This window comes from Actinomadura violacea (assembly GCF_017573465.1).
GTDB lineage: Bacteria > Actinomycetota > Actinomycetes > Streptosporangiales > Streptosporangiaceae > Spirillospora > Spirillospora violacea.
The window spans coordinates 173,015-230,685 of sequence record NZ_JAGEPF010000003.1 but is presented as its reverse complement, the minus strand read 5'-3'; the positions used below and the strand labels follow the sequence as shown (position 1 = coordinate 230,685).

The 57,671-nt window shown below is 73.0% G+C and carries 4 protein-coding genes (2 of these 4 running past the window's edge); all 4 read left to right on the top strand.

The features are described 5' to 3' along the window. A protein-coding gene (locus J4709_RS05100; RefSeq protein ID WP_208237444.1) for a type I polyketide synthase crosses the window boundary here: on the top strand, window positions 1–6,965 show its 3' portion. 2,668 nt of this gene lie to the left of the window's left edge; the window shows 6,965 of its 9,633 coding nt (coding positions 2,669–9,633); the start codon falls outside the window, past its left edge; the stop codon is at window positions 6,963–6,965. 63 nt (window positions 6,966–7,028) lie between these two features. Further along, window positions 7,029–30,515: a type I polyketide synthase gene (locus tag J4709_RS05095; RefSeq protein ID WP_208237436.1), complete on the top strand. Its 23,487-nt coding sequence runs from the start codon at window positions 7,029–7,031 to the stop codon at window positions 30,513–30,515. Window positions 30,516–30,560: 45 nt separating this feature from the next. Then, complete coding sequence (locus J4709_RS05090; protein WP_208237425.1) at window positions 30,561–44,768, top strand: type I polyketide synthase; 14,208 nt, start codon at window positions 30,561–30,563, stop codon at window positions 44,766–44,768. Between the two features lie 47 nt (window positions 44,769–44,815). Next, window positions 44,816–57,671 carry the 5' portion of a type I polyketide synthase gene (locus tag J4709_RS52905; RefSeq protein ID WP_307800976.1) on the top strand. 7,697 nt of this gene lie beyond the right edge of the window, so the window shows 12,856 of its 20,553 coding nt (coding positions 1–12,856); the start codon lies at window positions 44,816–44,818; its stop codon lies beyond the right edge, outside the window.

Here is a 57,671-nt window from a genome sequence, read left to right as displayed (position 1 = left end):
ACTGGCCGGCCGTGCTCGGCTCGGGGCAGCGAATCGACCTGCCCACCTACGCCTTCCAACGACAGAAGTACTGGCTGCAACTGGAACAGGCGAGCCCGTCCGCGCAGGCTGCGGCGGCGGTCGTCGATGGCAGTGAAGAGGCGCGGTTCTGGGCGGCGGTCGAGGACGGGGATGTCCAGCGACTTGCCGAGACGTTGGCCGTTGAACATCACCCGCATCATCTGGACGAGATCGTTCCCATCCTGGCCTCGTGGCGGCAGCGCGAGCGGGACCGTTCGGCGATCGGCCACTGGTGGTACCGGACCGTGTGGGCGCCCGTCGCCGAACCCGGCCAACCCGTCCTGACAGGCACCTGGCTGATCGTGGTCCCGGCCGACGCCTCGGACGACCTCGCCGACCAATGCGCGCAGGCCCTCCGAACCCGCGGCGCCGACGTCACCACGACTCACGTCCCCGCCGGGCGGCTCGATCGGGAGTCCCTGGCCGCCCATCTTGCTCAGGCGCAGGTAGATGGAGAGCGGACGCTTCCGTCGGGAGTGGTGTCGCTGTTGGCGTTGGATGAGACGCCATCGGAGGAATTCGCGTCCGTGCCGCAGGGGCTGGCGGAGACGCTGCTGCTGACGCAGGCGCTCGGCGATGCGGGCATCGGTGCGCCGCTGTGGGTGCTGACGCGTGGGGCGGTCTCGACGGGACGGGGCGAGATGCTGGCTCGGCCCGTACAGGCGCAAGCATGGGGCCTGGGCCGGGTGGTCGGGCTGGAGCATCCGGACCGGTGGGGCGGCCTGGTGGATCTGCCGCCCGTCTGGGATGAGCGGGTCGCGGCGCGGCTGTGCGGGGTGCTGGCCGGCTGCGGCGAGGATCAGGTGGCGATCCGTCCGGCCGGTGTACTGGCCCGGCGGCTCGAGCGGGCGCCGCAGCCACGCGACACGGCCGAGCCCTGGACGCCGCGCGGAAGCGTGCTGGTCACCGGCGGCACCGGCGCGCTGGGCGGGCATGTGGCCCGTTGGCTCGCTGGACGGGACGCGCCGAGGGTCGTGCTGGCGAGCCGATCGGGCCCCGGCGCGGAAGGGGTGGCCGGGCTCGCGGCGGGCTTGGCGGCATCCGGTACCGCGGTCGACGTGGTGTCCTGCGACGTTGCGGAACGCGACCAGGCGGCGGGGCTGCTGGCCCGGATCGCCGCCGGCGGCCCGCCGCTGACAGCGGTCATGCACACCGCCTACGTCCTCGACGACGGTCCGCTGGACAAACTGGAAATGAGCCAGCTCGCCGCGTCGCTGGCGGCGAAGGCGACCGGCGCGGCCTGGCTGGACGAGCTGACCGAGGGCCTGGACCTGGACGCGTTCGTGCTGTTCTCCTCGATCACCGCCACCTGGGGCACCGGCCACGAACCCGGCTACTCGACCTCCAACACCTTCCTGGACGCCCTGGCGGAGAACCGGCTGGGCAGAGCACTGCCCGCAACCTCGATCGCATTCGGTCCGTGGACGAGCGGAGGCCCCGGCGAAGCGGTGGCCCGCATGCAGCTGGAGCGGCGCGGTCTCCGCCTCATCGAGCCGGAGGCCGGTATCCGGGCGCTGAGCCGGGTGCTGGACGGCGGGATCGGGCTGGTGACGGTCGCGGACGTGGAGTGGGCCCGGTTCGCGCCGCCGTTCACGCTGCGGAGGCCGAGTCCGCTGATCGAAGCGCTGCCCGAGGTCAGGCAGGTGCTCGCCGACGCCGACGAAGCCGAGAACGGAGGCGAGAACAGGTCCGGCGCCGAGACGGGGACCGCCCTCGCCCGGCGGCTGACCGGGCTGGCCCGCGCCGAGCAGGACCGGATCCTGGTCGGGTTGATCCGGACCGAAGCAGCGGCGGTACTCGGGTACGGGTCGCCCGACGATGTCGAGCCCGGTCGCGCATTCAGCGACCTGGGCTTCGACTCGTTGACCGCCGTCGAGCTGCGGAACCGGCTGAGCGCTGCGACCGGACTGCGGTTGCCGGCGACGCTGCTTTTCGACTATCCCAGCCCGGGAGTGCTGGCCGAGAACCTTCGTGCGGAACTGCTCGGCGCCTCCACTGCGGCCCCGCTTACCACGGTTTCGGTTGCGATCGCGGATGATGAGCCGGTCGCGATTGTGGGGATGGGGTGTCGTTTTCCTGGTGGGGTGGGGAGTCCGGAGCAGTTGTGGGGGGTGTTGGCGGCTGGTGCTGATGTGATTTCGGGGTTTCCGCGGGATCGGGGTTGGGATGTGGAGGGTTTGTTCGATCCGGATCCTGATCATGCGGGTACGTCGTATGTGCGTGAGGGTGGTTTTGTTTATGAGGCGGCGGAGTTCGATCCGGCGTTTTTCGGGATCAGTCCGCGTGAGGCCGTGGCGATGGATCCGCAGCAGCGGTTGCTGTTGGAGGTGTCGTGGGAGGCGTTGGAGCGGGCCGGTATCGATCCCCGTTCGCTGCGCGGCTCACAGACCGGAGTCTTCGCCGGCGGGGCCGGGTCGGGATACGACGCGATCGGCCTGGAACTGGCGCTGAACGGCGCGGCCGAACTGGAAGGCCATCTGGCCACGGGCAACGCGGGCAGTGTCCTGTCGGGACGCGTTTCCTACGTCCTCGGTCTGGAAGGCCCGGCGGTCACTATTGACACCGCCTGCTCGTCGTCGCTGGTCGCCCTGCACATGGCCTGCCAGGCACTGCGTTCCGGCGAATGCTCGCTGGCCCTCGCCGGCGGCGTGACGATGATCGCCAACCCCGCGCTCTTCGTGGGCTTCTCGCGGCAGCGCGGACTCGCCTTCGACGGCCGGTGCAAGGCGTTCTCGGCCGACGCAGACGGCATGGGCATGGGCGAAGGCGCCGGAATGCTCCTGGTGGAGCGGCTGTCGGACGCCCGGCGTCTGGGGCACCCGGTCCTGGCCATCGTGCGGGGGAGCGCCGTCAACCAGGACGGGGCCTCCAACGGACTCACGGCCCCGAACGGCCCGTCGCAGCAGCGCGTGATCCGTTCCGCCCTGGCCGACGCGCGGCTGACGGCCGCCGAGGTGGACGCCGTGGAGGCGCACGGCACCGGAACCACGTTGGGTGATCCGATCGAAGCGCAGGCGTTGCTTGCCACATATGGGCAGGAGCGTTCGGACGGTCGTCCGTTGTGGCTGGGTTCGGTGAAGTCGAACATCGGTCATACGCAGTCGGCCGCTGGTGTGGCCGGCGTGATGAAGATGGTGCTGGCGTTGCAGCACGAGGTGCTGCCACGAACGCTGCACGCCGACGAGCCGTCCCCGCATGTCGACTGGTCTGCGGGCGAGGTGCGGCTGCTGAATGAGGAGATTCCGTGGTCGGGCAAGGGCCGTCCGCGGCGGGCCGGGGTGTCGGCTTTCGGGATGAGCGGCACGAACGTCCACGCGATCCTGGAAGAGGCTCCGCCGATCGAGGACAACGCGCCGACCGATGAGCCCGGTCCTGGCGATGTGCCGCTGCTCAAGACGGAGGCTGTGGCGTGGTTGGTGTCGGGTCGTTCGGCTGACGGTCTTGTGGGTCAGGCGGGCCGTTTGCGGGAGTTCGTGGTCGGCCGCCCTGAACTGGACCCGGTGGACGTGGGCTGGTCGCTGGTCCATTCCCGGTCGGTGTTCGAGCACCGAGCCGTGGTGACCGGCGGAGACCGCGAGGAGTTGATAGCTGGTCTTTCCGCGTTGGCAACGAGTCAGCGGGCGCCGGGCGTCGTGTCGGGCGCAGCAGCTGACACAGGGAAGACCGTGTTCGTCTTCCCTGGTCAGGGTTCGCAGTGGATCGGGATGGGCCGGGAGTTGATGGCCTCGTCTCCGGTGTTCGCTGAGCGGTTGGCCGAGTGTGCAGAAGCCTTAGCGCCCTTCGTTGATTGGTCGCTCGCGGATGTGCTGTCCGGTGCGGAGGGTGCGCCTGGTCTTGAGTCGGCTGATGTGGTGCAGCCGGTGTTGTGGGCGGTGATGGTGTCGCTCACGGCGGTGTGGGAGGCGGCCGGCGTCCATCCGGATGCTGTGGTCGGGCATAGCCAGGGTGAGATCGCCGCCGCCTGTGTCGCCGGGATGTTGAGCCTGTCGGATGCGGCGAAGGTCGTGGTGGCGCGGTCGCGCGCGTTGTCGCGGTTGGACGCTGAGGGCGGGATGTTGTCGGTGGTGATGCCCGCCGCGGCGGTCAGCGAACTGCTGGCCGAGTTCGGTGAGGGCTTGTCGATCGCGGCGGTGAACGGTCCTGCGGCGACGGTGGTGTCGGGAGACCGAACGGCACTGCAGGAGTTGGAGCGGGAGTTGTCGGCGCGGCATGTGCTGCGGTGGCCCATCCCCGAAACCGACTTCGTCGCACACTCCCCGAAAGTCGACCCACTCCAGAACGCCCTCGCAGAAGAACTGGCCGATATCGAGCCTGTCGCGGGCCGTGTGCCGTTGTGGTCCACGGTCACGGGCGAGTGGATGGACGGCCCGGAACTGGATGGCGGGTACTGGTTCGCCAACGTCCGCCAAACCGTCCGATTCGAGCAGGCCGTCCGCGGCCTGGCAGAGGCCGGCTACCGCACCTACATCGAAGTCTCCCCACACCCCATCCTCACCGGCCCCATCACCGAGACGATTGAGGATGCCGATCTGACCGGCACCCCGTTGGTGACCGGGACGCTGGATCGTGAGGATGCGGGGGCGGCGCGCATGCTGTCCGTCCTGGCCCGCGCACACGTAGCCGGAGTCCCCGTGGATTGGCGGACGGTACTTGGCTCGGGCCGGCGAGTCGACCTGCCCACCTACGCCTTCCAACGGCAGAAGTACTGGCTGCAGGCTTCAGCGGACACCACAGGCACCGGCGATGGCGTCGCCGAGATGAATGGCGTCAATGGTGCCGGGGGAGAGACCGAGGCGCGGTTCTGGGAGGCGGTTGAGGACGGCGATGTCGAGCGGCTTGCCGAGACGTTGGCCGTTGAGCACCACCCGCATCTGGACGAGGTCGTCCCGATCCTGGCGTCGTGGCGGCAGCGCGAGCGCGACCGATCGGCCACGAGCCGCTGGTGGTACCGAGTCGCCTGGTCCCCAGTCCCCGACCCCGCCAAAGCGGCCCTGTCAGGCACCTGGCTGATCGCGGCAGCAGCCGACGCCACCAGCGACCTCACCGAGCAGTGCACCCACGCCCTCCAAACCCGCGGCGCTAACGCCGTCGTGGTTCCGGTGGAGACCGCCGATCGCGATGCACTTACGAGCCGACTCACACAAACCGAGAAGACCTTGGTCTCCGGGAACGGCTCGGCGGCGCCTCAGGTGGCGGGCGTGCTGTCACTGCTGGCGCTGGGCGAGACGCCGCAAAGGGGGCTTGCGGACACCCTGACGCTGGTGCAGGCCTTGGGCGACGCGGGGATCGGCGCGCCGCTGTGGGTCCTGACCCGTGGCGCGGTTTCCGCTGGTCCGGGTGAGGTGTTGTCCAGTCCGGTGCAGGCGCAGGTGTGGGGCTTGGGTCGGGTGGTCGGGCTGGAGCATCCGGACCGCTGGGGCGGTTTGATCGACCTTCCGCCCGAGATGGACGAGCGGGCCGCCGTCCGGCTCTGCGGGCTGCTGGCCGGCTGCGGCGAGGACCAGGCCGCGATCCGTCCCGCCGGAATCATGGCAAGACGGCTGACCCGGATCTCTCGTCCCAAGGACGGCAAGGACTGGAGACCGCGCGGCACCGTGCTGATCACCGGCGGCACCGGAGCGATCGGCGGCCATGTCGCCCGCTGGCTCACCGGACGAGGCGCACAGAAGCTCGTCCTGACCAGCCGTTCCGGACCGGCCGCACCCGGTGCGGCGGAACTGGCCGCCCAGCTCGCCGAGACCGGCACCGCCGTCGACGTGGTCGCCGCCGACCTCGCCCGGCGTGCGCCGCTGGAGGGACTGCTCGCCGGAATCTCAGCCGACGGCCCGCCGCTCACCGCTGTCATGCACACCGCCGGAGTCGGCCAGGCAACGGCCGTCCAGGACGCGACGCTCCCAGAACTGGCTTCGGTGACCGGCGCCAAGGCCGGCGCAGCCGCCTGGCTGGACGAGCTGACCGACGACCTGGACCTGGACGCGTTCGTGCTGTTCTCCTCGATCGGCGCGACGTGGGGCGGCGGTCTCCAGCCCGGCTACGCGGCGGCCAACGCCTACCTCGACGCGCTGGCGGAGAACCGGCGGGCGCGCGGACTGGCGGCCACCTCGGTGGCGTGGGGTCCGTGGAGCGGCGGCGGGATGACCGACCGGGAGGGCGCGGCGCAGATGGAGCGGCGCGGCCTGCGGCTGATGGATCCGGCGCTGGCCGTCAAGGCGCTGTCCCAGGCCATCGACGGCGGCGAGGGCGCGGTGACCGTCGCCGATGTGGACTGGGACCGGTTCGCGCCGCCGTTCACGCTCCGCCGGCCGAGCCCGCTGATCGAAGGGCTGCCGGAGGTCGCGCGGGCGCTCGCCGACGCGGACGCCGGGCCCGGGAACGACGACGAGGAGGCCGGCGCGGCGCTCGCCGAGCGGCTGGCCGGGCTGTCGCGCGTCGAGCAGGACCGGGTCCTGACCGACCTGATCCGGGCGCAGGCCGCCGACGTCCTCGACTACCCCTCTCCCGACGCCGTCGAGGCGGGCCGGGCGTTCAGCGAACTGGGCTTCGACTCGCTCACCTCGGTGGAGCTGCGGAACCGGCTGAACACCGCGACCGGCCTCCGGCTGCCCGCGACCCTGCTGTTCGACTACCCGAACCCGGCGGCGCTCGCGGAGTACCTGTGGGCGGAGGTGTCCGAGCATACGGCCCCCGTCCCGCTGATCGAGGAGCTGGACAGGCTCGAATCGCTTCTTTCGGAGATGACGCCGGACGACGCGATGCACGAGCAGGTCACCGCCCGGCTCCAGGGATTCCTCTGGAAATGGAGCAACACCGGCGTGCAGGAGAACGGCGAAGCGGTCGCGCAGAAAATCGAGTCCGCGTCCGACGACGAGATCTTCGAATTCATCCACAAGGAACTCGGCAGGTAAGGCTCGGAATGCTCGGCTCGGCAGGCGGGAACTCCCCGGGATTCGTTGGCAAGTGAGGTTCTCGTGGCAAACGAAGAGACTCTGCGTGACTACCTGAAGTGGGCGACGACCAATCTGCACGATGCCCGGCGGCGCCTGCACGAGGTGGAGGAGCGCGGGCACGAGCCGATCGCGGTCGTGGGGATGGGTTGCCGCTTCCCCGGTGACGTCCACGATCCGGACGGGCTCTGGGAGCTGCTCGCCACCGGGACCGACGCGATCGCGGGCCTTCCGCAGGACCGGGACTGGGACCTCGACGACCTGCCGCACCCGGACTCGGAGCAGCTCGCGGCCCGCAAGGCCGGGTTCATCTACGACGCCGGGGAGTTCGACGCCGGCTTCTTCGGGATCAGCCCGCGCGAGGCCCTCGCGATGGACCCGCAGCAGCGGCTGCTGCTGGAGGTGTGCTGGGAGGCGCTGGAGCGTTCGGGCATCGATCCCCGGTCGCTGCGCGGCTCCTCGACCGGCGTGTTCGCCGGCGCCGCGCTGTCGGGTTACGGCTGGGGGCCCGGCATGGACCCGGAGCTGGACGGCCATCTGCTGACCGGAACCGCGACCAGCATCATCTCCGGCCGGGTCGCCTACTTCCTCGGGCTGGAGGGTCCCGCGGTCACCGTGGACACCGCCTGCTCATCGTCGCTGGTGGCGCTGCACCTCGCCTGCCAGTCGCTGCGGTCGGAGGAGTGCTCGCTCGCGATGGCCGGCGGGGTGACGCTGCTGACCGCGCCGTTCATCTTCACCCAGTTCAGCACCCAGCTCGGCTTAGCCTCGGACGGGCGCTGCAAGGCGTTCTCCGCGTCCGCCGACGGCATGGGCGTCGCCGAGGGCGTCGGCATGATCGTCCTGGAGCGGCTGTCGGAGGCCCGCCGCAACGGCCACCAGGTGCTGGCCGTTGTGCGGGGCAGCGCGATCAATCAGGACGGCGCGTCCAACGGCCTGACCGCGCCGAACGGGCCGTCGCAGCAGCGGGTGATCCGGGCCGCGCTGGCGAACGCGCGGCTGTCGGCGTCCGAGGTGGACGTGGTCGAGGCGCACGGGACCGGCACCGAACTCGGCGACCCGATCGAGGCGCAGGCGCTGCTGGCGACCTACGGGCAGGACCGTTCGGACGACAGGCCGCTGTGGCTCGGGTCGATCAAGTCCAACATCGGGCACGCGCAGGCCGCCGCCGGAGTCGCCGGAATCATCAAAATGGTGCTGGCGCTGCGCCATGAGGAACTGCCGCGGACGCTGCACGCCGACGAACGGTCCCCGCACGTGGACTGGTCGGCCGGAGACGTCCGGCTGCTGAACACGCCGGTGCCGTGGCCATCGGGTGACACGCCCCGGCGGGCCGGCGTCTCCGGGTTCGGGATGAGCGGCACCAACGTGCACGCCATCCTGGAAGAGGCCCCCGCACCGGACGCTGCCCCTGCCGAAGACGAAGAGCCCACCCCGGAGCCCACCGCCGAGCCCGTGGTGCCCGTCCTGGCGGACGATGTGCCCACGTCAGCGTGGGTGGTATCGGGACGCAGCGCCGAGGCGCTGGCCGGCCAGGCGGAGCGGCTGCGTGAGTTCGTGGAGGCGCGGCCTGGTTTGGATCCGGCTGCTGTGGCGTGGTCGCTTGTGACGATGCGGTCTGTGTTCGAGCACCGTGCCGTGCTCGTCGGCAACGGTCGCGACGAGTTGACGGCCGGGCTGTCCGCGCTGGCGGCGGACCGACCTGCAGCGGGCGCAGTGAACGGCACGGCCACAGGCGGCAGTGGCCGGGTGGTGTTTGTTTTCCCTGGTCAGGGGTCGCAGTGGATCGGCATGGGGCGCGAGTTGGCGGCGTCGTCTCCGGTGTTCGCGGCGCGGCTGGCCGAGTGCGCGGACGCGCTCGCGCCGTTCGTTGATTGGTCGCTGCAGGACGTGCTGGCTGGTACTGAGGACGCACCCGGTCTGGAGACCGCTGACGTCGTGCAGCCGGTGTTGTGGGCCGTCATGGTGTCGCTGGCGGCGGTGTGGGAGGCGGCCGGGGTTCGGCCGGATGCGGTGGTCGGGCATTCGCAGGGCGAGATCGCCGCCGCCTGCGTGGCCGGAATCTTGTCGCTGCAGGACGCGGCGAAGGTGGTGGCGCTGCGGAGTAAGGCGCTGACCGTTCTTGCTGGTCGCGGCGGCATGCTGTCGATTGCCGAGGACGCCGGCAAGGCGCGGGGGCGGTTGGCGGAATGGGGTGAGCGGCTGTCGGTCGCGGCGGTGAACGGTCCGGCCGCGACGGTGGTGTCGGGCGAGCCGGACGCCTTGGACGAACTGGCCGCGGCATGTGAGGCCGAGTCGGTGCGGACGCGGTTGCTGCCCGTCGACTACGCCTCGCACAGCGCCCAGGTGGAGGCCATCGAGCAGGACATCTTGGACGTCCTGGAGGGCATCGCACCGTCGCAGGCCCGGACACCCATGGTCTCGGCCATGACCGGCGAGTTCCTCGACGGCCCCGAACTCGATGCGTCGTACTGGTACGCGAGCCTGCGCGCGACCGTCGAGTTCGACCGCGCCGTCCGCGTCCTAGGCGAGGCCGGACACCGGGTGTTTGTGGAGGCCTCCCCGCATCCCGTGCTGACGTCGGCGATCACCGACGCGCTCGACGATGAAGCCACCGCGATCGGGACGCTGCGCCGCGACGACGGCGGCGCCGACCGGCTACTGACCTCGCTCGCCGAAGCACACGTATCCGGGACGGACATCGACTGGACGGCCGTCCTTCCCGCGTCCGACAAGGTTGAACTGCCGACCTACGCGTTCCAGCGGCGGCGGTACTGGACGAAGCCGTCCCCGGCGTTCTCAGGAACCGGCGCGGACGGCGAGGCCCCGCCATCGGCGGGGGAGGCCCGCTTCTGGGCGGCCGTCGAGGACGGCGATGTCGCGGCGCTGGCAGCGGCCCTCGCCGTGGACGATCGGCAGCCGCTACGCGAGGTACTGCCGGCGTTGGCGTCCTGGCGCAAGCGCGAACGGGACGAGTCGGTCCTGGAGGGCTGGCGGTACCGGGTGTCGTGGACGCCGGTGGCCGAGTCCGGCAAGCCCGTCCTGTCGGGGACCTGGCTGGCGGTGGTCCCGGCAGGAGGCGCGGCAGGGGAACTGGCGGACGCGTGCGTGCGGGCGCTGGCCGACCGTGGCGCCGACGTCATCGTCACCGAACTCGCCGCCGAAGACCTGGACCGGCGCACCCTCGCGGACAGGTTGCGCGCACTGCTGACCGGGGAACGCGCGGACGGCGCGGACGCGACCTCCCCGGCCGGGGTCCTGTCACTGCTGGCCTTGGACGAGGAGCCGGTGCCCGCCCATCCGGCGGTCACCGCGGGCGTCGCGGGCACGCTGACCCTGCTGCAGGCGCTCGGCGACGCGGGGATCGGGGCGCCGATGTGGGCGCTCACCCGGGGCGCCGTCGCGGTCGGCCCCGGCGAGCGGCTGGCGAGCACCGTCCAGTCGCAGGTGTGGGGCCTGGGACGGGTCGCCGGGCTGGAGCACCACGACCGGTGGGGCGGCCTGATCGACCTGCCGGCGGTCCTCGATGGGCGGAGCGCGGTCCGGCTGTGCCGGGTGCTGGCGGGCTGCGGCGAGGACCAGGTCGCGCTCAGACCGTCCGGGATCATGGCCAGGCGGCTCGTGCGGGCCGTGCCGCGGCGCGGCGGCGACCGCCGGTGGATGCCGCGCGGCAGCGTGCTGGTGACCGGCGCGACCGGCGCCGTCGGGCCGTATCTGGCCCGCTGGGCGGCCCGGTCGGGAGCCTCCCATGTGGTGCTGCCCAGCCGGCGCGGCCCCGGCTCGGCGCGCGCGGCGAGGCTCGCGGCCGAGCTGGCCGAGTCCGGCTCCGCCGTCAGCATGATCGCCTGCAACGTCGCCGAACGGGACCAGGTGGCGGCACTGCTGGACCGGATCGACGCGACCGGTCCCGCGCTGAGCTCGGTGCTGCACGCCGCGAACCTGGTGCACCTCATGCCGCTGGACGCCACCGACCTGGCCGAGATGGGCGTTGCGCTGGGCGCCAAGGTGGCCGGTGCCCGCTGGCTGGACGAGCTGACCGCCGACCGGGACCTGGACGCGTTCGTGCTGTTCTCCTCGATCGCCGCGACCTGGGGCGGCGGCGAACACGGCGCCTACGCGGCCGCCAACGCGCACCTGGATGCGCTGGCCCTCGACCGCCGCGCCCGAGGCCTGCCCGCCACCTCCGTGGCATGGGGCGTCTGGGACACCCGCGAGCCTGGCGAACTGGACGACGAACTGCCGCAGATCGTGAAGTGGCTGCTGCGGCAGGGCATGGGGTTCCTCAACCCCGTTCCGGCGCTGGCCGCCCTCGACCAGGTGCTCGCCGACGACGAGACGTTCCTGGCCGTCGCCGACGTCGACTGGACCAAGTTCGCCCCCGTGTTCAGCGCCGCCCGTCCCGCGCCGCTGCTGGACGAGATCCCCGAGGTGGCCCGGCTCGCGACCGCCGAGCCCGCGGCCGGGGAGGTGTCCGGTGAGGTCGGGGAACTGGCCGCCGAGCTCGCCGGGGCCACCCCCGCCGAGCGCGAGCGGATCGTCGCCGACCTGGTGCGAGTCCACGCCGCCGCAGTCCTCGGTCACGCCTCGGCCGACGCGGTCGAGGCCGACCGCGCCTTCCGGGACATGGGCTTCGACTCCCTCACCGCCGTTGAGCTGCGCAACCGGCTGAACACCGCGACCGGGCTGCGGCTGCCGTCCACCGTCGTGTTCGACTATCCGTCCGCCGTGCTGCTGGCCCGCGAGATCGTCACCGAGGTGCTCGGCACGCCGCAGGAGACCGCGCCGATCCAGGTCAGCGCCGCCGCGCCCGGCGAGCCGATCGCCATCGTCGGGATGAGCTGCCGCTTCCCCGGCGGCGTGACCGGCCCGGACCGGCTGTGGGAACTGCTGGCGTCCGGTGGCGACGCCATCTCCGGGTTCCCCGCGAACCGAGGCTGGGAGACCGAGGGGCTGTTCGACTCCGACCCCGGCCGCACCCGCACCTCGTACGCGAGCCAGGGCGGTTTCCTGCATGAGGCCGTCGACTTCGACCCCGGCTTCTTCGGGATCAGCCCGCGCGAGGCCCTCGCCATGGACCCGCAGCAGCGGCTGCTGCTGGAGCTGTCATGGGAGGCGTTCGAGCGTGCCGGCATCGCCCCCGAAACCTTGCAGGGAAGCCAGACCGGCGTGTTCGCCGGGGCGTCCCCGTCCGGATACCTCGGGCATGCCGCCGGGATGGAAGGCTTCGAAGGGCACCTGATCACCGGAAACGCCGGCAGCGTCATCTCCGGGCGGGTGTCGTACGCGCTCGGGCTGGAAGGGCCTGCGGTCACCCTGGACACCGCGTGCTCGTCGTCGCTGGTGGCCCTGCATCTGGCCTGCCAGGCGCTGCGGTCCGGCGAGTGCTCGCTCGCCCTGGCCGGTGGCGTGATGGTCATGGCGTCGCCCGCCGGGTTCGTCGGGTTCTCGCGGCAGCGTGTCCTGGCCGCCGACGGCCGATGCAAGGCGTTCTCCGCCGACGCGGACGGCATGGGACTCGGCGAAGGCGCCGGAATGCTGCTGGTCGAACGACTCTCCGACGCCCGCCGCAACGGACACCCCGTCCTTGCCGTAGTGACCGGCAGCGCGATCAACCAGGACGGCGCCTCGAATGGTTTGACGGCTCCGAACGGGCCGTCGCAGCAGCGCGTCATCCGTTCCGCGTTGGCGAGTGCCGGACTGTCGGCTGCCGACGTGGACGCGGTCGAGGCACACGGCACCGGCACCGAGCTGGGCGACCCGATCGAGGCACAGGCGCTCCTTGCCACCTACGGGCAGAACCGGCCTGAGGACCGTCCGCTGTGGCTGGGCTCGATCAAGTCCAACCTCGGGCACTCCCAGCAGGCCGCTGGCGTGGCCGGCGTGATGAAGATGGTGCTGGCTTTGCAGCACGGGGAGTTGCCGCGGACGTTGCATGTGGACGAGCCGTCGCCGCATGTGGATTGGTCGTCGGGTGCGGTGCGTTTGCTGGCGGAGCCGGTGTCGTGGGTCGGTGGTGGTCGTTCGCGGCGGGCCGGGGTGTCGGCGTTCGGGATCAGCGGCACGAACGCGCACATCATCCTTGAGGAGCCGCCCGCCCTGGACTCTGCGGACGTCCCGGAGGAGAGCCCGACACCGGTGCTGACCGAGGCGCCGTGGGCCTGGACGGTGTCCGGGCGGACCGCGAGTGGGCTGGCGGCGCAGGCACGACGTCTCGGTGAGTTCGTGTCGGCTCGTCCGGGCGTGGATCCGGTGGATGTTGGTTGGTCGTTGGCGACGACGCGGACGGCTTTTGAGCATCGCGCGGTGGTGACCGGCTCCGGGCGGGAGGAGTTGCTGACCGGCTTGGGGGCGGTGGCCGCTGGGGAGTCCCGGCCCGAGGTGGTCTCTGGTGTCGTTCCTGCCGGTGGCGCGGGGCGGGTGGGGTTTGTGTTCGCTGGTCAGGGTTCGCAGCGTGCCGGTATGGCCGCTGGCCTGTATGAGGCCAGTCCGGTGTTCGCTGAGACCTTCGACCAGGTGTGCGGCCTGCTGGAAGCGGAGTTGGGGTTCTCGGTAGCGGACGTGGTTCTTGGCCGCGGCGAGGATGCGGAGGCGCGGGCGGATTGGACGGTGTTCGCTCAAGCCGGCTTGTTCGCGGTGCAGGCGGGTCTGCTGACCGTCTTGGAGGCGTGTGGGGTTCGGCCGGACGCGGTGGCTGGGCATTCGGTGGGGGAGGTCGCGGCGGCGTATGCGGCCGGGGTGGTGTCGTTGCCGGACGCGTGCAGGCTGGTCGCCGCACGCGGTCGTTTGATGCAGGCGCTGCCTGAGGGTGGCGCGATGGCCGCGGTCGCCGTCAGCGAAACCGACATGCTCAACGCCCTGCAAGGGGTGGCCGGGGCGGAGATCGCGGCGGTGAACGGCCCGCAGGCCGTGGTGATCTCCGGCGACCAGGACGCCGTCGACCACATCACCGACACCTTCCGCGAGCAGGGTGTGCGGGTCCGGCGGCTGCGAGTCAGTCACGCGTTCCACTCACCGCGCATGGACCCGGTGCTGGACGAGCTGGCCCAGATCGCCGCTCAACTCACCTACAGTCCACCGGCTCTGCCGTGGGCGGGGGCGCTGACCGGGGAACTGGTCACCGAGCCTGGTGCGGAGTACTGGGTGGGGCAGGCGCGGCGGCCGGTGCGCTACGCCGACGCAGTAGCGACCTTGGCTGCCCAGGGTGTTCGGGTGTTCATCGAGATCGGGCCCGACGGCACCCTGTCGGCACTGGGACCGGGTGCACTCGACAACACCCAGAGCCAGGGCTTCTTCATCCCGACTCAACGCCCGGGACACCCCGCGGACCAGACGCTGCTGGGCGCGCTGGCCCGCGCCCACGTCCACGGCGTCCCGATCGACTGGATACGCCTCCTGCCCACCGGCACACCCACCGAACTGCCCACCTATGCCTTCCAACACCAGAAGTACTGGCCGGACGGGCCGCAGGGCCTTGCGGCCTACCTGCCAGGCACGCAGGGCGGCGGGGACGGCGCGAGCAGCGAGGCCGAGGCCCGGTTCTGGTCGGCTGTCGAGGGTGGTGACGCAAGGGCGCTGGCGGAGACGCTGGCAGTGGACGAGCAACGTCCGTTCAGCGAGGTGCTTCCGGCCCTGGCGTCGTGGCGGCAGCGGGAACGCGACCGGTCGGCGACGGCGTCCTGGCGGTATCGGGCGTCCTGGGTGCCGATCACCGAGCCGGATCCTGCTCCGCTGTCGGGTGCTTGGCTGTTCGTCGTCCCGGCGGGGGTGGCCGAGGGCTTGGCGGACGAGTGCGCACGGGCCGTCACCGGCAGGGGCGCCCGGATCGTTCGGGCTGAGATTCCCGCAGGCGAACCGCACCGCGAGTCCATCGCCGCCCACCTTGCCCAGGTGCTCCGCGAGGACGCGACGGATGACGGGACCGGTCTGGCAGGCGTCGTTTCGCTGCTGGCGGTCGACGAGTCGGCGGTGCCCGGGTTCCCGGCCGTGTCGCACGGGCTTGCGGGAACACAGGCGTTGGTGCAGGCGCTCGGGGACCTGGACGTACAGGCTCCGCTCTGGGTGCTGACCCAGGGCGCGGTCGCGGCAGGGCCGGACGAGGTGCTGGGAAGTCCCGCCCAGACGCAGGTGTGGGGCCTCGGCCGTGTCGCGGGCCTGGAGCATCCGGACCGGTGGGGCGGGCTCATCGACCTGCCCGCTGAACTGGACGACCGGGCCGGCGTGCGGCTGCGCACGCTACTGGCGGGCTGCGGCGAGGACCAGGCGGCGATCCGGCCCGCCGGGATCCTGGCGCGGCGGCTCACCCGGGCTCCGCTGCCGCGCTCCGGCGGCGCGTGGCTTCCGCGCGGCAGCGTGCTGGTGACCGGGGGAAGCGGCGCGATCGGCGGGCATGTGGCTCGCTGGCTGGCCGGCCGGGGCGCTCCGCGGCTGGTGCTGGCCAGCAGGTCGGGCGCCGCCGCTCCCGGCGCCGCGGCGCTCGCCGCCGAGCTGGCCGGACGGGGGAGCACGGTCGAGATGGTGTCCTGCGACATCGCGCAGCGCGCCCAGGCCGCCGGGCTTCTGGACCGGATCGCGGCGGACGGACCGCCGCTTGTCGGGGTCATGCACACCGCGGGCCTAGGACAGGGCACCGCGCTCCAGGACACGAACCTCGCGGAACTGGCGGCCGTCGCTGAGGCCAAGACGGCGGGCGCGGCGCACCTGGACGAACTGACCGACGGCCTCGACCTCGACGCGTTCGTGCTGTTCTCTTCCATCTCCGCCACCTGGGGTAGCGGCAGGCAGCCCGGCTACGCGGCGGCCAACGCCTACCTCGACGCCTTGGCCGGGAAGCGCAGGGCGCGCGGGCTCGCCGCGACCTCCGTCGCCTGGGGGCCATGGGGCGGGGGAGGCATGGGCGACGGGGAGACGGGCGTCCAGCTGCAGCGGCTCGGGCTCCGGCCGATGGACCCCGGGCCGGCGATACGGGCGCTGGCCCAGGCCGTGGACGCCGACGAGGCACCGGTCGCGGTCGCCGACGTCGACTGGGACCGCTTCGTCCCCGCCTACACTCTGCGCAGGCCGAGCCCGCTGATCGCCGGGCTGCCCGAGGTGCGGCGGGCGCTCGCCGCCGCCGCGGACCGTCCGGCGGCGCCGGAGGCCGACCTGGAGCTGGGCCGGCGCCTGACCGGCCTGCCGCGCGCCGAGCAGGATCGGCTGCTGACCGAGCTGATCCGCGCTGAGGCCGCCACCGTCCTCGGACACGCCTCGATGGGCGCGGTGGAGGCCGAGCGGGCCTTCCGCGACCTGGGGTTCGACTCGCTCACGGCGGTCGAGCTCCGCAACCGGATGCAGGACGTCACCGGCCTGCGGTTGCCCGCGACGCTGGTGTTCGACTACCCGACCCCGGCCGTCCTGGCCCGGCATCTGCGCGACGAACTGCTGGGCGACCAGGACGGCACGGTGGTCGCGGTCACTGCGGCGGCGGACGAGCCGATCGCCATCGTCGGCATGGGCTGCCGCTATCCCGGCGGGATCGGCGGCCCCGAGGACATGTGGGAGCTGCTGGCCACCGGCGGCGATGCGATTTCCGGGTTTCCGGCCGACCGGGGCTGGGACGGCGACGGGGCCTTCGGCTCCGGGGCGGGCGAGGACTCCTACGTCAAGGCGGGCGGCTTCCTGCACGATGCGGGCGAGTTCGATCCGGGTTTCTTCGGCATCAGCCCCCGCGAGGCGCTCGCGATGGACCCGCAGCAGCGGCTGCTGCTGGAGGTGTGCTGGGAGACGCTGGAGCGGGCGGGCATCGACCCGCGTTCGCTGCGCGGCTCGCGGACCGGGATGTTCGCCGGAGCGTCCTCGTCCGGGTACGACATCGGGCTGCTGCTCGCCGGTAACGGCACCGGCGGCCTGGAAGGGCACCTCGCCACCGGCAACGCGGGAAGCGTGATCTCCGGGCGGGTGTCGTATGCGTTCGGGCTGGAGGGGCCTGCCGTCACGGTCGACACGGCGTGTTCGTCGTCGCTGGTGGCGTTGCATCTGGCCTGCCAGGCGCTGCGGTCGGGGGAATGCTCCCTCGCGCTGGCCGGCGGCGTCACGGTCATGGCCACGCCCGGCACGTTCATGGAGTTCTCCCGGCAGCAGGGGTTGGCTGCCGACGGCCGGTGCAAGTCGTTCGCCGGGGCTGCGGACGGCACCGGATGGGCCGAGGGCGTTGGCGTGCTGGTGGTCGAGCGGCTGTCGGATGCCCGGCGCCACGGACATCGGGTGTTGGCGCTGGTGGCAGGCAGTGCGGTCAACCAGGACGGGGCGTCGAACGGGCTCACGGCTCCGAATGGCCCGTCGCAGCAGCGGGTGATTCGATCGGCGTTGGCGAGCGCCGGGTTGTCGGCGTCTGATGTGGACGCGGTGGAGGCGCACGGCACCGGCACGACGCTGGGCGACCCGATCGAAGCCCAAGCCGTGCTGGCCACCTACGGGCAGGACCGTCCCGAAGACAACCCGCTGTGGCTCGGCTCGGTGAAGTCCAATATCGGGCACGCCCAGCAGGCCGCCGGCGTGGCGGGGATCATCAAGATGGTGCTGGCCCTGCAGCACGAGGAACTGCCGCGGACGTTGCACGTGGACGAGCCGTCCCCGCACGTCGACTGGTCGTCCGGAGCGGTGTCCCTGCTGACCTCGCCCGCCTCTTGGCCCACTAACGGACGACCACGGCGCGCAGGAGTGTCCGCGTTCGGAATGAGCGGGACCAACGCGCACGTCATCGTCGCCGAAGCGCCCGAAGAGCCGTCCGGGGACGACTCCGTGTCACCGGAGTCCGAGGCGCCGAAGGTGCTGGACTCCGATGCGTCCACCGCATGGGTGGTGTCGGCGCGCACGCCCGCCGGTGTAGCGGCACAGGCCGGGCGCCTTGCCGGGCACATGGCGACGCATGCGGAACTGGATCCCGCCGACGTCGGGTGGTCGCTGGTCACCATGCGGTCGGCGTTCGAGCACCGCGCCGTCGTCCTCGGCGGCGAGCGGAAGGAATTGCTGGCCGGACTGTCGGATCTGGCCAGCGGACGCCCAGCGGCAGGAGTGGTGTCCGGGACGGTACCGGCCGGCGGCGGCGACCGGGTGGTCTTTGTTTTCCCTGGTCAGGGGTCGCAGTGGATCGGCATGGGACGCGAGCTGGCGGCGTCGTCTCCGGTGTTCGCGGCGCGGCTGGCCGAGTGCGCGGACGCGCTCGCGCCATTCGTCGATTGGTCGCTGCAGGACGTGCTGGCCGGGGCTGACAAGGCGCCCGACCTGGAGACGGCTGATGTTGTGCAGCCGGTGTTGTGGGCCGTCATGGTGTCGCTGGCGGCGGTATGGGAGGCGGCCGGGGTTCGCCCGGATGCGGTGCTCGGGCATTCGCAAGGTGAGATCGCCGCCGCCTGCGTGGCCGGGATCTTGTCGCTTGAGGACGCCGCCAAGGTGGTGGCACTGCGGAGCAAGGCACTGACCGTCCTCGCCGGCCGTGGCGGGATGCTGTCGGTCGCCGAGGACGCGGCGAAGGTGCGGGAGCGGCTGGCAGCCTGGGGCGAACGGCTGTCGATCGCAGCCGTGAACGGACCCGCGGCGACGATCGTGTCAGGTGAGCCGGAAGCCCTGGACGAACTGGCCGCCGCGTGCGAGGCCGAGTCGGTGCGGACACGGTTGCTGCCGGTCGACTACGCCTCCCACAGCGCCCAGGTCGAGGGTCTGCGGTCGGAGATCGTGGCGGCGCTGGAGGGTGTGGTTCCGAGCCCGACCCGGATACCGATGGTCTCGGCGATGACCGGTGAGTTCCTCAACGGTCTGGAGTTGGACGCGTCGTACTGGTACGCGAGCCTGCGCGCGACCGTCGAGTTCGACAGAGCCGTCCGGGCCCTGGGCGAGGCCGGGCACCGGGTGTTCGTGGAGGTCTCGCCGCATCGGGTGCTGACCGCCGCGATCACCGACACGCTCGAAGACGTCTTCGCGGCGTCGGACGTCGAGAGCGAGCCGCCCGTAGTGCTCGCTACGCTGCGCCGCGACGACGGGGGCCCGGACCGTCTGCTGGTCTCCTTGGCTGATGCCCACGTGTCCGGAAGAAGCGTGGACTGGACGAAGGTCCTGCCCACCGGGCGCCAGGTGGACCTTCCCACCTACGCCTTCCAGCACCAGCGGTTCTGGCCGGTGCCCGCGGCCGCCCCCGCCCTGCTGGCCGGTGCGGACGGCACCGGATCGGCGGCGGAGGCACGATTCTGGACGGCGGTCGAGCGCGGCGACGTATCGGCGGTGGCCGCCACCTTGGCCGTCGACGATCAGCGGCGCCTCGCCGACCTGCTCCCCGCCTTGAGGACATGGCGGCGGCGCGAACGGGACGAGTCCACCACCGTCGGCTGGCGCTACCGCATCACCTGGGCGCCGGTGGCCGAAGCCGCCCAGTCGCCGCTTTCCGGGACGTGGCTGGCCGTGCTGCCGTCCGAGCCGGCTCTCGATGCCTTGCCGGACGCTTGCGTCCAAGCCCTCACGACCCGCGGCGCCCACGTCGCCGTCGTGCGCGTCCCCGCCGCGACGGCGGACCGGGCCCTACTCGCCGACCAGATCCGCCTCGCCCTGGCCACCGCCGACGGCGCGTCAACGGAACCGCAGACCGCCGCCCCGGTTGAAGGCGTCGTGTCGCTGCTCGGGCTGGACGAGGCGCTGGTCGACGGCCGTCCGGCGGTGACGGCGGGGCTGGTGGCAACGCAGGCGCTGGTGCAGGCGCTCGGCGACGCCGAGGTCGAAGCGCCGCTGTGGGTGGCGACGCAGGGAGCCGTGGCGGCCGGAGCGAACGAGGTTCTGACCAGCCCGGTGCAGGCGCAGGTGTGGGGGCTCGGCCGGGTCGCGGGCCTTGAGCATCCGGACCGCTGGGGCGGTCTGGTCGATCTGCCGCCGGTGTGGGACGAGCGGGTCGCCGCGCGGCTGTGCGGGGTGCTCGCCGGATGCGGTGAGGACCAGGTCGCCGTCCGGTCGTCCGGCGTGCTGGCCCGGCGGCTGGTGCGGGCTCCGCGGCCCCGCGTCCGGGACGCGTGGAAGCCCGGCGGCACCGTGCTGGTGACCGGCGGGACGGGTGCGGTCGGCGGGCATGTCGCCCGCTGGCTGGCGGGCCGGGACGCCCGGCGGGTGGTGCTGACGAGCCGGTCGGGTCCGGCGGCCGTGGACATGGCGGCCCGGGCGGCAACACTGGCCAGTGCGGGCGTTGACGTGGAGGTCGTCGCCGGTGACATCTCGCGGCGAACCGACGTGGCCGAGCTGCTGGCGTGGATCGGCCGGAGCGGGCCGCCGCTGACGTCGGTGATCCATGCCGCTGGTGCCGGGCAGGGCTCGACGCTGGACGACACGACGACGGCAGGACTGGCCGCCGTGCTGTCGGCGAAGGCCACGGGTGCGGCGCTGCTGGACGAGCTGACATCGAACCTGGATCTGGATGCGTTCGTGCTGTTCTCCTCGGGTGCGGCGACCTGGGGCAGTGGTGGCCAGTCGGCCTACGCGGCGGCCAACACGTTCCTGGACGCTCTGGCGGAGAGCCGGCGAGCAAGAGGCTTGGTCGGGTCGTCGGTGGCGTGGGGTTTGTGGGGCGGCGGCGGTATGGGCTCTGGTGAAGGCGGAGACCAGCTGCAACGCCTCGGGATGCGGGTCATGAACCCCGACCTGGCCGTACGCGCCCTAGGGCAGGTGCTGGACGCCGGGGAAGGCCCGGTGACCGTCGCCGACGTGGACTGGACCCGGTTCACCCCTGTCTTCACCCTGCACCGGCCCAGTCCGCTGATCTCCAGCCTGCCGGAGGTCGGGCAGGTGCTGGCGTCGGCCGGGGCGGTGGTGGTCGACGGCGCGGAGTCGCCGCTGGTGCAGCGGTTGGCGGGTTTGTCGAGGGCCGATCAGGACCGGTTGCTGGTCGATGTGGTTCGAGCTGAAGCGGCGGCGGTGCTCGGCCATGCCTCAGCGGACGCGGTGGAGCCGGGCCGGGCGTTCAAGGAGCTGGGGTTCGATTCGCTGACGGCGGTGGAGCTGCGGAACCGGCTGCGTACCGTGTCCGGGTTGTCGTTGCCGTCCACGCTCGTGTTCGACTACCCGACCGCACGCGCGGTGGCGGGGCTGCTGCGCAGCGAGCTGCTGGGCGACCCGGTGTCCACCGGCTCGGTGCAGGTAGTGGCCGCGGTCTCCGACGAGCCGATCGCCATCGTCGGGATGAGCTGCCGATACCCGGGCGGCGTCGGTGGCCCCGAGGAAATGTGGGATCTACTCGCCACCGGACGCGATGCCATCTCCGGGTTCCCGCAGGACCGTGGCTGGGAGGTCATCGAGGAGCTGTACCGCTCGTCCGACGGCAACGGGTACACGCGTCAAGGCGGTTTCGTGTACGACGCGGCCGGGTTCGACGCGGGGTTCTTCGGGATCAGCCCGCGCGAGGCGTTGGCCATGGACCCCCAGCAACGGTTGCTGCTGGAGACGTCCTGGGAGGCTCTCGAACGGGCGGGCATCGAGCCAGGTTCGCTCCGCGGGTCCGCCACCGGCGTGTACGCGGGGGCCGCATCGTCGGGCTACGGCGTCGGTGCTGTGGACGGGGCCGGCGGGTCGGAGGGCTATCTGCTGACCGGCGGCCTGACGGCGGTGATCTCCGGTCGGGTGGCGTACACGCTGGGCCTGGAAGGTCCCGCGGTGACGGTGGACACGGCGTGCTCGTCGTCGCTGGTGGCACTGCACTTGGCCTGCCAGTCGCTTCGGACGGGCGAGTGCACGCTGGCGCTTGCGGGCGGCGTGGCGGTCCTGGCGACTCCGGGAGCGTTCGCGGAGTTCTCCAAACAGCAGGGACTTGCCGCCGACGGGAGGTGCAAGGCGTTCGGCGCGGAGGCGGACGGCATCGGATGGGCCGAGGGCGCCGGCGTCGTTGTGGTCGAGCGGCTGTCGGACGCGCAGCGGAACGGGCACCAAGTCCTCGCCGTCATCCGGGGTAGCGCGATCAACCAGGACGGCGCGTCCAACGGGCTCACGGCCCCCAACGGTCTCTCGCAGCAGCGGGTCATCCGGGCCGCGCTGGCCAACGCCCAGATGACGACCGCCGATATCGATGCCGTCGAAGCGCACGGCACCGGTACGACGCTCGGCGATCCGATCGAGGCGCAGGCGCTGCTCGCGACGTATGGGCAGGGCCGTCCCGGCGACCGGCCGCTGTGGCTGGGGTCGGTGAAGTCGAACATCGGCCACACCGGAGCAGCTGCTGGCATAGCCGGTGTCATCAAGATGGTGCTGGCGCTGCGGCATGAGGAACTGCCCCGCACCCTGTACGCGGAGGAGCCGTCCCCGCACGTCGACTGGTCGGCGGGACGCGTGGAACTCCTCAACGAGCGGCTGCCCTGGACCGCCAACGGCCATCCGCGCAGAGCGGGTGTTTCCGCCTTCGGCGTCAGCGGCACCAACGCCCACATCATCGTCGAGGAGGCCCCGGGCGGCATCGCGGCACCCGAAACCGGCCCCGCCGGGACGGTCCTCGGGAACGGCGTGACGGCGTGGGTGATGTCGGGACGGACGGCCGACGGGTTGGCGGCGCAGGCGGGCCGGCTGCGGGAGTTCGCGGCGGCGCGGCCCGAGCCGGACCCGGCGGACGTCGGATGGTCGCTGGTCACCACGCGGTCGGTGTTCGAGCACCGGGCCGTGGTGATGGGAACCGATCGGCGCGAGCTCGCGGCGGGACTGGCCGCCGTCGCGACCGGCCGGCCCGCAGGCGGGACCGTGACCGGCATCGTGCCGTCCGGCGATGACGACGGCCGGGTGGTGTTCGTCTTCCCCGGCCAGGGCTCGCAGTGGACCGGGATGGGGCGGGAGCTGGCCACGTCGTCACCCGTGTTCGCGGCGCGGCTCGCCGAGTGCGCAGCGGCGCTGGCGCCTTACGCGGACTGGTCGCTGCACGACGTGCTCGCCGGAGCCGACGGTGCGCCCGGGCTGGAAACGGCCGACGTCGTTCAGCCCGCGCTCTGGGCGGTCATGGTGTCGCTGGCGGCGGTGTGGGAGGCGGCGGGCGTCCGGCCGGACGCGGTGGTCGGGCACTCGCAAGGCGAGATCGCGGCGGCGTGCGTGGCGGGGATCCTGTCGCTGGAGGACGCGGCGAAGGTCGTCGCGCTGCGCAGCAAGGCGCTGACGGTCCTCGCCGGCCGCGGCGGGATGCTCTCGATCGCCGAGTCGGCTTCCCGCGTGCGGGAGCGGCTGGCGGAGTTCGGCGAGCGGTTGTCGGTCGCGGCGGTGAACGGGCCCGAGGCGACGGTGGTGTCCGGCGAGCCTTCGGCGCTGGACGAACTCGCCGCCGCCTGCGCGTCCGACGGCGTGCGGACCCGGCTGTTGCCGGTGGACTACGCCTCCCACAGCGCGCAGGTCGAGGCGATCGAGCAGGAGGTTCTCGCCGAACTGGCGGGAATCGCTCCTACTCCGTCCCGGGTGCCGATGGTGTCGGCGATGACCGGCGAGTTCGTGGACGGTCCCGAACTCGACGCGGCGTACTGGTACGGCAGCCTCCGGGCGCCCGTCGAGTTCGACCGGGCGGTCCGGGTTCTGGGGGAGGCCGGGCACCGGGCGTTCGTGGAGGTCTCTCCGCACCCCGTGCTCACGTCCGCGATCACCGACACGCTGGAGGCCGCCGCAGGCGAGGACGCACCCGGCGCGCCCGCGACCGCGATCGGGACGCTGCGCCGCGACGACGGCGGCGCGGACCGGTTCCTGGCCTCGCTCGCCGAGGCGCACGTGTCCGGGACGACCGTGGACTGGACCGCCGTGATACCCGCCGGACGCCGGGTGGATCTGCCGACGTACGCCTTCCGGCATCAGCGGTACTGGCTGGAGGTCTCGCAGGATCTCCTGCCCGGCCGCTCTCGCGCCTTCCGCAAGGACGGCGAACCTGACGGAACGGACGACGCGGGGACGGCCGCCTGGCGCTATCGCATCTCCTGGAGCCCCGTGACCGGAACTGCCCCGGCCGTCCTGTCCGGGACATGGCTGGTCGTGACGGCCGCTGGAGCGGCGGAGGACGGAGTCGTCCAGGCGCTGACCAACCGTGGTGTCAGCGTCCTGCTCGTCGAGGCCGACCCCGCGACCACGGACCGGGCGGCCCTCACCCGGCAGATCACCCAGGTGCTCGCCTCCGACGACCAGCCCGGCCCGTCGGTGGCAGGGGTCGTGTCGCTGCTCGCGCTGGACGAGAGCATCATGCCGGGAGCGTCGGCGGTGACCGGGGGCCTGGCAGGGACGCTGGCGCTGGTGCTGGCGCTCGGCGACGCGGACGTCGTCGCACCGCTGTGGGTCATCACGCGCGGCGCGGTGGGAACCGGACCGGACGAGGCGCCGGCCAGTCCAGCGCAGGCGCAGGCATGGGGACTGGGCCGCGTCGCGGGCCTGGAGCATCCGGACCGGTGGGGTGGGCTGATCGACCTGCCGCCGGTGTGGGACGAGCGCGCCGCGGCCGGGATGTGCGCGGCGCTGGCGGGCTGCGGCGAGGACCAGGTCGCGGTCAGGCCGTCCGGGATCACCGCCCGGCGCCTCGTGCGAGCCGTGCCCGGCGAGGGACGCGGCGAGCCTTGGACACCACGCGGCACGGTGCTGGTGACCGGAGCCGGCGGGTCGGTCGGCCCGCACCTCACCCGATGGCTGGGACGGCTCGGCGCCCCGCACGTCGTCCTCGCCACCCGCTCCGGCCCGGACGTCCCAGGCGCGGCGCGCCTGGCCGCGCAGCTCGCGGAGGCCGGGACCCGAGTCAGCTCGGTGGCCTGCGACATCGCCGAACGGGACCAGGTGGCGGGCCTCCTGGCCTGGGCCGATGCGGTCGGCCCGGCGCTGACCTCGGTGTTCCACGCGGCGGTCGCGGTGGACCTGCTGCCGCTCCAGGAGACCGGTCCGGACGAGCTGGCGCACGGCCTCGGCGCCAAGGCGGCCGGTGCCCGCTGGCTGGACGAGCTGACCGCAGGCCGGGACCTGGACGCGTTCGTGCTGTTCTCCTCCATCGCCGCGACCTGGGGTGTCAGCGACCACGGCGTGTACGCGGCGGCCAACGCGCACCTGGACGCGCTGGCCCTCGACCGCCGCGCCCGCGGCCTGCCCGCGACCTCCGTCGCGTGGGGCGTGTGGGGCGGCGGCGACCGCTCCGACCTGGACGTCGAGGTGCCGCGCAGCGTGGCGCCGACCCGCCTGCTCCGCCAGGGCGTCCGCTTCCTCGACCCCGATCGGGCGCTGACCGTCCTGGCACAGGCGCTCGCCGACGACGAGGCGTTCCTGATCGTCGCGGACGTGGACTGGCCACGGTTCGCCCCGGTGTTCACGGCTGCGCGGGCCTGGCCGCTGCTGGATCGGATCCCGGAGGTCGTCCAGCTCACCGCGGACGCACCGGAGGAGACCGCGAGCGGAGCCGGCGAACTCGCCGCCCGCCTGACCGGCGCGTCGCCGGCCGAGCGGGAACACACGGTCGTCGACCTCGTACGGGCGCACGTCGCCGCGGTCCTCGGCCACGGATCGGCCGACGCGGTGGAGCCCGGCCGGGCGTTCCGGGACATGGGCTTCGACTCCCTCACCGCCGTGGAGCTGCGCAACCGGCTGAACACCGCGACAGGGCTGCGACTGCCGTCCACCGTCGTGTTCGACCACCCGTCCACGCTGGCGCTCGCACGCGAAGTGGTGGCCAGGCTCCTCGGGACATCTGAGGCGGCCGCACCCGTGCCCGTCCAGGCCGCGGCGACGGGAGAGCCCATCGCGATCGTCGGGATGGGCTGCCGGTATCCGGGCGGCGTGACCGGCCCGGACCAGCTCTGGGACCTGCTCGCCACCGGCCGCGACGCCATCTCCGGCTTCCCCGCCGACCGCGGCTGGGACCTGGCAGGACTGGACGGCGCCGCCCAGGACGGCACGTCCCACGTGCGGCAGGGCGGCTTCGTCACGGGAGCCTCGGAGTTCGACCCGGCCTTCTTCGGGATCAGCCCGCGCGAGGCCCTCGCCATGGACCCGCAGCAACGGCTGCTGCTCGAAGTGTGCTGGGAGGCACTGGAGCGGGCGGGCATCGACCCTCGGTCGCTGAAGGGCTCCCCGACCGGGGTGTTCGCCGGGGCCGCCCCATCCGGATACGTGGGGAACATCGCCGGATTCGAGAACTCCCAAGGCCACCTGCTCACCGGGAACGTCCCGAGCGTCATCTCCGGCCGAGTGTCCTACACACTCGGCCTGGAAGGTCCCGCAGTCACCTTGGACACCGCGTGCTCGTCGTCCCTGGTGGCCCTCCACCTGGCGTGCCAGGCGCTGCGGTCCGGCGAGTGCTCCCTCGCCCTGGCCGGCGGAGTCATGATCATGTCCGCGCCGGAGGAGTTCGCCGGGTTCTCCCAGCAGGGAGCGCTCGCGGCGGACGGCCGATGCAAGGCGTTCTCCGCGTCCGCCGACGGCATGGGACTCGCCGAAGGCGCCGGGATGCTCCTCGTGGAGCGCCTCTCGGACGCGCGGCGTCTGGGGCACCCGGTCCTCGCCGTGATCCGCGGCAGCGCGGTCAACCAGGACGGCGCGTCGAACGGTCTCACCGCTCCGAACGGTCCGTCGCAGCAGCGGGTGATACGTGCGGCGTTGTCGAGCGCGGGGTTGTCGGCTGCCGATGTGGACGTGGTGGAAGCGCATGGGACCGGCACATCGCTGGGCGACCCGATCGAAGCGCAGGCCTTGCTTGCCACCTATGGGCAGGAGCGGCCCGAGGACCGTCCACTGTGGCTGGGGTCGGTGAAATCCAACCTCGGACACACCCAGCAGGCCGCCGGCATAGCCGGCGTCATGAAGGTGGCACTGGCGCTCCAGCACAACGAACTGCCACGGACCCTGCACGCCGACGAGCCCTCCCCGCACGTCGACTGGTCCACCGGACACATCCGGCTCCTCACCGAACCGATGCCCTGGCACGCCAACGGCCATCCGCGCCGAGCCGGGGTGTCTGCCTTCGGGATCAGCGGCACGAACGCGCACATCATCCTCGAGGAGCCACCCGCGCCGGACCCTGCGGACGTCCCGGAGGAGAGCCCGATACCGGTGCTGACCGAGGCGCCGCTGGCGTGGTTGGTGTCGGGTCGGACATCTGCTGGTCTGCGGGCACAGGCGCGGCGACTGGCCGAGTTCGTATCGGCTCGTCCGGGCGTGGCTCCGGTGGATGTTGGTTGGTCGTTGGCGACGACGCGGACGGCTTTTGAGCATCGCGCGATGGTGACCGGCTCCGGGCGGGAGGAGTTGCTGACCGGCTTGGGGGCGGTGGCCGCTGGGGAGTCCCGGCCCGAGGTGGTCTCTGGTGTCGTTCCTGCCGGTGGCGCGGGGCGGGTGGGGTTTGTGTTCGCTGGTCAGGGTTCGCAGCGTGCCGGTATGGCCGCTGGCCTGTATGAGGCCAGTCCGGTGTTCGCTGAGACCTTCGACCAGGTGTGCGGCCTGCTGGAAGCGGAGTTGGGGTTCTCGGTAGCGGACGTGGTTCTTGGCCGCGGCGAGGATGCGGAGGCGCGGGCGGATTGGACGGTGTTCGCTCAAGCCGGCTTGTTCGCGGTGCAGGCGGGTCTGCTGACCGTCTTGGAGGCGTGTGGGGTTCGGCCGGACGCGGTGGCTGGGCATTCGGTGGGGGAGGTCGCGGCGGCGTATGCGGCCGGGGTGGTGTCGTTGCCGGACGCGTGCAGGCTGGTCGCCGCACGCGGTCGTTTGATGCAGGCGCTGCCTGAGGGTGGCGCGATGGCCGCGGTCGCCGTCAGCGAAACCGACATGCTCAACGCCCTGCAAGGGGTGGCCGGGGCGGAGATCGCGGCGGTGAACGGCCCGCAGGCCGTGGTGATCTCCGGCGACCAGGACGCCGTCGACCACATCACCGACACCTTCCGCGAGCAGGGTGTGCGGGTCCGGCGGCTGAGGGTCAGCCATGCGTTCCACTCACCGCGCATGGACCCGGTGCTGGACGAGCTGGCCCAGATCGCCGCTCAACTCACCTACAGTCCACCGGCTCTGCCGTGGGCGGGGGCGCTGACCGGGGAACTGGTCACCGAGCCCGGCCCCGAGTACTGGGTGGGGCAGGCACGGCGGCCGGTGCGCTACGCCGACGCAGTAGCGACCTTGGCTGCCCAGGGTGTTCGGGTGTTCATCGAGATCGGACCCGACGGCACCCTGTCGGCACTCGGCCCAGCCGCACTCAACGACGACCAGCAGAGCGTCTTCATCCCCACCCAACGCCCCGGACACCCCGCCGACCACACCCTCATGACCGCGCTCGCCCGCGCCCACACCCACGGCATCCCGATCGACTGGGCACGCCTCCTCCCCACCGGCACACCCACAGAACTCCCCACCTACGCCTTCCAACACCAGAAGTACTGGCCGAAGCAGTCCGCAGCGCTCCACCTTGGCGACGGGACAGGGAGCAGCGGGGCTGAGGCCCGGTTCTGGTCAGCGGTCGAGGGCGGAGACATGCGGGCGCTGGCGGAGACGCTGGCAGTGGACGAGCAGCGCCCGTTCAGCGAGGTACTTCCCGTCCTCGCGTCGTGGCGGCAGCGGGAACGGGCCGACGCGGTGACCAACGCCTGGCGGTACCGGGTGTCGTGGACGCCAGTGCCCGACCCCGACGCGGCTGAGCTGGACGGGACCTGGCTCCTGGTCGCCCCCGCCGATGGGATGGCTGACGGTCTGACCCGGCAGGTCGAACAGGCGCTTGTCGCTGGAGGCGCCGACGTCATCGTGACCCGTCCCGGTCACGCTGCCCCTGATCGCGACGACTTGGCCGACAAGCTCCGCCGATCTTTCGCCGGCGTGGTGTCGCTGCTGGCGCTGGACGAGGCGCCGCTGGCCGGGCATTCGGCGGTGGCGAGGGGCGTGGCCGGAACGCAGGTGCTCGTGCAGGCGCTCGGGGACGCGGGAGCCGAGGCTCCGCTGTGGGTGGTGACACAGGGCGCGGTCGCCGCAGGGCCGAACGAGATGCTGGCGAGTCCCGTGCAGGCGCAGGTGTGGGGCCTCGGCCGCGTCGCGGGCCTGGAGCATCCGGACCGGTGGGGCGGGCTCATCGACCTGCCCGCCGACCTGGACGAACAGGCTGAGGCGCGGCTGTGCATGCTGCTCGCTGGATGCGGTGAGGATCAGGCCGCGGTGCGGCGTGGCGGGATCATGGGCCGCCGGCTGGTGCGAGCCCCGCGGCCTCAGGCCGGAACGTGGAAGCCGCGCGGGAGCGCGCTGGTGACCGGGGGCACAGGGGCGATCGGTGCCCGCGTGGCTCACTGGCTGGCTGGGAGGGGCGCGCCGCGGGTCGTCCTGGCCAGCAGGTCGGGCCCTGACGCAGCGGACGCGGCGGAGATCGCCGCGGGCCTGGCCACCGCGGGGTCCGACGTCGAGGTGCTCGCCGCCGACATCACCGAACGCGCCGCGGTCACCGGGACGCTGGCCAGGATCGCCCAGAACGGACCTCCGCTCACCACCGTCCTGCATACGGCGGGCCTGGGACAGGCGACCGCCCTGCAGGAGACCACCGTCGAGGAGTTGGCGGCCGTCGCCGAGGCCAAGACGGCGGGCGCGACACATCTCGACGAGCTGACCAATGGCCTCGACCTGGACGCGTTCGTGCTGTTCTCCTCCGTCTCCGCGACGTGGGGGAGCGCACTGCAGCCGGGGTACGCGGCGGCCAACGCCTACCTCGACGGGCTGGCCGAGAGCAGACGGTCGCGCGGCCTGCCAGCGTCGTCGGTGGCTTGGGGGCTGTGGGGCGGCGGCGGGATGGGCTCGGGTGAGGGCGCCGGGCAGCTGCAGCGGCTCGGGGTGAAGGTGATGGATCCGGACCTGGCCATCCGCGCACTCGCCCAGGTCTTGGACGGTGATGAAGGGCTCGTGACCGTCGCGGATGTCGACTGGTCCCGGTTCGCGCCCGTCTTCACGCTGCGCCGGCCCAGCCCGCTGATCTCCACCCTGCCGGAGGCCGCCGAGATGCTCTCCGCCGCGGACGGCCCGGCCGGCGAAGCCGACGAGGACGCCGCCGCGGCGCTGCGCCAGCGGCTCTCCGGGATGCCGCGCGGCGAGCAGGACCGGATGCTCACCGACCTGGTCAGGGCGCAGGCGGCCATCGCTCTCGGCTACGCGTCCGCCGAGGCGGTGGAGGCGGACCGGGCCTTCCGTGATCTGGGCTTCGACTCGCTGACCGCCGTCGAGCTGCGCAACCAGTTGTCCGCCGTGACCGGCCGGAACCTTCCCGCGACCGTCGTCTTCGACTACCCGGCTCCGGCCGTCCTGGCCGGCTTCCTTCGCGCGGAGCTACTGCCCGACCAGGCGGCCGGTCCTCCCTCGGTCTTCGCCGACCTGGATCGGCTCGAAGCCGCGCTAGCCGGGCTCGGCCCGGACGGCGACCTGCGCGACGACGTCACCCGGAGGCTGCGCGGCGTGCTGTCGAACTGGCTCGAGACGCAGGGCGAGGCACGGTCCGAGGACTCCGACGTCGAGCTCCAATCCGCCACGCCCGACGAAGTGTTCGGCTTCCTCGACAGAGAGCTGGGTGCACCGTGATCGCCGTCGTCCGCACGTACCGGCTGCCGGGTTAGGGGGTCTTTGGTGGAAAGCCAGGAGAAGCTCTTCGACTACCTGAAGAAGGCGTCGGCCGAACTCCAGGAGACGCGCAGGCGCCTGCGCAAGCTGGAGGCGGACGAGCGGGAGCCGGTGGCGATCGTCGCGATGAGCTGCCGGTACCCGGGCGGCGCGGACGGGCCCGACCGGCTTTGGGAGCTGCTGGCCCGGGGCGGCGACGCGGTCGCCGGGTTCCCCGGCGACCGAGGCTGGGAGGCCGTCGAGGAAGCGGACGGCGCGGCGCCCGGCGACCCGGCGGCGTCCTACGTGCGGGCGGGCGGTTTCGTGCCGGAGGCGACGGGTTTCGACGCGGGCTTCTTCGGGATCAGCCCGCGCGAGGCCCTCGCCATGGACCCGCAGCAGCGGCTGCTGCTGGAGGTGGCGTGGGAGGCGCTGGAGCGGGCCGGTATCGATCCCCGTTCGCTGCGCGGCTCGCGCACCGGCGTGTTCGCGGGAGCGTCGGCGTCGGGATACGGAGCGGGCCTGGGCGACGGAGCGGACGGAGCCGAGGGCTACCTGCTGACCGGCAACGCGGGCAGCGTGATCTCCGGACGGCTGTCGTACGTCCTTGGGCTGGAGGGACCCGCCGTCACGGTCGACACTGCGTGCTCGTCATCGCTGGTGGCCCTGCATCTGGCCTGCCAGGCGCTGCGGTCGGGGGAATGCGCGCTGGCGCTGGCGGGCGGCGTCACGGTCATGGCCACGCCGGCGACGTTCATGGAGTTCTCGCGGCAGCAAGGGCTCGCCGCCGACGGGCGGTGCAAGTCGTTCGCCGCCTCGGCCGACGGCACCGGATGGGCCGAGGGCGCCGGAATGCTCCTGGTGGAGCGACTGTCGGACGCGCGCCGACTCGGCCATCCCGTCCTCGCCGTGGTGCGGGGCAGCGCGGTCAACCAGGACGGTGCATCGAACGGTTTGACCGCTCCTAACGGGCCGTCGCAGCAGCGGGTCATCCGCGCCGCGCTGGCCGACGCGCGGCTCCGCGCCGACCAAGTGGACGCCGTGGAAGCACACGGGACCGGAACCACGCTCGGCGACCCCATCGAAGCGCAGGCGCTACTCGCCACCTACGGGCAGGACCGTCCGGACGACCGTCCGCTTCTTCTCGGCTCGGTCAAGTCGAACATCGGGCACGCCCAATGCGCGGCGGGCGTGGCCGGGGTCATGAAGATGGTGCTGGCGCTACGGCACGACCTGCTCCCCGCCACCTTGCACGTCGACGAGCCGTCTCCGCACGTCAACTGGTCCGCAGGTCACGTGCGGCTGCTGACCGAGGCGACGCCGTGGCCGGGCGACGGACGACAGCCCCGGCGGGCCGGGGTGTCGGCATTCGGAATCAGCGGCACCAACGCGCACGTCATCGTGGAGGAGGCACCCGACCCGGCGCCCACCGGCGCTGAGCCGGCCGACGGAGACACCGCCGCACCGGCCGCGGTGCTGACCGGTACGCCTCCGGTGTGGTTGGTGTCCGGGCGCACTGCCGATGGGTTGGCTGCGCAGGCTGGCCGCTTGCGTGAGTTCGTGGTGGCGCGGCCTGGGTTGGCTCCGGTGGATGTGGGTTGGTCGTTGGCTGCGACGCGGTCGGTGTTCGAGCACCGGGCCGTGGTGGTGGGTGGTGAGCGGGATGAGTTGGTTGCGGGGCTGGCGGCGGTGGCGACCGGGCAGCCTGCTGCGGGTGTGGTGACGGGCGCGGTTCCGGCTGGTGGTCCGGGTCGTGTGGTCTTCGTTTTTCCTGGTCAGGGTTCGCAGTGGATCGGGATGGGTCGGGAGTTGGCGGCGTCGTCTCCGGTGTTCGCTGAGCGGTTGGCCGAGTGTGCGGAGGCGTTGGCGCCCTACGTGGGTTGGTCGTTGCAGGACGTCCTGGCTGGAGCCGATGGTGCGCCTGGCTTGGGGACGGCTGATGTGGTCCAGCCGGTGTTGTGGGCGGTGATGGTGTCGCTGGCGGCGGTGTGGGAGGCGGCCGGGGTCGAGCCCGATGCGGTGGTGGGGCACAGCCAGGGCGAGATCGCCGCAGCGTGCGTGGCGGGGATCTTGAGTCTGGAGGATGCGGCGAAGGTTGTTGCGTTGCGGAGCAAGGCGCTGACCGTTCTGGCGGGTCGTGGCGGGATGCTGTCGATCGCCGAACCCGCCGACAAGGTACGGGAGCGGCTGTCGGAATGGGGTGAGCGGCTGTCGGTCGCGGCGGTGAACGGTCCTTCGGCGACGGTGGTGTCCGGCGAGCCGGACGCCTTGGCAGAGCTTGCCACGCTCTGCGCAGCCCAGGACGTCCGTAATCGTCTCCTGCCGGTCGACTATGCCTCGCACCACGCCCAGATCGAAGGGCTTAAGGACGAGATCCTGGCTGTACTGGAGGGCATCGTCCCTGGTCGGGCGCGCGTGCCGATGGTGTCGGCGATGACCGGCGAGTTCCTGGACGGCCCTGAACTCGACGCGTCGTACTGGTACGCCAGCCTGCGCGCGACGGTGGAGTTCGATCGGGCAGTTCGGGTGCTAGGTGAGGCCGGGCATCGGGTGTTCGTGGAGACTTCGCCGCATCCGGTGCTGGTCTCGGCGATCACCGACACGCTGGAGGCTTCAGGGGCCGAAGGCCCGGCCGCAGTGGTCGGGACACTACGGCGTGATGACGGTGGAGCCGACCGTTTGGTGTCGTCGCTGGCCGAGGCACATGTGCAGGGCGCGTCGGTGGACTGGACGACCGTGCTGCCCGCCGGGCAGAAGGTCGAACTCCCCACGTACGCCTTCCAGCAACAGCGCTACTGGCCTAACGTCTCGGCGTCCCTTCTCGCGCAGTCGGCGAAGGGCAACCGGGCGGGCGCCGAGTCCCGTTTCTGGACGGCCGTTGAAGGCGGCGACGTGTCCGGTCTCGCCGACGCGCTGGACGTCGGCGGGCAGCAGCTAGGCGAAGTGCTGCCCGCCCTCGCCGCCTGGTGGCGGCGGGAGAGGGACGGGGCGGCGACTGCGGACTGGCGTTATCGCATCTCCTGGGTCCCGGTCGCCGACACCGCTCCAGCGGTCCTGTCCGGCACGTGGCTTGTTGTGCTCCCCGCCCGACAGGCCGCCGAAGAGGTGGGCGCCGGGTGCGTTCAAGCTCTGACTGCGCATGGCGCGCACGTGGTGACCGTCGCGGTTCCTGCCGGAGAACTGGACCGGACGGCACTCGCCGCCTGCCTCACCAAGGCCCTGGCCGATAACGCTGCCGCGACAGGGGAAGGAACCGAAACCGCACGAGCCGACGTGGCCGGAGTGGTGTCACTGCTGGCGCTGGACGAGGGATCGGTGGAGCGGTTCCCGACGGTGGCCGGGGGACTGGCGGGATCGCTGGCCCTGGTGCAGGCGCTGCTCGACGCGGAGATCGGCGGCCGACTGTGGATGGTGACGCGCGGCGCGGTGACGGTCGGGACGGACGAGGCGCCCGTCGGCGCGGTACAGGCACAGGCATGGGGGCTCGGCCGGGTCGTGGGACTGGAGGTCCCCGATCGGTGGGGCGGCCTGGTCGACGTGCCCGAGGTCCTGGACGAGCGGGCTGCGAGCCGGCTGTGCATGCTGCTGGCCGGATGCGGTGAGGATCAGGTGGCGATCCGTCCCGCCGGGGTCATGGCGCGACGGCTGGTGCGGGCTCCGCAGCCGCGGATCGGGGCGCAGTGGACGCCCGGCGGCACCGTGCTGGTGACCGGCGGAACGGGTGCGGCAGGCGGGCATGTCGCCCACTGGCTGACGGGTCGAGATGCGCGGCGAATCGTGCTGACCAGTAGGTCTGGTGCGCGGGCGTCCGGCACCGCCATGTTGGCGGCGGAACTGGCCGCCGCCGGAAGCACGGTCGAGGTGGTCGCCTGCGACACCGCCCGCAGGGCCGACGTGGCCGAGCTGCTGGCCTGGATCGGCCGGAGCGGACCGTCACTGACGTCGGTGATCCACGCGGCGGGCATCGGGGACGGCGCGCTGGTCGAGCAGACCACCGTGAACGATCTGGCCGCCGTGCTGTCCGCGAAGGTTACGGGTGCGGCGCTGCTGGACGAGTTGACGGCCGGCATGGACCTGGACGCGTTCGTGATGTTCTCGTCCGGCGCCGCCATCTGGGGAAGCGGTGGGCTGGCGGGATACGCGGCGGCCAATGCGTTCCTGGACGGTTTGGCGGAGAGCCGGCGAGCAAAAGGCTTGGTCGGGTCGTCGTTGGCGTGGGGTTTGTGGGGCGGCGGTGGTATGGGCTCCGGCGAGAGCGGAGACCAACTGCAACGGCTCGGCATGCGCGTGATGGACCCGGCTGTGGCGGTGAAGGCGCTGGGGCAGGTGCTGGACGGCGGCGAGTGCTCTGTGGTGGTCGCCGATGTGGACTGGACCCGGTTCGTCCCGGTGTTCACGCTGCATCGGCCCAGTCCGCTGATCTCCAGCTTGCCGGAGGTTGGGCAAGTGCTGGCGTCGACCGGGGCGGTGGTCGAGGGCGCGGAGTCGCCGTTGACCCAGCGGTTGGCGGGGCTGTCTCGAACCGATCAGGATCGGTTGCTGGTCGATGTGGTGCGGGCTGAGGCGGCGGCGGTGCTGGGTCATGCCTCAGCGGACGCGGTGGAGCCGGGGCGGGCGTTCAAGGAGCTGGGTTTCGATTCGTTGACGGCGGTGGAGCTGCGGAACCGGCTGCGGACCGTGTCCGGGTTGGCATTGCCGTCCACGCTCGTGTTCGACTACCCGACCGCGCGGGCGGTGGCGCGGTTGCTGCGCAGCGAGTTGCTGGGCGACCCGGTTTCCACGGGTTCGGTACAAGTGGTGGCCGCCGCATCCGATGAGCCGATCGCGATCGTCGGGATGAGCTGCCGATACCCGGGCGGCATCACGGACCCCGATGGTTTGTGGGATCTGGTGGCGGACGGAACGGACGCCATTTCAGGATTCCCGCAGGACCGCGGCTGGGAAATTCTTGAGGAATTGTCCGGCGCGGGCTTGTCCGACGGCGTGCGGTACACACGCCAGGGCGGTTTCGTGTACGACGCGGCCGGGTTCGACGCGGGGTTCTTCGGCATCAGCCCGCGCGAGGCCCTGGCCATGGACCCCCAGCAGCGCATGCTGCTGGAGACCTCCTGGGAAGTGCTCGAACAGGCAGGCATCGATCCCGAGTCGCTGCGAGGCTCCGCAACCGGTGTGTTCGCCGGGGCGGCCTTCTCCGGCTACAGCACCGACAGCCCGGAAGCGGCCGGATACCAGCTCACCGGCGGCCTCACGGCGGTGATCTCCGGACGGGTGGCGTACACGCTGGGCCTGGAAGGTCCGGCGGTGACGGTGGATACGGCGTGCTCGTCGTCGCTGGTGGCACTGCATCTGGCCTGTCAGTCGTTGCGGTCCGGCGAGTGCACGCTCGCCCTCGCGGGCGGTGTGGCCGTCCTGGTCACACCCGGCGCGTTCGCGGAGTTCTCGCACCAGCAGGGCATGGCCGCCGACGGGCGCTGCAAGCCGTTCGCCGCCGCTGCCGACGGTATCGGCTGGGGCGAAGGCGCAGGCATGGTCCTGCTGGAGCGGCTGTCGGACGCGCAGCGGAACGGGCACCAAGTCCTCGCCGTCTTGCGAGGCAGCGCCATCAACCAGGACGGCGCGTCCAACGGCCTGACCGCCCCGAACGGGCCGTCCCAGCAGAGGGTCATCCGGGCGGCGCTGGCCAACGCCCAGGTCGCCGCCGACCAGGTCGACATGGTGGAAGCCCACGGCACCGGCACCACGCTCGGCGACCCGATCGAGGCGCAGGCGCTGCTGGCGACGTACGGGCAGGACCGTCCCGACGACCGGCCGCTGTGGCTCGGATCGGTGAAGTCGAACATCGGCCACACGGGAGCGGCCGCCGGAATCGCCGGCGTCATCAAGACCGTCCTGGCCCTCCGGCATCGGCGACTGCCCCGCACGCTTCACGTCGACGAGCCGTCCCCGCACGTGGACTGGGCCGCCGGTCAGGTGCGGCTGCTCACCGAGCCGCGTCCTTGGTCGGCGAACGCCCATCCGCGACGGGCCGCGGTGTCGGCCTTCGGCGTCAGCGGGACCAACGCCCACGTGATCATCGAGGAGGCCGCCGAGGAGTCTGCGCCCGGGCTGGACGACGACTTGGTGCCCGTACTGGCGGACGCTCAAGCGACGAGTTGGGTGGTGTCCGCGCGTACCGCCGGCGGGTTGGCGGCGCAGGCGGGACGGCTGCGCGAGTTCGTGGCGTCGCGCCCTGCCCTGGACCCGGCAGACGTGGCGTGGTCGCTGGTCACGACGCGTTCGGCTTTCGATCATCGCGCCGTGGTGGTGGGTGATGGCCAGGGCGGGTTGCTCGCCGGGCTGACTGCGGTTGCGGCAGGTGAACCCGCTGCCGGGGTGGTGTCGGGTGTGGCGGGCGACGCTGGCCGGGTGGTGTTCGTGTTCCCCGGTCAAGGGTCGCAATGGGTCGGGATGGGACGCGAGCTCGCCGCGTCCTCTCCGGTGTTCGCGGCGAAGCTGGCCGAGTGCGCGGAGGCGCTGGCGCCCTTCGTGGACTGGTCGTTGCAGGACGTCTTGGCCGGGGCCGATGGTGCGCCTGGGCTGGAGACGGCCGACGTCGTCCAGCCCGCGCTATGGGCGGTGATGGTGTCGCTGGCGGCGGTGTGGGAGGCGGCTGGGGTCCGGCCGGACGCCGTGATCGGGCATTCGCAAGGCGAGATCGCCGCCGCCTGCGTGGCCGGAATCTTGTCGCTGGAAGATGCGGCGAAGGTCGTGGCGCTGCGGAGCAAGGCGCTGACCGTCCTCGCCGGTCGTGGCGGGATGCTGTCGGTCGCTGACGACGCCGGCAAGGTGCGGGAGCGGCTCGCGGAATGGGGCGAGCGGCTGTCGGTCGCGGCGGTGAACGGACCTGCGGCGACGGTCGTTTCAGGTGAGCCGGACGCCTTGGAGGAACTTGCCGCTGTGTATGCGGCCGACGGTGTGCGCACCCGTCTCCTGCCGGTGGACTACGCCTCGCACAACGCACAGGTCGAAACCCTGCGCGAGGAGATCGTGAGCGCACTGTCCGGCATTGCCCCTGGTCAGAGCCGGGTGCCGATGGTGTCGGCGATGACCGGCGAATTCCTCGACGGTCCCGAACTCGACCCGTCCTACTGGTACGCGAGCCTGCGCACGACGGTGGAGTTCGATCGCGCCGTCCGGGCCTTGGGCGAGGCGGGGCACCAGGTCTTCGTGGAGGTCTCGCCGCACCCCGTCCTGACCGCCGCGATCAGCGACACGCTCGACGATGAGGCCGCCGTGATCGGGACGTTGCGCCGCGACGACGGCGGAGCGTCCCGGCTGATGACCTCGCTGGCCGAAGCCCACACCGGCGGGACGCACGTCGACTGGACGGCCGTCCTGCCCGCCGGACGGCGCGTGAGCCTGCCGACCTACGCCTTCCAGCATCAACGCTACTGGCCGGAGATTCCGCAATCCCTTCTCCGGCCGCCCGGCGCGGACGGTGCCGGGACGGCGGGAGAGGCCCGGTTCTGGGCGGCCGTCGAAGGCGGCGACCTGACCGGCCTGGCCGATGCGCTGGCAGTGGACGGGCGGCGGCTCGGCGAGGTGCTGCCCGCGCTGGCTGCGTGGCGGCGCCGAGAGCGGGACGAGGCGGCGGTCGCGGACTGGCGGTACCGGGTGTCCTGGCAGGCGGTGACCGAACCGGCTGCCGCCCCGCTCTCTGGCACCTGGCTGCTGCTCGCTCCGGCCGGGCGCACTGACGACGCATTCGTGAACGGGTGCGTCCGGGCGCTCACCGGCAGGGGAGCCCAGGTCACCGTGGCCGACGTCGGGCCGGACGATCTGGACCGCGCGGCGCTGGCGGCCCGTCTCGGCCACCTGCTGCCCGAGTCGCCCGCGGCCGGAGTGGTGTCGCTGCTGGCCTTGGAAGAGCGCCGCCTCGCCGCTTACCCGGCGGTGCCCGCCGGGCTCGCCGGAACGATGCTTCTTCTGCAGGCACTGGGCGACGCCGGTATCGAGGCGCCGCTGTGGGTGGTGACGTCCGGTGCCGTCGCCGCCGGCCCCGGTGAGGCACCGACCAGCCCCGTCCAAGCGCAGGCCTGGGGGTTGGGACGGGTCGCGGGCCTCGAACACCCGGACCGGTGGGGCGGCCTGATCGACCTGCCGCCGGTCCTGGACGATCGGGCGGCTGCCCGGTTGTGCGCTGTGCTGGCGGGTTGCGGTGAGGACCAGGTCGCGGTGCGGCCGTCGGGCATCCTGGCCCGCCGGCTGGTGCGCGCCGTGCCCAGGCGTGACCGGACGCGGCGGGAACTGCGCGGAACCGTGCTGGCGACCGGCGCGACCGGCGGAATCGGCCCGTACTTGGCGGAGTGGCTAACCGGGTCCGGAGCCTCGAACGTCGTGCTGACCAGCCGGCGTGGACCGGGCATGCCGGGCGCGGCCGGGCTGGCGGCGAAGCTCGCCGCGTCCGGTACCGGAGTCAGCCTACTGGCCTGCGACGTCGCGGAACGGGACCAGGTGGTGGACCTCCTGGACTGGATCGAGATGGCCGCGCCGCCGCTGCGCACGGTGATCCACGCGGCGGTCGGTGGCGACCGGCTCCCGCTCGACCGCACCGATCTGCCGGAGCTGGCCGCAGGCTTGGCGGCCAAGGTCGATGGCGCGCGCTGGCTGGACGAGCTGACCGCCGATCGGGATCTCGACGCGTTCGTTCTGTTCTCCTCGATCGCCGCGACCTGGGGGAGCAGTGACCACGGCGCTTATGCGGCGGCTAACGCTCATTTGGATGCGCTGGCCTTGGAGCGGCGGTCCCGTGGGCTGCCCGCGACTTCGGTGGCGTGGGGCGTCTGGGACACCCGGCAAGACGTGACCGCGGAGCTCGACCTGCCCAGAAGCGTCACCTGGCTGCTCCGGCAAGGAATGAAGTTCATGAGACCGGCGCCCGCCCTGGCCGCGCTCGGCCAGGTGCTCGCCGACGACGAGACCTTCCTCGCCGTCGCGGACGTCGACTGGACGCAGTTCGCGCCGGTGTTCACGGCAGTACGGGCCTGGCCGCTACTCGACCAGATCCCCGAAGTGGCGGGACTGGCCATCGATGCCCCCGCCGAGCCGAAGGGTGAACTGGCCGCGCGGCTGGCCTCAGCCACTCCGGCGGAACGGGAAAGGGTGGTCGCAGACCTGGTTCGGGTGCACGCGGCGGCGGTGTTGGGGCATGCGTCGCCGGATGAGGTGGGGGCGACGCGGGCGTTCCGCGATATGGGTTTCGATTCGCTCACCGCCGTCGAGCTCCGCAATCGGCTGAACGCCGAGACGGGCCTGAAGCTGCCCTCGACAGCCGTGTTCGACTACCCGTCCCCGCAAGCGCTGGCCCGCCAGATCACCGGCCGGCTGCTGGGGGTCGCCGACGCCGCTCCGGCCGTCCCGGTGCAGGCCGCGGCGTCCGGTGAGCCGATCGCCATCGTGGGCATGGGCTGCCGGTTCCCCGGCGGCGTGAACGCACCCGAGCAGCTCTGGGATCTGCTCGCCTCCGGCGGCGACGCCGTCTGCGACTTCCCCGCCGACAGGGGCTGGGACGTTACCGGGCTGTTCGACCCCGACCCCGACCACCCCGGAACCTCCTACACGAGCCAGGGAGGATTCGTGTTCGGGGCCGGTGAATTCGATCCGGGGTTCTTTGGGATCAGTCCGCGTGAGGCCTTGGCGATGGATCCGCAGCAGCGGTTGCTGTTGGAGACGGCGTGGGAGGCGTTGGAGCGTGCGGGCATCGATCCGCTGTCGCTGCGCGGAACCTCCACCGGAGTGTTCGCCGGCGCCTCGCCGTCCGGCTACCTGGCGCAGAGCGTCGGGACGGAGGGCTCCGAGGGCCACCTGATCACCGGAAACGTGCCCAGCGTGATCTCCGGTCGGGTGTCGTATGTGCTGGGCTTGGAAGGCCCTGCGGTGACGGTGGACACGGCGTGCTCATCGTCGCTGGTGGCGTTGCATCTGGCGTGTCAGGCGGTGCGCTCGGGGGAGTGCGGGATGGCTCTGGCCGGTGGTGTGGCGGTGATGGCCGATCCTGCGGAGTTCGTGGGGTTCTCGCGGCAGCGGGTGTTGGCGGCCGATGGGCGTTGCAAGGCGTTCGGTGCGTCGGCGGACGGGATGGGGTTGGCTGAGGGGGCGGGCATGGTGCTGGTGGAACGCCTGTCGGACGCGCTCCGCAATGGGCATCCGGTGCTGGCGGTCGTGCGGGGCAGTGCGATCAACCAGGACGGCGCGTCCAACGGGTTGACGGCTCCTAATGGGCCGTCGCAGCAGCGAGTCATCCGCGCCGCCCTGGCCAATGCCCGACTGTCGGCCACCGACGTCGACGCCGTGGAAGGCCACGGCACCGGCACCACGCTCGGGGATCCGATCGAAGCACAGGCCTTGCTGGTGACCTATGGGCAGGACCGGCCGGACGACAAACCGCTGTGGCTCGGATCGATCAAGTCGAACATCGGGCATGCTCAGCAAGCCGCAGGAGTGGCCGGGGTCATTAAGACCGTCCTGGCGCTCCAGCATCGAGAACTGCCGCGCACGCTGCACGCGGACGAGCCGACACCGCATGTGGACTGGTCGTCCGGTGCGGTGCGGCTGCTGAGCGAAGCAGTGCCGTGGAACTCCGACGAGGAGCCGCACCGCGTCGGAGTCTCCGCCTTCGGAATCAGCGGGACCAACGCGCACATCATCCTCGAAGAAGCACCCGCTCCGACCTCAGACGGTGTCCCCGAGGTCAGTGAACGTCCGGTGCCAGTGCTGACGGGCGGGCCGGCTGTGTGGCCGCTGTCGGCGCGTACCGGTGGCGGGTTGGCGGCGCAGGCGGGTCGGCTGCGCGAGTTCGTGATGGCCAGCCTCGACCTCGACCCGGCGGACGTTGGTTGGTCGCTGGTCACGACGCGTTCGGCTTTCGAGCATCGAGCAGTCGTCACCGGCGATGGCCCTGTCGAACTGCTGGGAGGGCTGTCTGCGGTGGCGGCGGGTGAGCCCGCCGCCGGTGTGGTGAGCGGCGTGGCGGGTGACGCGGGCCGGGTGGTGTTCGTGTTCCCCGGTCAGGGTTCGCAGTGGATCGGGATGGGACGCGAGGTGGCGGCTGCTTCGCCCGTGTTCGCCGCACGGTTGGCCGAATGCGCAGCGGCTCTCGCGCCCTATGTCGATTGGTCGCTACAAGACGTCCTAGATGGAGTTGACGGCGCTCCGGCTCTGGAGACGGCCGACGTCGTCCAGCCCGCGCTATGGGCGGTCATGGTGTCGCTCGCGGCGGTGTGGGAAGCGGCAGGCGTGCAGCCGGATGCGGTGGTCGGGCACTCTCAGGGCGAGATCGCTGCCGCCTGCGCCGCCGGAATCCTGAGCTTGGAAGAGGCGGCCAAGGTCGTGGCGCTGCGCAGCAAGGCCCTGACCGTCCTAGCCGGTCGTGGCGGGATGCTGTCGATTGCCGAGCCCGCCGGCAAAGTGCGGGAGCGATTGACGGCATGGGGTGAGCGGCTGTCGGTCGCGGCGGTGAACGGCCCTGCGGCGACCGTGGTGTCCGGTGAGCCCGCTGCCTTGAATGAACTGGCTGCCGCGTGTGAGGCCGACTCGGTACGCACCCGGTTGCTGCCGGTCGACTACGCCTCCCACAGCGCGCAGGTGGAGGCGATCGAGCAAGAGATCGTGGACCTGCTGAAGGGCATCGTCCCTGGTCAGGCGCGTCTGCCGATGGTGTCGGCGATGACCGGGGAGTTCCTGGACGGGCCCGAACTCGACGCGTCCTATTGGTATGCGAGCCTGCGCGCGCCCGTGGAGTTCGACCGGGCGATCCGGGTGCTGGCCGAAGCAGGGAACCGGATGTTCATTGAGGCCTCGCCTCATCCGGTCCTGACCGCGCCGATCATTGAGACTCTGGAGGCGGTGACGTCCGACTCGGCCGCGACGAGGGCGATCGGGACGCTCCGGCGGGACGATGGCGGCGCCGACCGGCTGCTGATCTCGCTGGCGGAGGCGTACACGGCCGGCGCCAGCGTGGAATGGACAAGCGTCCTTCCCGCCGGTGAACGGGTCGATCTGCCGACATATGCGTTCCAGCGCGAGCGCTTCTGGCCGGAACCCCTCACGCAGCCGACCACTACAGGCGGCGACGGCGCCGAAGCCGGCTTCTGGGCAGCGGTCGAAGACGGAGACGTAACCGGCCTCGCCGAGGCACTGGCCGTCGACGACCAGCGCTTGAGCGAGGTACTGCCCGCGCTGGCGTCCTGGCGACGGCAAGAGCGGGACACGGCGGCGGTGTCAGATTGGCGCTACCGGGTCTCCTGGGTCCCGGTTTCCGAATCCGGCCCCGTCGTTCTGCCTGGCACATGGCTGCTGATCGCCCCAGCAGACGACCTAACGCCCCGTGAACTCGTCGACGGTTGTGAACGCGCCCTGACCGATCGGGACGCGCAAGTGATCGTCACCGAAGCGGCTTCGGGTTCTGCCGACCGCGGATCTCTCGCCGGCCTGCTAGCCCAGGCCGTCCCCGCAGACGGGGTGGCCGGGATCGTGTCGCTGCTGGCGATGGACGAGCGGCCAGCGGCGGGCGTCGAGGGAGTGGCGGGCGGCGTGTCGGCCACGCTGGCGCTCGTCCAGGCGCTCGGGGATCTCGGGGTGGAAGCGCCGCTGTGGGTGCTGACGCGGGGCGCGGTCGCCGCCGGGGACACGGCGGCGGTCAGCGCGGTCCAAGCCCAGGTGTGGGGGCTGTGCCGGGTCGCGGGCCTGGAGCATCCGGACCGGTGGGGCGGCCTGGTCGACCTGCCTCCGGTCTGGAATGAGCGGACGGCCGGACGGTTGTGCGAGGTCCTGGCCGCGGGCGCCGAGGACCAGGTCGCGCTCCGCACCGCCGGAATCATGGCGCGCAGGCTGGTGCGGGCTCCGCGGCCTGCCGCCGGCGGGGGACGCTGGGTGCCGCGTGGCAGCGTGCTGCTGACCGGCGGGACCGGTGGGGTCGGCGGGCACGTCGCCCGGTGGCTGACCGGACGAGACGCCGCCCGGCTGGTGCTGGTCAGCCGATCCGGTCCCGGCGCGTCCGGCGCGGCGGCGCTGGCCGCCGAGCTGGCCGAGCGCGGCACGGCGGTCGAGGTGATCGCGTGCGACACCGGCAGGCGGCCGCAAGTGGCGGGGCTGCTGGAGCGGATCGCCGCGGGCGGGCCGCCGCTGACCTCGGTCTTCCATGCTGCCGGCACCGGTCAGACGACCGCCGTCCAGGACATGGGCGTGGAGGAACTGGCCGGGCTGCTGGCGGCGAAGGCGGTGAGCGCCGCGCACCTGGACGAGCTGACCGCGGGCCTGGACCTCGACGCGTTCGTGCTGTTCTCCTCGGGATCGGCGGTCTGGGGAAGCCAGCGCCTGCCCGGGTACGCGGCGGCCAATGCCTTCCTCGACGGCCTGGCGGAGAGCCGCCGCGCCAGAGGGCTGCCCGCGACGTCGATCGCCTGGGGCCTGTGGGGCGGCGGCGGGATGGGCGAAGGCGACGCCGGCGACCAGTTGCAGCGGCTCGGGCTGCGGGTGATGGACCCGGCGCCGGCGGTCCGGGCACTCGGCCAGGTGCTGGACGGCGGCGAGAGTCTGATCACGGTCGCCGACGTCGACTGGGCGCGGTTCGCCCCGGTCTTCACCCTGCACCGGCCCAGCCCGCTGATCGCCGACCTGCCCGAAGTCGCGCGGGCCATCGCCGACGGCGCCCAGGCCGACGAGGCGTCCGGCGAGGCGGGTGACGCCCTCGCCGCCCGGCTCGACGGCCTGCCCCGCGCCGAGCAGGACCGGGTGCTTGCCGACCTGGTGCGCGCCGAGGCCGCCGCCGTGCTGGGCCACCGCTCCGCCGACGCCGTCCCGGGCGGCCGCGCGTTCCGCGACCTCGGCTTCGACTCCCTGACGGCGGTCGAACTGCGCAACCGGCTCACCGCCGCCACCGGCCTCAAGCTGCCCGCCACGCTGGTCTTCGACTACCCGTCCTCGGCGGTTCTCGCCGGGCACCTGGCGGCGCGGATCCGGGGGGAGGGCGGCACCGAACCGCTCCTCGCCGAACTCGACCGGCTCGAGGCCGCCCTCGCGGACGTCCCCGCCGACGGAGACCTGCGCGCCAACGTCACCGTGCGCCTGCAGACGGTCCTGTCGAAATGGATGAGCGCGGAGGCCGCCGAGAAGGAGAACGCCGTCGTCGACCGGCTCGAGTCGGCCAGCGCCGACGAGGTGCTCGATTTCATCGACAAAGAGTTCGGGGCGTCCTGATCCATGTGCGCGGAACTGCTGCCCGCTCCCTCTGAGGAAGGTCTCCGGTGACCGAGAACGCGAAGCTTCTGGACTACCTCAAAAAGGTGACGGCCGACCTCTACGAGACCCGCGAGCGGCTGCGGAAGATGGAGGCGGGCGAGCAGGAGCCCGTCGCCGTCGTCGGCATGGGGTGCCGGTTCGCGGGCGGGGTGCGGAACCCCGAGGACCTATGGGACCTGATGGCCGCGGACGCGGACGCCGTGTCGGGTTTCCCCGCCGACCGGGGCTGGGTCATTGACGGGCCGGACGATTTCGACCCGCGCCGGCAGGGCGGGTTCGTCTACGACGCCACGGACTTCGACGCGAACTTCTTCGGGATCAGCCCGCGCGAGGCCCTTGCGATGGATCCGCAGCAGCGGATGTTCCTCGAAGTGGCGTGGGAGGCCATCGAGCATTCCGCAATCGATCCCCTGTCGCTGCGCGGTTCGTCGACCGGCGTTTTCGTCGGGGCCGCGTCCTCGGGATACGGATCGAGCCTCACCGAAACGGACGGCGGCTCGGAAGGCTACTTGATCACGGGCAACGCGTCCGCGGTGGTCTCCGGCCGGCTGTCGTACGTGCTGGGTCTGGAAGGCCCTGCGGTGACGGTGGACACGGCGTGTTCGTCGTCGCTGGTGGCGTTGCATTTGGCGTGTGGGGCGCTGCGGGCGGGGGAGTGTTCGATGGCGCTCGCCGGTGGTGTGGCGGTGATGGTGACGCCGGGGGCGTATGCGGAGTTCGATCGGCAGGACGGGTTGGCGTCGGATGGCCGGTGCAAGGCTTTCGCGGGTGGCGCGGACGGGATCGGGTGGGGCGAAGGCGCTGGCGTCCTGGTGCTGGAACGGCTCTCGGAAGCGCGCCGCAAAGGACACCGGATCCTTGCGGTGGTCCGCGGATCGGCGATCAACCAGGACGGCGCGTCGAATGGTCTCACGGCCCCGAACGGGCCGTCCCAGCAACGGGTGATCCGCGCGGCGCTCGCGGATGCGCGCCTTTCCGCGCTGGACGTGGACGCCGTGGAGGCCCACGGCACCGGAACAACGCTCGGCGACCCGATCGAAGCGCAGGCGCTGCTGACCACTTACGGGCAGGAACGGCCCGATGACCGGCCCCTGTGGGTGGGGTCGGTGAAGTCGAACATCGGCCACACGCAGTGTGCGGCCGGTGTCGCCGGGGTCATCAAATCGGTGCTGTCGCTGACACACGGGGTGTTGCCCGCGACGTTGCACGTGGACGTGCCGACACCCGAGGTGGATTGGTCGGCTGGGCGGGTCGAGGTGCTTCAGGAGGCACGGCCTTGGCCCGGCGAAAAGGACCGAGTACGCCGGGTGGGAGTGTCGGCCTTCGGCGTGAGCGGAACCAATGTGCACGCCATTCTCGAAGAAGCCTCGAGCCCGACCGCGGATGACGCCGAGAACGGCGAGGACCCCGGGCAGGAAGGGCTCGACGCTGCCGAGACCTCCGAGACCGGCGATGGCGATGAAGCGGCGACACCGGTCCTGACCGGTGCGCCGCCTGTGTGGTTGGTGTCGGGCCGTACCGCTGGTGGGATGGCGGCGCAGGCGGGGCGACTGCGGGAGCTCGTGGTGGCCCGCCCCGAACTGGACCCGGCGGACGTGGCGTGGTCGCTGATCAGCACCCGCTCGACGCTGGAGCACCGAGCGGTCGTGCTGGGCGGCGACAGGGACGAACTGGTGGCCGGGCTCGCCGCGGTGGCGGCCGGGGCCCCCTCCGCTGGGGTCGTCTCGGGAATCGCGGGTGACGCGGGCCGAGTGGTGTTCGTGTTCCCCGGTCAGGGTTCGCAGTGGATCGGGATGGGCCGGGAGTTGGCGGCGTCGTCTCCGGTGTTCGCGGCGCGGTTGGCCGAGTGTGCGGAGGCGTTGGCGCCCTACGTGGGTTGGTCGTTGCAGGACGTCCTTGCCGGCGCGCAGGGTGCGCCTGGCTTGGGGACGGCTGATGTGGTCCAGCCGGTGTTGTGGGCGGTGATGGTGTCGCTGGCGGCGGTGTGGGAGGCGGCCGGGGTCGAGCCGGATGCGGTGGTGGGGCACAGCCAGGGCGAGATCGCTGCAGCGTGCGTGGCGGGGATCTTGAGTTTGGAGGATGCGGCGAAGGTTGTTGCGTTGCGGAGCAAGGCGCTGACCGTTCTGGCGGGTCGTGGCGGGATGCTGTCGATCGCCGAACCCGCCGACAAGGTGCGTGAGCGGCTGTCGGTATGGGGTGAGCGGCTGTCGGTCGCGGCGGTGAACGGTCCGGCGGCCACGGTGGTGTCCGGCGAGCCGGACGCCTTGGCAGAGCTTGCCGCGCTCTGCGCAGCCCAGGACGTCCGTAATCGTCTACTGCCGGTCGACTATGCCTCGCATCACGCCCAGATCGAAGGGCTGAAAGACGAGATCCTGTCCGTACTGGAGGGCATCGTCCCTGGTCGGGCGCGCGTGCCGATGGTGTCGGCGATGACCGGAGCCGTCGTCAACGGCCCTGAACTCGACGCGTCGTACTGGTACGCCAGCCTGCGCGCGACCGTGGAGTTCGACCGGGCGATCCGGGTCCTGGGCGAGGGCGGGCACCAGGTGTTCATCGAGGTCTCCCCGCATCCCGTCCTCACCTCTGCGATAACCGACGCGCTCGACGAGGCCACGCCGAGCGGCGGTGCCGCTGCGACCGTGACCGGCACCCTCCGCCGCGACGACGGCGGCCCCGGCCGGCTGCTGGCCGCCTTGGCCGGCGTGCACGTCCGTGGGACCCCGGTGCGGTGGACGGCGGTCGTCGGCGGCGGTGAGCGGGTTGATCTGCCGACCTACGCGTTCCAGCGGCAGCGGTTCTGGCCGGACACGGCGGCGGCCGAGGCATCGCCAGCGGGCGGCGACGGCGCGGGGACGGTGGCCGAGGCGCGGTTCTGGGCCGCGGTCGAGGGCGGCGACGTGACGGGGCTCGCCGACGCGCTCGGGGTGGACGGGGCGAGGCTCGGCGAGGTCATGCCCGCCCTGACGTCCTGGCGGCGCCGCGACCGGGTCGAGTCGGCCGCCGCGAACTGGCGTTATCGGGTCTCGTGGATCCCGGTGGGCGAGCCGGGCCCCGTCGTCCTGTCCGGCACCTGGCTCGTCGTGGTTCCGGCCGGGCGGGTGGCCGACGACCTGGCCGAAGGGTGTGTCCAGGCTTTGACCGATCGCGGCGCGCACGTCGCGGCCCTCGACGTCGCGCCCGGCATGGACCGTGCGGCGCTGGCCGTCCGGCTCGCCGAGGCCGCAAGCTCGCCGGCCGGCGACGGACCGGTGGCGGGGATCGTGTCGCTGCTCGGCGTGGACGAGGACCAGCGGAACGGGGTGGCCGGCGGTCTCTCGGGAACGCTCGCGCTCGTCCAGGCGCTGGGCGACGCGGAGATCGGTGCCCCGCTGTGGACGGTGACCCGCGGGGCCGTCGCCGTGGGGGACGAGCCGGCGGTCGGCCCGGTGCAGGCGCAGGTGTGGGGGCTCGGCCGAGTCGCGGCCTTGGAGCACCCGGACCGCTGGGGCGGCCTCATCGACGTCCCGGCGGTGTGGGACGAGCGGATCGCGGCCGGGGTGTCGGCGGTGCTCGCCGGATGCGGGGAGGACCAGACCGCGGTCCGCGGCGCGGGGATCATGGCGCGGCGGCTGGTGCGGATGCGGCGCCCGCGGACCGGCGCTGGGCGGTGGACGCCGCGCGGCGGCGTGCTGATCACCGGCGGGACCGGCGGGGTCGGCGGGCACGTCGCCCGGTGGCTGACCGGCCGCGGGGCGCGGCGGACGGTGCTGACCAGCCGGTCGGGGCCGGGGGCGGCCGGCGCGGCGGCGCTGGCGGCCGAACTCGCCGCCGCGGGGACGGCGGTCGACGTGGTGGCCTGCGACACCGCGCGGCGGTCCGACGTGGCCGGGCTGCTGGCCTGGACGGCGGCCCGAGCGGAGCCGCTGACGTCGGTGTTCCATGCGGCCGGCGCCGGTGACGGTGCGGTCGTCGACGACACGACGGACGAGCTGCTCTCCAGGGTCGGCGCGGCCAAGGCGATGGGCGCGGCGCATCTGGACGAGCTGACCGTCGGCCTGGACCTGGACGCGTTCGTGCTGTTCTCGTCCGGTGCCGCGGTGTGGGGCAGCGGCGGCCTGGCGGGGTACGCGGCGGCGAACGCCTTCCTGGACGGCCTGGCGGAGAACCGCCGCGCCCGTGGTCTGCCGGCGACATCGGTGGCGTGGGGCCTGTGGGGCGGCGCCGGGATGGGGGCGGGTAAGAGCGGCGAGCAGCTGCGGCGGCTCGGCATGCGCGCGATGGACCCGGCCGTGGCGGTGAAGGCGCTCGGTCAGGTGCTGGACGGCGGCGAGACCCTCGCGGTGGTAGCCGACCTGGACTGGGCGCGGTTCGCGCCGGTCTTCACGCTGCGCCGGTCCAGTCCGCTGCTCGGCGACCTTCCGGAGGCCCGGCAGGCGCTGGCCGCCGCGCCCGCCGGCGTGACGCGGGGCGCGGATGGCGCGGCGGGATCGCCGCTCGCCGAGCGGTTGGCCGGGTTGCCGCGCGCCGAGCAGGACCGAATGCTCACGGACTTGGTGCGGGACGAGGCGGCGGCGGTGCTGGGGCACCGGTCGTCGGAGGAGGTGGAGCCGGGCCGGGCGTTCCGCGACATGGGCTTCGACTCGCTGACCGCGGTGGAGCTGCGGAACCGGCTGGCGGCGGCGACCGGCCTCTCGCTGCCGTCCACGCTGGTGTTCGACCACCCGTCGGCGGTGGCGGTGGCGCGGCTGCTCGGCCGGGAGCTGCTTGGCGGCCCGGCGGGCGCCGGGTCTCCGGCCACGCCGGTGGCCGCGGCCGCTCCCGACGAGCCGATCGCGATCGTCGGCATGGGCTGCCGCTACCCGGGCGGGGTCGACGACCCGGAGGGGCTCTGGGACCTGGTGGCGGCGGGCCGGGACGCGATCGCGGCGTTCCCGGAGGACCGCGGCTGGGAGGCGCTGGAGCGCCCGGACGGCGCGGACTCCGATGGGAGCGGCGGCTACGCGAGGGAGGGCGGTTTCGTCCCGGACGCCGTGCGGTTCGACGCGGCGTTCTTCGGGATCAGCCCGCGCGAGGCCCTGGCGATGGACCCCCAGCAACGACTGCTGCTGGAGACGACCTGGGAGGCCCTCGAACAGGCGGGGATCGACCCGGTCTCGTTGCGCGGCTCGGCCACCGGGGTGTTCGCCGGAGCCGCCTTCTCCGGATACGCCACCGAGGACGCCGAGGCCGCCGGGTACCGGCTGACGGGCGGCCTCACCGCGGTCATCTCCGGTCGCGTGTCGTACACGCTCGGGCTGGAGGGCCCGGCGGTCACGGTCGACACCGCCTGCTCGTCCTCGCTGGTCGCGCTCCACCTCGCCTGCCAGTCGCTTCGGTCGGGCGAGTGCACGCTGGCGCTGGCGGGCGGCGTCGCCGTGCTGGTGACGCCGGGTGCGTTCGCGGAGTTCTCGCATCAGCAGGGCATGGCCGCCGACGGCCGGTGCAAGCCGTTCGCCGCCGCCGCCGACGGCATCGGCTGGGGCGAGGGCGCGGGCATGGTCGTGCTGGAGCGGCTGTCCGACGCGCGGCGCAACGGCCATCACGTCTTGGCCGTCGTGCGAGGCAGCGCCATCAACCAGGACGGCGCGTCCAACGGCCTCGCCGCCCCCAACGGACCGTCCCAGCAGCGGGTCATCCGCGCCGCGCTCGCCAACGCCCAGGTCGCCGCCGACGAGGTCGACATGGTCGAGGCGCACGGCACCGGGACGACGCTCGGCGACCCGATCGAGGCGCAGGCGCTGCTCGCGACCTACGGCCGGGAGCGTGCGGAGGACCGGCCGCTCCGCCTCGGTTCGGTGAAGTCGAACATCGGCCACACCGGCGCGGCGGCGGGAGCGGCCGGGATCATCAAGACGGTGCTGGCCCTTCGGCACCGGGAGCTGCCCGGCAGCCTGCACGTGGACGCGCCGACCCCCCACGTCGACTGGTCCGCGGGCCGGGTGGAGCTGCTGACCGAGAAGATCCCGTGGCCGAGGAACGGGTATCCGCGCCGCGCCGGGGTGTCGGCCTTCGGCGTCAGCGGCACGAACGTCCACGTCGTCCTGGAGGAGGTCGACGACGCGGAGGCCCCTGCGGCGGACGGCCGCGCCGCGACGCCGGCGATCGGCGGGCCGGCCTGGACGGTGTCGGCGCGGACCGCCGAGGGGCTGGCCGCGCAGGCGGCGCGGCTGGCCCGGCACCTCGCGGACCGTCCCGAGCTGGACCCGGCCGACGTCGGCTGGTCGCTGGCCACCACGCGGTCGGTGTTCGAGCACCGGGCCGTGGTGACCGGCGCGAACCGGGACGGGCTGCTGGCCGGGCTGGAGGCCGTGGCGGCGGGACGTCCCGCGGCGGGCGTGGTGACGGGCACGGTGCCCGCCGGCCGGGACACCGGCCGCGTGGCGTTCGTGTTCCCCGGCCAGGGTTCGCAGTGGATCGGAATGGGCCGGGAGCTTGCGTCGTCGTCTCCGGTGTTCGCGGCGCGGCTGGCCGAGTGCTCGGCGGCCCTCGCCCCCTACGTCGACTGGTCGCTCACTGACGTCCTGGCCGGGGCGGACGGCGCGCCCGGCCTGGAGACGGCCGACGTCGTCCAGCCGGTGCTGTGGGCGGTGATGGTGTCGCTGGCGGCGGTGTGGGAGTCGGCCGGGGTTCGGCCGGACGCGGTGGTCGGGCACAGCCAGGGCGAGATCGCTGCCGCGTGCGTGGCCGGGATCCTGTCGCTGCAGGACGCGGCGCGGGTGGTGGCGCTGCGGAGCCAGGCGCTGACCGCGCTGGCCGGACGCGGCGGGATGCTGTCGGTCGCCGACGATGCGGAGCGGGTGCGGGACCGGCTGGCCGCGTTCGGTGAGCGGCTGTCGATCGCCGCCGTGAACGGGCCCGCGGCGACGGTGGTGTCCGGCGAGCCCGCCGCGTTGGAGGAACTGGGCGCTGCCTGCGCGTCCGACGGCGTCCGGACACGGCTGTTGCCGGTGGACTACGCCTCGCATCACGCACAGGTCGAGAGCCTGGAGCGGGAGATCGTCGCGGTGCTGGCCGGGATCACCCCGGGCCCGGCGCGCGTGCCGATGGTGTCGGCGATGACCGGCGAGTTCCTGGACGGCCCCGAACTGGACGCCGCGTACTGGTACGCGAGCCTGCGCGCGTCCGTCGAGTTCGACCGGGCCGTCCGAGTACTGGCGGAGGGCAGGCACCGGGTCTTCATCGAGGCGTCGCCCCATCCGGTGCTGACCTCCGCGATCACCGGCACCCTTGAGGCGCTCCCGGGCGCCGGCGCCCCGCCGGTCGTGACCGGGACGCTGCGGCGCGACGACGGCGGCACCGCGCGGCTGCTGCTCTCGCTCGCCGAGGTCCACGTGAGCGGGACGGACGTGGACTGGACGGCGGTCCTGCCCGCCGGGCGACGCGTCGAGTTGCCGACATACGCGTTCCAACGGCAGCGGTACTGGCCGCAGACGTTGCAGGTGGCCGGTGACGTCGCGTCGGCCGGGCTCGGCGCGACCGGCCACCCGCTGCTCGGCGCGGCGGTGGAACTGGCGGGCGGCACGGGCCTGGTGTTCACCGGACGGCTGTCGCCGCGTGTCCAGCCGTGGCTTGCCGACCACGCCGTGGCCGAGACCGTCGTGCTGCCCGGGACGGCATTCGTGGAGCTGGCGGTGCGGGCCGGCTACCAGGCCGGATGCCCGCACGTCGAGGAGTTGACGCTGGCCGAGCCGCTGGTGCTCCCGGACGGCGGCGCGGTGCAGATCCAGGTGAGCGTGAGCGCCCCCGGCGAGGACGGACGCCGGTCCGTCGAGGTGCACTCCCGGGCCGAGGACGCGGTGGAGGGACCGTGGACGTCGCATGCCGCCGGGCGGCTCGGCCCGGCCACCGCAGTTCCCGACGCTGACGCGTTCGCGGTCTGGCCGCCGCCCGGAGCCGAACCGGTCGACGTCACCGGCATGTACGACGCGCTGGCCGGAGGCGGCTACGGCTACGGCCCGGCGTTCCAGGGCCTCCGGGCCGCCTGGCGGCGTGGCGATGAGGTGTTCGCCCAGGTCGCGCTTCCCGAGGACGCCGACGCCGGCGCGTACGGGCTGCATCCGGCGCTGCTGGACGCCGCGCTGCACGCCGCGGCGCTGACCGGCCGTCCGGAACCGTCCGGCGAGGTGCTGCTGCCATTCGTCTGGAACGGGGTGGCGCTGCACGCGGCGGGCGCGTCCGTGCTCCGCGTCCGGCTGCGGCAGGACGCCGCCGGTGCGGTGACGCTCGACGCGGCCGACGCCACGGGTGCGCCGGTGGCGTCGGTGGCGTCGCTGGTGTTCCGCCCGGTCGCCGCCGGGCGGCTGGAACAGGCCAGGAGCGGCGTGCAGGACGCCCTGTTCGCGGAGAACTGGGTCACCGTCCCGATCCCCGACGTGGCACCGGACGGCCCGTGGGTCGTCGTGGGTCCCGACCCGCTCGGCCTCGCGGCCGGTCTGGCCGAGGCAGGCGTCCGCGTTCAGACGCATCCGGATCTTGCCGCGCTGGCGGCGGCCCTCGATGAGGGCGAGCCGGCCCCGGAACTGGTGCTGACCGCGCTCGCCGCAGTGGACGGCCCCGACCCGGCCGAGGCCGCCCGCCTCGCCGTGGCCGACGCGCTGGAGCTGGTGCAGAACTGGCTGGACGAGGAACGGTTCGAGGCCTCGCGGCTGGTGCTGGTGAGCCGTGGCGCGGTCGCGGCCCGTCCCGGTGAGGGCGTCGCCGATCTGCCCGCCGCGTCCGCGTGGGGCCTGGTCCGTTCCGCGCAGTCGGAGAACCCTGGCCGGCTCGTGCTCGCCGATCTGCCCAGGTCCGGAGGCGCGGACGTGCTCGCCGCCGCGCTCGGCTCGGCTGAACCGGAACTGGCGGTCCGTGACCGGGCCGCGTACGGGCGGCGGCTGGGCCGTCCGGCCGCCGGGCTGGTGCCGCCCGCCGGCGGCGTCCCGTGGCGGCTCGACGTCACCGAGCGCGGCACGCTGGACGCCCTCGCCCTCGTCCCGGCCCCGCAGGCGGCGGCGCCGCTGGCGGCCGGGCAGGTCCGGGTCGCGGTCCGCGCGGCCGGGCTGAACTTCCGGGACGTGCTCATCGGGCTGGACATGTACCCGGACGCGGGCGAGATGGGCACCGAGGTCGCGGGGATCGTCGCCGAGGTCGGTCCCGGAGTGACCGGGCTGGCCGCCGGGGACCGGGTACTGGGCGCGGTGTCCGGCGGGTTCGGGCCGCTGGCGGTGACCGACGCGCGGCTGCTGGTGCCGATCCCCGAGGGCTGGTCGTTCGCGGCGGCCGCGTCCGTCCCGATCGCGTTCGTCACGGCCTGGTACGCGCTGGTGGACCTGGGCGGCGCTGCGGCCGGGCAGCGGCTGCTGGTGCACTCGGCGGCCGGCGGCGTCGGCATGGCCGCGGTCGCGATCGGCCGGCACCTCGGCCTGGAGGTCTTCGGCACCGCCAGCCCCGGCAAACACCCGGCACTAACAAGCCTCGGGCTGGACGCCGCGCACGTCGCCTCGTCGCGGACGGCCGAGTTCGAGGAACGGTTCCTGTCCGCGACCGGCGGCCAGGGCATGGACCTGGTGCTGAACGCGCTGGCAGGAGAGCTGACCGATGCCTCGCTGCGGCTGCTGCCGCGCGGTGGCGCGTTTCTGGAACTCGGCAAGACCGACGTCCGGGACGCCGAACGGGTCGCCGCCGACCATCCCGGCGTCGTGTACCGGCCGTTCGAGACCGCCGACGCGGGGACGGACCGGTTCGGCGAGATCCTGGCGCGCGTGACCGGGCTGCTGGCCGCGGACGAGCTGCCCCTCCCGCCGGTCCGGGCCTGGGACGTGCGGCGCGCCCCCGAGGCGCTGCGGTTCATGAGCCGGGCCCGGCACGTCGGCAAGATCGTCCTGACCGTCCCGCCCGACCCCGCGGCCGCCCGCCCTGGCGGAACGGTGCTGATCACCGGGGGAACGGGAGTGCTCGGCGGGCTCGTCGCCCGGCACCTGGCCGGCACCGACCGGGCGCGCGGCGTCGTGCTCGCCGGCCGGTCGGGACCGGCCGCACCCGGCGTGGCCGCCCTCGCCGCCGATCTCGCGGCGGGCGGCGCCGCCGTCAAGGTCACGGCCTGCGACGCCGCCGACGGGGACGCGCTGGCCGCGGTCCTCGACCGCGTCGCCGCCGAGGACCGGCTGACCGGCGTCGTGCATGCCGCCGGGGTCCTCGACGACGGGGTGATCGGATCCCTGTCCGCGGACCGGGTCGACACGGTGATGCGCCCCAAGGCGGACGCCGCCTGGAACCTGCACCGGCTCACCGCCGGCCTCGACCTCGACACGTTCGTGCTGTTCTCCTCCGCCGCGGCGACCTTCGGCGGCGCCGGCCAGGGGAACTACGCGGCGGCCAACGCGTTCCTGGACGCTCTGGCCGCCCGCCGTCGCGCCGCCGGGCTCCCCGCCGTCTCGCTGGCCTGGGGTTACTGGGCCGACGCCACCGGAATGACCGGGCATCTCGGCACCGCCGACGTCGACCGGATGAACCGGACCGGTGTGACCGCGCTCGCCGCCGGCGAGGGGCTGGCGCTGCTGGACCTCGCGACGTCCCGGGACGAGGCGCATCTCGTCCCGGCCCGGCTCGACGTCGCCGGGCTGCGCGCGAAGGCCGCCCGGGGCGCGGACGTCCCGGCGCTCTGGCGGGGCCTGGCCGGCGCCCCTGTGCGGTCCGCCGCCGTGACCGGCCGGGGCGCGGACTCGGCCGACCGGCTCCGGGGAAGGCTGGCCGCGCTCACCGCCGCCGACCAGGACCGCACGCTGCTCGACCTCGTCCGCGCGCATGTGGCGGCCGTGCTGGGGCACGCCTCGCCGGACGCCGTCGAGCCCGGACGGGCCTTCAACGAGATCGGCTTCGACTCGCTGACCGCCGTCGAACTGCGCAACCGGCTGCACACCGCGACCGGGCTGCGGCTGCCCGCCACGCTGGTGTTCGACCACCCCAACCCGGCCGCCCTCGCCGGCCGGCTGCGCACCGAACTGCTGGGACGGGACGCGGCGCCGGTGCCGCGGGCCCCCGCGGTGCGGGCCGCCGAGGGCGAGCCGATCGCGATCGTGGCGATGGGCTGCCGGTTCCCCGGCGGCGTCCAAAGCCCGGACGACCTGTGGGACCTGCTGGGCGAAGGCCGGGACGCGATCTCCGGCTTCCCCGCCGACCGCGGCTGGGACCTCGGCGGGGTCTACGACCCGGACCCCGACCACCCCGGCACCTCCTACACGGTGGCCGGCGGTTTCGTGGACGGGGCCGGCGACTTCGACCCCGGCTTCTTCGGCATCAGCCCGCGCGAGGCCCTCGCCATGGACCCGCAGCAACGGCTCGTGCTGGAGGTGTCGTGGGAGGCGCTGGAGCGGGCCGGGATCGTCCCGGGATCGCTGCGCGGCTCGCCGACCGGCGTGTTCGTCGGCGCCGCCTTCGCCGGGTACGGCGCCGGCCTGCAGGACGAGCTCGCCGGTCATCTGCTCACCGGCACCGCGTCCAGCGTGCTGTCCGGCCGGGTCTCCTACCTGCTCGGGCTGGAGGGGCCCGCCGTGACCGTGGACACCGCGTGCTCGTCGTCGCTGGTCGCGCTCCACCTGGCCGCGCAGTCGCTGCGGTCCGGTGACTGCTCGCTGGCCCTCGCCGGCGGCGTGATGGTCATGGCGTCGCCCGCCGGTTTCGTCGGGTTCTCCCGGCAGCGCGGCCTCGCGGCGGACGGCCGGTGCAAGGCGTTCGGCGCCTCCGCCGACGGGATGGGCATGGCCGAGGGCGCGGGGATGCTCGTGCTGGAGCGGCTCTCGGACGCCCGCCGCAACGGCCATCGGGTCCTGGCCGTGGTGACCGGCAGCGCGGTCAACCAGGACGGCGCGTCCAACGGGCTGACGGCTCCGAACGGGCCGTCGCAGCAGCGGGTCATCCGGGCCGCGCTGGACGGCGCGGAGCTGTCCGCCGCCGACATCGACGCCGTCGAGGCGCACGGCACCGGAACCACGCTCGGCGACCCGATCGAGGCGCAGGCGCTGCTCGCCACCTACGGGCAGGACCGTCCGGACGGCCGGCCGCTCTGGCTGGGCTCGGTGAAGTCGAACATCGGCCACACCCAGGCGGCGGCCGGCGTCGCCGGAGTGATCAAGATGGTGCTGGCGCTGCGGCACCGGACACTCCCCGCGACCCTGCACGCGGACGAGCCGTCCCCGCACGTGGACTGGTCGGCGGGCGCGGTGTCGCTGCTCACCGAGCCCGTCCCGTGGCCCGCCGGGGACCGTCCCCGCCGCGCCGGGATCTCCTCCTTCGGGTTCAGCGGCACCAACGCGCACACCATCCTCGAAGAGCCGCCCGCCGACGAGCCGGCCGATGCGCGGCCCGGCGGAGCGTCCGCGCAGCCTCCCGAGCCGCTGGCCGGTGGCAGAACAGCCTGGATGGTGTCGGCGCGGACCCCTGGCGCGCTGGCGGCGCAGGCAGGACGACTGCGCGAGTTCGTGGCGTCGTGCCCAGACCTGGACCCGGCGGACGTGGCGTGGTCGCTGGTCACGACGCGGTCGATGTTCGATCACCGCGCCGTGGTGACAGGCGCGGACCACGACGAGTTGCTGACCGGGCTGACCGCGGTGGCGGCAGGCGAGCCTGCCGCCGGGGTCGTGTCAGGGGTGGCAGGGGACGCGGGCCGGGTGGTCTTCGTGTTCCCGGGGCAGGGCTCGCAGTGGATCGGCATGGGGCGCGAGCTGGCGTCGTCGTCGCCGGTGTTCGCGGCACGGCTGGCCGAGTGCGCGGCGGCCCTGGCTCCGCACGTGGACTGGTCGTTGCAGGACGTCTTGGCCGGGGCCGATGGTGCGCCCGGCCTGGAAACGGCCGACGTCGTCCAGCCCG